Origin of the sequence: Prosthecobacter fusiformis, from assembly GCF_004364345.1 — a bacterium.
Lineage (GTDB): Bacteria > Verrucomicrobiota > Verrucomicrobiia > Verrucomicrobiales > Verrucomicrobiaceae > Prosthecobacter > Prosthecobacter fusiformis.
Map to the genome: position 1 here is coordinate 1 of NZ_SOCA01000004.1, position 55,803 is coordinate 55,803.

General features: G+C 58.1%; 53 protein-coding genes and 2 tRNA genes (1 of these 55 only partly in view). 29 read left to right on the plus strand and 26 right to left on the minus strand.

The features are described from left to right. The 6 genes from EI77_RS12700 to EI77_RS12725 form a co-directional block, all read right to left on the minus strand. A partial coding sequence (locus EI77_RS12700) for a transposase (RefSeq protein WP_133795664.1) occupies positions 1–287 on the minus strand: 287 nt, incomplete at its 3' end. Positions 288–464: 177 nt separating this feature from the next. Further along, positions 465–665: a lmo0937 family membrane protein gene (locus EI77_RS12705; RefSeq protein ID WP_133795665.1), complete on the minus strand. Its 201-nt coding sequence runs from the start codon at positions 663–665 to the stop codon at positions 465–467. A 107-nt stretch (positions 666–772) separates the two neighbouring features. Then, positions 773–1,948, minus strand: a complete 1,176-nt coding sequence (locus EI77_RS12710; protein ID WP_133795666.1) for an outer membrane protein assembly factor BamB family protein — start codon at positions 1,946–1,948, stop codon at positions 773–775. Positions 1,949–2,017: 69 nt separating this feature from the next. After that, positions 2,018–2,326 carry a hypothetical protein gene (locus EI77_RS12715; protein ID WP_133795667.1) on the minus strand — a complete coding sequence of 103 codons (309 nt, stop codon included), beginning with the start codon at positions 2,324–2,326 and terminating at the stop codon, positions 2,018–2,020. 29 nt (positions 2,327–2,355) lie between these two features. Further along, positions 2,356–2,973: a 3-keto-disaccharide hydrolase gene (locus EI77_RS12720; protein ID WP_133795668.1), complete on the minus strand. Its 618-nt coding sequence runs from the start codon at positions 2,971–2,973 to the stop codon at positions 2,356–2,358. 57 nt (positions 2,974–3,030) lie between these two features. Next, positions 3,031–4,137 (minus strand): YfgM family protein, encoded by a 1,107-nt coding sequence (locus EI77_RS12725; protein ID WP_133795669.1) that lies wholly within the window; start codon positions 4,135–4,137, stop codon positions 3,031–3,033. Positions 4,138–4,340: 203 nt separating this feature from the next. Here EI77_RS12725 and EI77_RS12730 point away from each other — a divergent pair, with 203 nt between their 5' ends. Next, a complete protein-coding gene (locus EI77_RS12730) occupies positions 4,341–4,835 on the plus strand; it encodes a hypothetical protein (RefSeq protein WP_133795670.1) in 495 nt (164 codons plus the stop codon). A gap of 95 nt (positions 4,836–4,930) precedes the next feature. Here the strand turns inward: EI77_RS12730 and EI77_RS12735 are convergent, their stop codons facing one another. After that, on the minus strand, positions 4,931–5,989 hold the full coding sequence (locus EI77_RS12735) for a hypothetical protein (RefSeq protein ID WP_133795671.1): 1,059 nt from the start codon (positions 5,987–5,989) through the stop codon (positions 4,931–4,933). Positions 5,990–6,158: 169 nt separating this feature from the next. On the opposite strand from EI77_RS12735, the gene EI77_RS12740 reads away from it, so the two are divergent. From EI77_RS12740 to EI77_RS12765, 6 genes are all read left to right on the plus strand, one after another. Continuing rightward, the gene (locus EI77_RS12740) at positions 6,159–7,154 is read left to right on the plus strand and encodes an alpha-ketoacid dehydrogenase subunit beta (protein ID WP_133795672.1); all 996 of its coding nucleotides are present in this window, start codon (positions 6,159–6,161) and stop codon (positions 7,152–7,154) included. Positions 7,155–7,202: 48 nt separating this feature from the next. Further along, positions 7,203–8,498, plus strand: coding sequence for a pyruvate dehydrogenase complex dihydrolipoamide acetyltransferase (locus EI77_RS12745; RefSeq protein WP_133795673.1), 1,296 nt, complete (start codon positions 7,203–7,205; stop codon positions 8,496–8,498). Positions 8,499–8,581: 83 nt separating this feature from the next. Next, the gene (locus EI77_RS12750; RefSeq protein WP_133795674.1) at positions 8,582–9,259 is read left to right on the plus strand and encodes an HAD-IA family hydrolase; all 678 of its coding nucleotides are present in this window, start codon (positions 8,582–8,584) and stop codon (positions 9,257–9,259) included. A 49-nt stretch (positions 9,260–9,308) separates the two neighbouring features. Continuing rightward, a tRNA-Lys gene (locus EI77_RS12755) sits at positions 9,309–9,383 on the plus strand. A gap of 20 nt (positions 9,384–9,403) precedes the next feature. Further along, positions 9,404–9,478 (plus strand) — tRNA-Lys (locus tag EI77_RS12760). A gap of 203 nt (positions 9,479–9,681) precedes the next feature. Further along, positions 9,682–9,939, plus strand: coding sequence for a hypothetical protein (locus tag EI77_RS12765; protein ID WP_133795675.1), 258 nt, complete (start codon positions 9,682–9,684; stop codon positions 9,937–9,939). Here EI77_RS12765 and EI77_RS12770 read toward each other — a convergent pair. Beyond that, a complete protein-coding gene (locus EI77_RS12770; RefSeq protein ID WP_133795676.1) occupies positions 9,931–10,197 on the minus strand; it encodes a hypothetical protein in 267 nt (88 codons plus the stop codon). The two genes, EI77_RS12765 and EI77_RS12770, sit on opposite strands and share 9 nt — an antisense overlap. A gap of 242 nt (positions 10,198–10,439) precedes the next feature. Between EI77_RS12770 and EI77_RS12775 the strand changes: the two genes are divergently transcribed. The 3 genes from EI77_RS12775 (at position 10,440) to EI77_RS12785 (ending at position 13,266) form a co-directional block, all read left to right on the plus strand. Further along, complete coding sequence (locus tag EI77_RS12775; RefSeq protein WP_166647223.1) at positions 10,440–11,357, plus strand: XdhC family protein; 918 nt, start codon at positions 10,440–10,442, stop codon at positions 11,355–11,357. Then, the gene (locus tag EI77_RS12780; RefSeq protein WP_133795678.1) at positions 11,336–11,896 is read left to right on the plus strand and encodes a nucleotidyltransferase family protein; all 561 of its coding nucleotides are present in this window, start codon (positions 11,336–11,338) and stop codon (positions 11,894–11,896) included. The genes EI77_RS12775 and EI77_RS12780 overlap by 22 nt, the downstream gene beginning before the upstream one ends. A 68-nt stretch (positions 11,897–11,964) precedes the next feature. After that, positions 11,965–13,266 (plus strand): PQQ-dependent sugar dehydrogenase, encoded by a 1,302-nt coding sequence (locus tag EI77_RS12785; RefSeq protein ID WP_243838842.1) that lies wholly within the window; start codon positions 11,965–11,967, stop codon positions 13,264–13,266. Between the two features lie 91 nt (positions 13,267–13,357). On the opposite strand, the gene EI77_RS12790 is transcribed toward EI77_RS12785, so the two are convergent. Both EI77_RS12790 and dnaX read right to left on the minus strand, forming a co-directional pair. Further along, positions 13,358–13,672, minus strand: coding sequence for a YbaB/EbfC family nucleoid-associated protein (locus EI77_RS12790; protein ID WP_133795680.1), 315 nt, complete (start codon positions 13,670–13,672; stop codon positions 13,358–13,360). 42 nt (positions 13,673–13,714) lie between these two features. Beyond that, positions 13,715–15,730 carry a DNA polymerase III subunit gamma/tau gene (dnaX, locus tag EI77_RS12795; RefSeq protein ID WP_133795681.1) on the minus strand — a complete coding sequence of 672 codons (2,016 nt, stop codon included), beginning with the start codon at positions 15,728–15,730 and terminating at the stop codon, positions 13,715–13,717. 141 nt (positions 15,731–15,871) lie between these two features. Between dnaX and EI77_RS12800 the strand changes: the two genes are divergently transcribed. Beyond that, entirely contained in the window at positions 15,872–16,357 is a 486-nt protein-coding gene (locus EI77_RS12800; RefSeq protein WP_133795682.1) for a hypothetical protein, read from the plus strand. Next, complete coding sequence (locus EI77_RS12805; RefSeq protein ID WP_133795683.1) at positions 16,354–17,529, plus strand: molybdopterin molybdotransferase MoeA; 1,176 nt, start codon at positions 16,354–16,356, stop codon at positions 17,527–17,529. Before EI77_RS12800 ends, EI77_RS12805 begins: the two co-directional genes overlap by 4 nt. 7 nt (positions 17,530–17,536) lie before the next feature. Here the strand turns inward: EI77_RS12805 and EI77_RS12810 are convergent, their stop codons facing one another. Further along, positions 17,537–18,541, minus strand: a complete 1,005-nt coding sequence (locus EI77_RS12810) for a mevalonate kinase family protein (RefSeq protein WP_133795684.1) — start codon at positions 18,539–18,541, stop codon at positions 17,537–17,539. A gap of 159 nt (positions 18,542–18,700) precedes the next feature. Here EI77_RS12810 and rpmI point away from each other — a divergent pair, with 159 nt between their 5' ends. Then, positions 18,701–18,919 carry a 50S ribosomal protein L35 gene (gene rpmI, locus EI77_RS12815; RefSeq protein WP_133795685.1) on the plus strand — a complete coding sequence of 73 codons (219 nt, stop codon included), beginning with the start codon at positions 18,701–18,703 and terminating at the stop codon, positions 18,917–18,919. Between the two features lie 118 nt (positions 18,920–19,037). After that, entirely contained in the window at positions 19,038–19,424 is a 387-nt protein-coding gene (gene rplT / locus EI77_RS12820; protein WP_133795686.1) for a 50S ribosomal protein L20, read from the plus strand. Positions 19,425–19,549: 125 nt separating this feature from the next. Here rplT and EI77_RS12825 read toward each other — a convergent pair whose 3' ends face one another. From EI77_RS12825 to EI77_RS12835, 3 genes are all read right to left on the minus strand, one after another. Next, entirely contained in the window at positions 19,550–20,185 is a 636-nt protein-coding gene (locus EI77_RS12825; RefSeq protein WP_133795687.1) for an ABC transporter ATP-binding protein, read from the minus strand. A gap of 7 nt (positions 20,186–20,192) precedes the next feature. Further along, on the minus strand, positions 20,193–21,053 hold the full coding sequence (locus tag EI77_RS12830; protein ID WP_133795688.1) for an MBL fold metallo-hydrolase: 861 nt from the start codon (positions 21,051–21,053) through the stop codon (positions 20,193–20,195). 191 nt (positions 21,054–21,244) lie between these two features. Beyond that, entirely contained in the window at positions 21,245–22,264 is a 1,020-nt protein-coding gene (locus EI77_RS12835; RefSeq protein ID WP_133795689.1) for a glutamine synthetase beta-grasp domain-containing protein, read from the minus strand. 192 nt (positions 22,265–22,456) lie between these two features. Here EI77_RS12835 and EI77_RS12840 point away from each other — a divergent pair, with 192 nt between their 5' ends. Further along, the gene (locus EI77_RS12840) at positions 22,457–22,894 is read left to right on the plus strand and encodes a BUD32 family EKC/KEOPS complex subunit (protein ID WP_133795690.1); all 438 of its coding nucleotides are present in this window, start codon (positions 22,457–22,459) and stop codon (positions 22,892–22,894) included. Between the two features lie 114 nt (positions 22,895–23,008). Next, positions 23,009–23,785, plus strand: coding sequence for a PP2C family protein-serine/threonine phosphatase (locus tag EI77_RS12845; protein WP_133795899.1), 777 nt, complete (start codon positions 23,009–23,011; stop codon positions 23,783–23,785). A gap of 64 nt (positions 23,786–23,849) precedes the next feature. On the opposite strand, the gene EI77_RS12850 is transcribed toward EI77_RS12845, so the two are convergent. Then, the gene (locus EI77_RS12850; RefSeq protein ID WP_166647224.1) at positions 23,850–24,899 is read right to left on the minus strand and encodes a galactose oxidase; all 1,050 of its coding nucleotides are present in this window, start codon (positions 24,897–24,899) and stop codon (positions 23,850–23,852) included. Positions 24,900–25,045: 146 nt separating this feature from the next. Here EI77_RS12850 and EI77_RS12855 point away from each other — a divergent pair, with 146 nt between their 5' ends. From EI77_RS12855 to EI77_RS12875, 6 genes are all read left to right on the plus strand, one after another. Next, on the plus strand, positions 25,046–28,384 hold the full coding sequence (locus EI77_RS12855; protein ID WP_166647225.1) for an exo-alpha-sialidase: 3,339 nt from the start codon (positions 25,046–25,048) through the stop codon (positions 28,382–28,384). An 840-nt stretch (positions 28,385–29,224) separates the two neighbouring features. Continuing rightward, positions 29,225–32,239, plus strand: coding sequence for a sialate O-acetylesterase (locus tag EI77_RS12860; protein WP_133795693.1), 3,015 nt, complete (start codon positions 29,225–29,227; stop codon positions 32,237–32,239). Next, positions 32,236–33,420 (plus strand): sialidase family protein, encoded by a 1,185-nt coding sequence (locus EI77_RS12865; protein WP_133795694.1) that lies wholly within the window; start codon positions 32,236–32,238, stop codon positions 33,418–33,420. Before EI77_RS12860 ends, EI77_RS12865 begins: the two co-directional genes overlap by 4 nt. Beyond that, positions 33,417–34,229 (plus strand): HpcH/HpaI aldolase family protein, encoded by an 813-nt coding sequence (locus tag EI77_RS12870; protein WP_133795695.1) that lies wholly within the window; start codon positions 33,417–33,419, stop codon positions 34,227–34,229. The genes EI77_RS12865 and EI77_RS12870 overlap by 4 nt, the downstream gene beginning before the upstream one ends. A gap of 6 nt (positions 34,230–34,235) precedes the next feature. After that, the gene (locus tag EI77_RS23370; RefSeq protein ID WP_166647226.1) at positions 34,236–34,511 is read left to right on the plus strand and encodes a sialidase family protein; all 276 of its coding nucleotides are present in this window, start codon (positions 34,236–34,238) and stop codon (positions 34,509–34,511) included. Continuing rightward, positions 34,462–35,391: a sialidase family protein gene (locus EI77_RS12875; RefSeq protein WP_166647227.1), complete on the plus strand. Its 930-nt coding sequence runs from the start codon at positions 34,462–34,464 to the stop codon at positions 35,389–35,391. The genes EI77_RS23370 and EI77_RS12875 overlap by 50 nt, the downstream gene beginning before the upstream one ends. 2 nt (positions 35,392–35,393) lie before the next feature. Here the strand turns inward: EI77_RS12875 and EI77_RS12880 are convergent, their stop codons facing one another. Further along, the gene (locus EI77_RS12880; RefSeq protein ID WP_133795697.1) at positions 35,394–36,848 is read right to left on the minus strand and encodes a sulfatase; all 1,455 of its coding nucleotides are present in this window, start codon (positions 36,846–36,848) and stop codon (positions 35,394–35,396) included. A gap of 152 nt (positions 36,849–37,000) precedes the next feature. On the opposite strand from EI77_RS12880, the gene EI77_RS12885 reads away from it, so the two are divergent. Then, complete coding sequence (locus EI77_RS12885) at positions 37,001–38,032, plus strand: cobalamin-independent methionine synthase II family protein (RefSeq protein WP_133795698.1); 1,032 nt, start codon at positions 37,001–37,003, stop codon at positions 38,030–38,032. A gap of 23 nt (positions 38,033–38,055) precedes the next feature. On the opposite strand, the gene EI77_RS12890 is transcribed toward EI77_RS12885, so the two are convergent. Together EI77_RS12890 and EI77_RS12895 are read right to left on the minus strand one after the other, a co-directional pair. Then, positions 38,056–39,363, minus strand: coding sequence for an ABC transporter permease (locus EI77_RS12890; protein ID WP_133795699.1), 1,308 nt, complete (start codon positions 39,361–39,363; stop codon positions 38,056–38,058). Positions 39,364–39,377: 14 nt separating this feature from the next. Continuing rightward, a complete protein-coding gene (locus EI77_RS12895; protein ID WP_133795700.1) occupies positions 39,378–40,334 on the minus strand; it encodes a substrate-binding domain-containing protein in 957 nt (318 codons plus the stop codon). Positions 40,335–40,438: 104 nt separating this feature from the next. Between EI77_RS12895 and EI77_RS12900 the strand changes: the two genes are divergently transcribed. Beyond that, positions 40,439–42,388, plus strand: coding sequence for an SMP-30/gluconolactonase/LRE family protein (locus EI77_RS12900; RefSeq protein ID WP_133795701.1), 1,950 nt, complete (start codon positions 40,439–40,441; stop codon positions 42,386–42,388). 8 nt (positions 42,389–42,396) lie between these two features. Here the strand turns inward: EI77_RS12900 and EI77_RS12905 are convergent, their stop codons facing one another. Continuing rightward, positions 42,397–43,014 (minus strand): trimeric intracellular cation channel family protein, encoded by a 618-nt coding sequence (locus EI77_RS12905; protein ID WP_133795702.1) that lies wholly within the window; start codon positions 43,012–43,014, stop codon positions 42,397–42,399. Between the two features lie 67 nt (positions 43,015–43,081). After that, positions 43,082–44,434: a cytochrome-c peroxidase gene (locus EI77_RS12910; RefSeq protein WP_133795703.1), complete on the minus strand. Its 1,353-nt coding sequence runs from the start codon at positions 44,432–44,434 to the stop codon at positions 43,082–43,084. Positions 44,435–44,534: 100 nt separating this feature from the next. Here EI77_RS12910 and EI77_RS12915 point away from each other — a divergent pair, with 100 nt between their 5' ends. After that, positions 44,535–44,921: a YciI family protein gene (locus tag EI77_RS12915; RefSeq protein WP_133795704.1), complete on the plus strand. Its 387-nt coding sequence runs from the start codon at positions 44,535–44,537 to the stop codon at positions 44,919–44,921. Positions 44,922–44,934: 13 nt separating this feature from the next. On the opposite strand, the gene EI77_RS12920 is transcribed toward EI77_RS12915, so the two are convergent. The 6 genes from EI77_RS12920 to EI77_RS12945 form a co-directional block, all read right to left on the minus strand. Further along, positions 44,935–46,461, minus strand: a complete 1,527-nt coding sequence (locus EI77_RS12920) for an efflux transporter outer membrane subunit (protein ID WP_133795705.1) — start codon at positions 46,459–46,461, stop codon at positions 44,935–44,937. A 78-nt stretch (positions 46,462–46,539) separates the two neighbouring features. Then, positions 46,540–49,731 carry an efflux RND transporter permease subunit gene (locus tag EI77_RS12925; protein ID WP_133795706.1) on the minus strand — a complete coding sequence of 1,064 codons (3,192 nt, stop codon included), beginning with the start codon at positions 49,729–49,731 and terminating at the stop codon, positions 46,540–46,542. 99 nt (positions 49,732–49,830) lie between these two features. After that, complete coding sequence (locus EI77_RS12930) at positions 49,831–50,973, minus strand: efflux RND transporter periplasmic adaptor subunit (protein WP_133795707.1); 1,143 nt, start codon at positions 50,971–50,973, stop codon at positions 49,831–49,833. A gap of 54 nt (positions 50,974–51,027) precedes the next feature. Further along, entirely contained in the window at positions 51,028–51,690 is a 663-nt protein-coding gene (locus tag EI77_RS12935; protein WP_133795708.1) for a TetR/AcrR family transcriptional regulator, read from the minus strand. A 30-nt stretch (positions 51,691–51,720) separates the two neighbouring features. After that, positions 51,721–53,001: an MFS transporter gene (locus EI77_RS12940; protein ID WP_133795709.1), complete on the minus strand. Its 1,281-nt coding sequence runs from the start codon at positions 52,999–53,001 to the stop codon at positions 51,721–51,723. Positions 53,002–53,058: 57 nt separating this feature from the next. After that, positions 53,059–53,472, minus strand: coding sequence for a ketosteroid isomerase-related protein (locus tag EI77_RS12945; protein WP_133795710.1), 414 nt, complete (start codon positions 53,470–53,472; stop codon positions 53,059–53,061). Between the two features lie 34 nt (positions 53,473–53,506). On the opposite strand from EI77_RS12945, the gene EI77_RS12950 reads away from it, so the two are divergent. The 4 genes from EI77_RS12950 to ispH all read left to right on the plus strand — a co-directional run. Further along, positions 53,507–53,890, plus strand: a complete 384-nt coding sequence (locus tag EI77_RS12950) for a DUF3817 domain-containing protein (protein ID WP_243838847.1) — start codon at positions 53,507–53,509, stop codon at positions 53,888–53,890. Between the two features lie 61 nt (positions 53,891–53,951). After that, positions 53,952–54,611, plus strand: a complete 660-nt coding sequence (locus EI77_RS12955; protein ID WP_133795711.1) for a hypothetical protein — start codon at positions 53,952–53,954, stop codon at positions 54,609–54,611. Beyond that, complete coding sequence (locus tag EI77_RS12960) at positions 54,608–54,910, plus strand: transcriptional regulator (RefSeq protein ID WP_133795712.1); 303 nt, start codon at positions 54,608–54,610, stop codon at positions 54,908–54,910. Before EI77_RS12955 ends, EI77_RS12960 begins: the two co-directional genes overlap by 4 nt. Before the next feature lie 57 nt (positions 54,911–54,967). Next, positions 54,968–55,803: the 5' portion of a 4-hydroxy-3-methylbut-2-enyl diphosphate reductase gene (gene ispH / locus EI77_RS12965; RefSeq protein ID WP_133795713.1), read on the plus strand. 10 nt of this gene lie beyond the right edge of the window; the window shows 836 of its 846 coding nt (coding positions 1–836); it begins with the start codon at positions 54,968–54,970; its stop codon lies beyond the right edge, outside the window.

Consider the following 55,803-nt stretch of genomic DNA (forward strand, 5'->3'; position numbering starts at 1 on the left):
TTGAGCAGCCAGATGACTTCGAGGTTGCGGTGAGTCAGGCGTTCCAGTTCGCGGCTGGAACGCACGCGGTTGAGGTAGCCGTAGAGGTAAAGCTTGAGCAGGTCTCCCGGTGCATAGCCTGGCCGACCGGTGGCCGCCGCCTCCACAGGAAGCTTCGCCTGCCGGAAGTCCAGTTCATCAACGAAGGCGTCGATGAAGCGCACGGGGTTGTCTTCGCTGAGGTAGTCCTCAAGGCTTTGCGGCAGCATCCAGGCCTGACTGCGGTCATCTCCTTGAAGGTAGCTCATGACAACTGTTGCCCCATCAAAAATGCCCCTTCAAGGGTTTTGACACAGTCTCTGGCGCGGGCAGCTACGTGGTGTAGCTGCGCCCGCCAGGGCGTGGAGGATTGGGGGTGTCGAAGGAAGAGAAAACTTCGAATGCTAAAGACCCTTCGTCCACCCGCTGGTGCGGGCAGCCACGCTTCAATTCGGCGGCTCGTTTTCCCCGGACGCATCGGGCTCCCGGCTGGCCTTGATGCGGGGACGGCGCTGCTTTAAAAACCGCGCTACCACGACAATGACTGCTAGCACCAGTAGGAGGTGGATGGCAGCTCCCAGCAGTTTAAAGAAGAACCAGCCCAAGATCCACAAGACCAGTAGAAGCAGTGCGATGAGATAGTACATACTTGTACATCGGATCGACGTGCCGTTGTGGTCCCTTGGTTGCGTGACTTGAGGCAAGGCTTCGGGCAGCGAAATTGTCTCACATACCCAGCCTCATCTGGGGAATCTCACTTCAGCTTCCACAGCTTTTTGTCACTGCGGATGTACACCGCTCCATCACTGATGGCGGGTGTGCTCAGGATGGTGTCTTTCAGTTCTACGGTGTGGACCACCTCACCTTCCTTAGCCGTCGTGTCCACCACCTGGAAATCACCGCGCTCGCTGGCGATGTAAATGTATTTGCCAGCGGCCACGGGGGATCCGCTGATGGGGCCTTTCAGGCGCAGTTTCCACGCTTCATCTCCGTTCGCGATGCTGGCCTGAATGAGCACGCCCGTATTGTTCAGCACATAAATGGATTCACCCAGCACCAGCGGGCTGCCGGTGCCAGGTTTCAGGCCGGATGCCCGCCAGAGTTGCGAGGCTGCGCCTTTCTCCGGAGCCAGGGCCGTGACGCCGTTGGATGGCACATAAATAGCCGTCTGGGTGACGGCGGAACTCGGGATGGTGGAGGCTCCATCCGTATAGTCCCAGATGACCTCGCCCGTGCGCGGGCGGATGCCGGTGAGGCCTTTGCTGGATTGCAGTGCCACCACGTCTTGATAGACGACGGCGCTGGTCCAGTTGGCTGATTTGGGACGCTCCATTTTCCAGCGGTTTTTTCCCGTGACCACGTTTATGCCGACAGCCAGGGATTCGCTGTCATTTTCGCTCTGCACGATCAGCGTCTCGTCCACCACCACCGGGGAGGATGACATGCCCAGGCTGTTGCTGGCATTGGCATAATCATAAGTTAGGCCACGCAGCCAAAGCAGATTGCCGGCGAGATCGAAAGCGAAGAGATCATTTGATGAATACAAGGCGAAGACCCGTTCCCCATCGCTGCACATCGTGGCCGCAGCGACATTCGTTTTATTATGCGACATCGTGCGGCCTGTGGCCTTCATCACACGCTCCCACAGCTTTTTGCCATCCGCTGTGCTGAAGCAAAAGACGTGCAGGTTGGACTGGTCCGGCCCGCTGGCACAGGTCAGGAAAACCTTGTCCCCAATGAGAATCGGACTGCTGAGCCCACGCCCCGGCAGGTCCACGCTCCAGGCCACTTCCAGATTCGGACCGGGTGCGGCTTCGGTGGAAACCGCAGAGGCATTTGGCCCGCGAAATTGTGGCCAGTCGGCGGCGGAACCCTTGTCGAATAATCCTACTAATAGCAGGAGGCTGAGGGCAGCGAGAGAAGGCTTCATAAGTATGGGGTGAGTGAGAAAAATAGGGTCAGGGATGGAAAGTAACGAGGCCTAAAAAACTGAGGAGGATCAGGCTAAAGGATGCCCACTTGGCGCGGACACAGAGATGCCAGCGCTCATGAGACAAACCCCAGCCCCAGTGAAGTGAAAGTGCAGTAGGCCCGCCACGCCCAGATACATGAAGGCGACAAGCACCCCGGGCAGCCCGCCGATTGTCGGCAAGCTCTTTATTGGCAGGGCAGTCTTGACGATAAGGATGGCGATCAGGACATACAGACTGATCACGCCCGGTATGAGGCGACCCATGAAAAACTGGGTGTATGGCCCGCCGTCCGGCGGCTCAAACAGCTCCAGGATGATCATGATGAAACCTTTCATAAATGGCGAGCCTGATCAATGACCGGCAGTTAAGGCTGTTCTTTAATCTGGATATGGCGATACTCCATCTGGCCGCGATCCCCCTCCACGCCGATGGGGCCGGTCGCTGGCAGGGCCAGGGCGGCTTCCAGGACCTCGCCATTGCAGGTGCAGAGCGCCACTCCATCCTTCACCGTGACCTCGATCTGGTTCCAATCTTGGGGTTTGTAATTTTTCAGCGTTTTATAGGCATCGGGACCGGCGACCAGATAGTCGCGGCACTGGAGCTGCGGCTTGCGGATGAAAATGCCACTGTCTGCATTTACTCCCGCGCGGAATTCCATCTTCAGGATGAAGTTCTTTGGGAACTCCTGGACCGTGTAAAACTGCCCCGTGAGCTTGTCCATTTCATTGGGAAAACTGACGGTCAGAATTCCGTCTTTCGCAAAGTAGCGGCCCACATCCCCGGCCTCCGTCTTACCGTCAAACTTCTCCAAAATCGTTCCCGGATTCGGATTGTCTTTTTTGGTCTTTTCACGGAAGCACCAGCCGCTGAGATCCTTGCCATTGAAAAGGCTGATGAAACCAGGCTCCGGGGTAAAATCCTCGGCCTGGGTGGTGGAAAGAAGGCCGATGGCCAGGAGTGGAAGAAGATGGCGGAGTTTCATGGTTGGGGCAGGGGATGGGTTGGGGAAGCGGTTCAGTTTGAAAAGGAGCGCGAGCGGTCAGTTTTTTGCATTCACCACGATGGCCGTTCCCGTGGCGTCACAGACACGGAGCTGGAACTGCCATTCCACGGTCCACTGCTCCGTCTGCTCATTCTGGCAGCATTTGACAAGGATGGCGTTTTTGCCCTTCTTGAGCCTAACGGGAAGTTTGTACTGGTCCAGCTTGGCGCCGCGGTGGTATTCATCACGGGCGAAGAGCAGTTCACCATTCAGCCAGACCTTCCAGCCGTTTTTGCAGCCTAACCGGATTTGTGCATCGCGTTCTTCGGTGGAATCAAACTCACTGTAAGCATAGCCGGTCACCTCCTTGAGCATAGTGAAAGGTTTGTTAAAATCGATCATGCCATACTCATCCTGGCTGGTGAAATCGGTCCACTTTGCATCAACATTTTTGCCTGGATACACTGCATCCAGCTTGACCTCCTTTTCCGGTGGGAACTCTGTGTCGAAGCCTTTGCGCTCCACATTGGTGAAGGGGGCGATGAGCTTCCAGTTCATGATGAAACCGAAGTGCTTGGGCAGGTCCACAGGCTTGTCCAGCGCCTTGAGTTTTTTGGCCAAGTCCTTGATCTGGTCCTCGTCGCGGGCGCTGTTCATCGCCTGCTGGTAGGCAGCCACGGCAGCCTCCTTTTTTTCCTGGGCCAGGGCTTCATCCCCTGCCTCCAGTAGCTTGGCCACCGGATGCCTGCGCAGTTCACTGCTGGGATCTTCCAGCAAACCCGGCGTCAGTTTTTCCGCCAGCTCCGGCTCCCCGCGCTGCAGGATGTCAAAGGCGACCACACGGGCCGTCGGGCTGTTCTGAGTGTCTTGGAGGAAGGCTTTCACTCCCGCCACCGGCAGCTTTTTCGCCGCGATGGCCTGATCCGCGATGACCCCAATCGCCGCCCGCAGCCAGTTTTCCGCCAGTGGATTCGCCCCATTCATCCCTGCGAGCACTTCCGGCAAGGTAGCAGGGTCCGCCTGCGTCAGTTCCTGCCAAGCCGCCGTCGCCTGCTCATTGCCCGCGCCTTCTTTCGCCACCGCCCGGATGGTCTCCAGCGGCCCCTTCAGGGTTGCGGCCAGGGCAGGGCAGGAAATCAGCAGGAGGAACAAAAGCGGTTTCATGGATGAGATCAGATCAACGCTTCCTAACCCCACTCCGTTTCGCTTTCTGATGCTTTCTGGAAAAAATTCATTGCTAGCGGCCCGTATGGCATCTGTCGTGTCATCGGCGCTGTCGTTAGGTCCAGAGTGTTAGGCCATTCGTGTCAACGTATGATGAACCAACGAACTATTCCTCTTATTAACCTTCTAGTCTAGCGTCTCCCGTGAGTGAAGCCCCATCCAATTCGAGTGCGCAGACAATACCTACATTAGAGGACTGGCACAGCGAGCCATGGGACTTGGACGTTGCTTATGCCTTCGGGGACTTCAACGGAAAGACCGTTGAGGAGTCAGTGCTCTTATTTGAAGAGAACGCTATTTGCTACCAGGAGGATCTCATGTGGATGCCAAGTCGGGTCTTCGGTTATTATCTCCGCGCGTATATCGCCTACTTGCTGTCCCACGCCAGCACTGGCGATTCCGATGGCGCGAGTTGCTTCCTCGGCCTCATTGAGCACAAACTCCAATTGGAGCCAGCAAACGTTCGACCACTTTGGTCGGAAATTCGTCCCGTCATTGAGCATCTGGCAGCCAATCAACAGTCTTTCCGGGCAAGCCCTGAAATATACGGCAGTTTTCAGAAGCGAGCCGAAACGCTTTTCTCAATGTTCGCTGGCAATGAGCCATCACCTGAAACGCCTAACCCTCAAGGTGCCTAAAACCGTACCCCGCCATTGGTGCGGGGGATGAGAAGAGCTAGCCGGAGTCTTTGGAATGCTTCAATGAAAGGAGATCATCTGACCAAAGTCAGGTTCTACTTCCGCAGCTCATAATCTTTCAGCCATAGGTGGCCTTCGCCATTTTCGGCGGCTGTGGCGAAGCTTTCCATTTCGGGACGGCTGATGCCGGGATGTTTTGCGACGAGGATGCGGTAAACTTTAGCAAACTGCCGTGAACCTTCCTTGAGACATGTATCGGCATCACCGGAGGCGAAGGCGGCCTTGGCGCTGCCCAGCATGAAGGCGCGCAGCAGGTCCTCCTCCGTGCCGGGTGCGATGGCCTTGCAATGCGCTAGCCAGTCAGAAACCGGCACTTCTGGAATGCTGATGGGGAAGTAAGGGGTCTGCTTCAAGTAGGCCAGGACGGCTCCAGAGGCCTGCACGCCGTGCTCTGAAAAGGGATCCTTCAGGTAGGCATCCACGAGTTCACGAATATGACTGCGCAAAGCCGGATCTTTGAGAAGCTGAAACACCAGCCCGACGATGCGTTTCATGGATTCCTCCCCGGCATCCCCCGTGGCTGCGGGGCGCATGTGGCGGATGGTGATGAGGTAATCATCCAAAATGGTGACGCCCACCCACTGGCGCACCGCGGCCTCGGCGCTGCCTTCATTGGAAATGCCCAGCCGTGTGGCGGTGAAAGTGCGGCTGGCGATGGGGACGGACTGCTTTTGCCAGAGGGCCAACTCGCCGCCAAAGACTTCGCCAATGACCAGATTTTTATAACGACGCTGCTGGACCATGGATTCAAAATCCTGGATCACGATGTCCATTTCCATTAACAGCCGCCGGTGTTTGTCATCGACAGTGGGGAGAGCTTCGTTGGTTTTAAAAAGAAAAAGATCCATCCGGGCCTGCTCCTGGAGGTTTTCATAACGGAGAAGGACACCTCCATCCGCATAGTCAAAGTGACCGGCGAAACGGTATCCCCCCAGCATGGCTGGAAAGGAAACCTCCGTCGGGCCATGTTTCCAGGGGCTGCCATTCAGAGGGGGCGGGGTCCATCTTCCCTTCGGCTCCTGGGCATGGAGTCCGGTAAAAACGGACGTCAGGGCCAAAAAAAACAGAGTGTGGAAAATGGGGGGAAAATTCATAACCTGCATGTTGCGTTGGCCGTTGGTTTGTTGCAATGCCAAAGCAATTCTCGTTTTATACTGGCCTTCGGTGGAGCAAATCGTCAATGTTTGGGCATTTTCCTGCTCTTGACTCCGCGCTTCTGCCGCCGAACTACTTGGCTTCCATTTTTCTCCCCCTACTGACCCAATGCCCCGCAAAATCACCTACCGCGACGCCATCCGTGAAGCCCTCGACGAAGAGATCGCCCGCGATCCGATGGTGGTCGTGATGGGAGAAGAAGTGGCCCAATACAATGGCGCCTACAAAGTCACCCAAGGTCTCTGGGACAAATGGGGCGACAAACGCCTCGTCGATACCCCCATCAGTGAGGCTGGTTTCATCGGCATGGGCGTCGGTGCTTCCATGCTCGGCGTGCGCCCGGTGATGGAGCTCATGTTCTGGAGCTTTTACACCGTGGCCTGGGACCAGATCGTCAACAACGCCGCCATGGTCCGTTACATGTCCGGTGGCAAGATCAACTGCCCTATCGTCATCCGCGGTCCGGCCAACGGCGGTACCAGCGTAGGTGCGACCCACAGTCATACGCCGGAAAACATCATGGCCAGCGTTCCTGGGATGAAGTGCGTCGTGCCTAGCAATGCTTATGATGCCAAAGGCCTCATGAAGGCGGCGATCCGGGACAATGACCCCGTCATGTTCATGGAAAGCACCGTTCTTTATGGTGAGTCCTGGGAAGTGCCCTCCAATGATGAGCTGCCCAATGGCGAGCTTTTCATTCCGCTCGGCTTGGCCGACATCAAGCGTGAAGGCACCGACATTTCTCTCATCGCCCATGGTCGTGCGGTGATCACCTGTCTGGAAGCTGCCCGGATCCTGGAAGAGGAACACGGCATCAGCGCTGAAGTGGTGGACGTGCGCAGCATCCGCCCGCTGGACGAGGAAACAATCCTGAACTCTGTGGCCAAGACCCACCGCGCCATTTATGTGGAGGAAGGCAAGCCCTTCTGCGGAGTCGGCGCACAGATCGCCTACAGCATCCAGGCCCAGATTTTTGACGAACTGGACGCTCCCGTCCTGCGGGTGAACAGCCTGGACGCCCCGGCCATTTACAGCCCGCCGCTGGAAGCCATCCAGTTGCCAACGGCAGACGTGGTGGTGGCTAAAGCGCTGTCCATTTGCTGATCCAGTTTTTTCCTGCTCCTTCATCCTTTCCAACGTTTTTTTCCTGCTATGCCCAAAATCATCGAAATGCCCAAACTGAGTGACACCATGACCGAGGGGACCCTCGCCAAATGGACTGTCAAAGAGGGCGACAAGGTCACCACGGGACAGACCATTGCCGACGTCGAAACGGACAAGGCCACCATGGAATACGCCAGCCCGTTTGAAGGCACCGTGCTGAAGCTGATCATCGAGCCGGGCCTGAAGGTGCCCCTGAACAGCCCCATCGCTGTCATCCTGGAAGAGGACGAGGAAGCCCCGGCCAATCTGGACGAACTCATCGCCAAAGCCAAAGCTGCCTCGGCTCCTGCGCCGAAGCCTGAAAAACCTGCCGCTGGCAGCGGAGCTAAAAAAGCCGTTTCCGCTCCTGGCCCTCGTCTTCCTAGCGCTCCTCAGCCGACCCGCCGTGCGGCTGCTGGCAATGCACGGGTAAAGGCCTCCCCATTGGCCAAAAAGATCGCCGATGAACGCGGTGTGGATCTGACCACACTGGACGGTAGCGGCCCTGGCGGACGCATCGTCCGTGCCGATGTGGAAAATGCTCCTGTCGGCGGTGCATCCGGTGGTTCCCGTGTTGCTGCCACCCCGGCTATCCGCCCGACCTATGGCCCGGAAGATGAGCGTGTGGCGACAAGCTCCATGCGCAATATCATTGCGGAGCGCCTGCTGGCCTCGAAGACGCAGATCCCACACTTCTACCTCCAGATGGAAGTGGATGCCGGTCCGCTGATGGAATTCCGCGCGCACCTCAATGCCTCCAATGAGAAGTCTGGTGGCAACAAATACACCGTCAACGATTTCATTCTGAAAGCCGTCATCCGCGCCGCGCAGGCCCAGCCAGCGATCAATGCCGCCTGGGATGGTGATGCCATCGTGAAATTCAAGTCCGTGGGTCTCAGCGTTGCCATCGCCATTGATGACGGACTGGTCACCCCGGTGATCAAGCAGGCGGAGAAAAAGACGCTTCTGGAAATCAGCCAGAGCGTGAAGGACCTCGCCGGCAAGGCCAAGAACAAGAAGCTCAGCCCCGATGACTTCGCCGGTGGCACCATCACGGTGTCCAACCTCGGAGCCTTCGGCATTGACCAGTTCGCGGCCATCATCAATCCGCCGCAGGCTGCCATCGTGGCCATCGGCAGCATCCGCAATGCTCCCGTCGTCAATGACAAGGGGCAGATCGTGGTCGGCCAGCGCATGTGGGTCGGTCTCAGTGGTGACCACCGCGTTGTCGATGGTGCCGTCGCCGCCACCTTCTTGGCAGAGATGCGCAAGCTCATCGAAAGCCCGGCGCTGATGCTGGTCTGATTTGTCACCTTTAACAGCCCCGGTCACACTGACCGGGGCTTTTTTGTAGCTATTCGTCATCCCACTGAACTTGCTTTCCCGTTATGTCCCGTCCGCTGATTTCCTTTGATGCCGCAGGCACGCTCATCCAGGTGCAGGAGCCCGTAGGCAGGACCTATGCTGCCTTTGCCAGGCGGCATGGCCTAGACGTTGACGAGAGCGCTCTGAAGCCCGCTTTCCGCAGTGCCTGGGCGCGCTCACCCGTACGCCTTTGGCCGGAGGGACAATGCGCGCCTGATGATGACCGCTCATGGTGGCGCGGATTGGTGGCGGATGTCTTCAGTGAAGCCTTGCAGGCCCCTTTGGAGGCATCCCGGCTGGATCCGCTGTTTGATGAACTGTATGCCCACTTTGCCAAGCCTCAGGCATGGATAGTGTATGATGATGTTTTGCCTGTGCTGTCGGATCTAGCCAGGGATCATCAGCTCTGTGTCCTGTCCAATTTTGATCGTCGTCTTCGCCCCATTCTGGCCGGGCATGGTCTGGACCGCTTCTTTGCGCAGGTCATCCTTTCCAGCGAGGTCGGTGCCTCCAAGCCCCACCCCCGCATGTTTGCGACTGCATTGCGCCTGATGCAGGCGAATGCAGAGACGAGCTGGCACGTGGGCGATGATGAAAAATGTGACATCACAGGGGCTCTATCCTGTGGTTGGAAAGCTTATCAGGTGGACCGTCCGCAGCAGGGCTTGAAGCCATTGTTGGAAAAAGTCCGTTTTGAGTAAATTCATACTTGCGCAATGCTCAGCAAAGGGTAGGTACTCCGCCCCATCCGCGCGGGTAGCTCAGTGGTAGAGCAGTTGGCTTTTAACCAATTGGTCGAGGGTTCGAATCCCTCCCCGCGCACCACCGTTTGGACGTTAGTTTTTGCCCAGGTAGCTCAGTGGTAGAGCAGTTGGCTCTTAACCAATTGGTCGTGGGTTCGAATCCCTCCCTGGGCACCATCTTCACAACGCTAAGTAAGCGTCAGAAAATGAAGATGGTGCTCCTCTCAGCTCATGAGAGAGTCGTATCCTCGATGATGACATCAAGACACGTTTATGACGTCGTCCCCATCTTTTTCAAAAGAGATACATCCACCGCCGTCAGTTTTCACGAAGAGGCGATGAACACGGTTATAAACCCCTGTGTTTATATTTTTTGTCTCATGAACACTTATGATTTCATTCTCCAAGGCCAGGACTGGGCATTGATCGAACGAGGAAGCCCAGAGCCTACCAAGGTTTACATCGATACTCCCAAAATGGCCGCCCTGGCCATGGTGGCCAAGTACCTGCATGGCGCTGGAGCTGTTTTGCGGATCTATAAGCGAAACGGCAGCCTGGATGGCGTCCGGGAATACCCTGCTGCCGCACCGCGCCCTCAAAAGAGCTTTGGCCGGGATCTCCGCCGCGCCTTAGCGTAGTGCCCGAATGGCCAGACCCCAGTCAGGACGCTCCGTCGGTGCCTGGCGGGCTGGGGAGTAGCCTGTGATGGCCTCAATGGCCGCACGTGCCTTCTGGGTCATCGGTTTGACTCCGGGCTTCTCAGGATGCTGAAACTCCGCACGCAGCAGACTGAGCTGACGTGGGGACAGACTGTCGAGCCATGCTTTCAGGCGGTCACGTGCTTCCTGGGCTTCAGGAGTGAAGGTGCCATAAACGGTAGGGTGAAGTGCAATCATGGGATGAATTAGGTTCAAGTGAACACTATTCATTTGAATTTATGACACAAGTCAAAAATGACGAAGACGCATTTTTTCTCAGAATGCTTCACCAGGGCTGGAAAAAGCTGCTCCCACGCCAGCGCAGCTCTTCGGTACACGCGCTTCGCTCCCATGATCCGAAATCAGTAGCATATGCTCACTCGGATCCGTCGCTCCAGATCTGGCACTGCCTTTGGCCTAACCATCAATTTAATCATGCCATGAAGGAACTGCGAGACATCCTGGCAGAGTATGCCCGCTGCACCTCTAGCATGGGCTTGGCCACCATCGTCAGCACCACTGGCTCCAGCTACCGCAAGACCGGTGCGCGCATGCTCATCCTGCCAGATGGTCGCACCGTCGGCACGCTCAGCGGCGGATGCATTGAGGAGGAAGTCGCCCAGCGAGCCCTGCATGTGATGGAAACAGGAGAGCCCGCCTTGCTCTCCATTGATACTCGTCGCCGTTTTGGCTGCCATGGCTCGATTGAGATCTTTGTGGAGAAGATAGAGCCTGGAGACGATTTCATGGGTTATCTGTCGGATTGCATTTCCAGCCGTCGCCCGGCCCATGTGAAGGTCATCTTTGAAGCCGGTCATTCCCAGCGCGGTTCGTACCCTGAAGATGAAGTCCACATGGGCATCGGTGGGCATGAGGAACTCATCCTCCCTCCGGTTCGGCTGGTGGTTTGCGGAGACAGCCCCGGAAATGAAGCCTTAATGCACCTGGCGAAGACCCTGGGCTGGGATTGCATCTTGTTGGAGCATCCAGAAGACAGCACTTTGGCGGTGGATGAGCGCACGGCGATTGTCATCAAAAATCATCACTTTGGCCGTGACTTTGTCTCCCTTCGTTGGGCTTTGTCACACTCCGTTGGTTATGTCGGGCTGCTGGGTTCACGCAAGCGCAAGCAGGAGCTGATGAATGCGCTGGTCGCAGAAGGCTGGGAGCCCGAGGATGCCAGTCTGAATCATTTTCACAGCCCAGCCGGACTGGATCTGGGGGCCGAAGAACCTGAGCAGATCGCCCTATCCATCACCGCAGAAATCCTGGCCGTGCTGAGCCGTCATCACGCCGGTTTTCTGCGTGACCGCCAGGGGCCTATCCACCACATCCTATGCACCTCTGCGGCGCTGTGATCCTGGCCGCCGGGGCCTCATCCCGCATGGGTGTGGCCAAGCAGTTGCTGCCTTTTGAGGGACAGCCTCTGATCGTCCACATAGCCCGCATCGCCCTGGTGTCTGAGGTATCATCCGTTGCGATCGTACTGGGGGCGCATGCAGAAGTTTGTGCTATGGCCGTGGCGGACCTACCCGTCCGGGTTGTGAATAATCCACACTGGCAGGAGGGCATGGCTTCATCCATCCGTGCCGGCGTGGATGCACTCGGGAGTGAGGTGGATAGCCTGGTCATCCTGCTTTGTGATCAGCCTCAGATTTCCCCAGCTCTCATCAATGCCCTGATCTCCACAGGCCACCCTCTAGCAGCCTGCCGCTATGGGCAGACCGTGGGTCCGCCGGTGTTCATTTCACGACCTTTCTTTGAGGAATTGCGCGGCTTGCAGGGAGATACTGGGGCGAAGTCTCTTTTGAAAGCTCATGCAGAAAAAGTTGGCTGGGTGGATTTCCCTGCGGGTGCGAATGACCTGGATACGCCTGCTGACTATGCGCGTGTTTGAAGACCGGTGAAGTCCACGCCTTAGCATCTGCCACCCGCAGATTCACAGCCTCTTACGAATTCATGCTGATGAAAACGATTTCTCTTTTAGCACTGTCCGCTCTTTCCCTCATCACCACGGTCTCCTGGTCCCAGGAAAAGACAGAAGTTCTCACAGGCAAGGAAGCCATGGGAGACTGGACCACGGATGCGCCAGGGGTACGCCGCCACCTGCGTGTGGAGGATCTGCCTCCGCCTAACGAAAAGGAGTCCGCAAAGAACCGTCCCAAAGAAGTGAAGCAGCCTGAAGGGGCTTGGCCGAAGGCACCTGCGGGATTCAAAGTCACCCACTTCGCCACGGGCCTCAAAAAGCCGCGTGTCATTGTCACCGCACCCAATGGAGACATCTTTGTCGCCGAAAGCAAATCTGACCAGATCACCATCCTCCGGGATGCGGATGGTGATGGAAAACCAGAGCTGAATGAAGTCTTCGCCGATGGCTTGAAGCAACCCTTTGGCATCGCCTTTTATCCTCCTGGCCCTGAGCCCACGCACATCTATATCGGCAATACCGATGCCGTCGTACGCATGCCCTACCGCAATGGACAGACGAAGGCCGAAGGCAAACCCGATCCCTTGGTTGAGCTATCCGCAGGTGGCCAGCTCACCGGCGGCGGACACTGGACACGCGACATCGTTTTTTCGAAGGATGGCAAGAAGCTCTTCATCGCCATCGGCTCCAAGTCGAATGTGGACTGGACCAAGGAAGAGGAAGACCGTGCGCGAATCTTTGAAACCGGTCCCGAAGGGCAGGACAAGCGTGTTTTTGCCTGGGGCGTTCGCAATCCTGTCGGCCTGGCTATTCATCCTGTCACGGGCGACCTTTGGGCCTCCGTGAATGAGCGCGATGAATTGGGGGACAACCTCGTGCCGGATTATGTGACCCGCATCACCGAGGGCGGTTTCTACGGCTGGCCCTGGTATTACATGGGCGGTCACCAGGACCCTCGTCATCCAGGCGCACGGCCTGAGTTGAAGGATAAAGTGCTCACCCCAGATGTCATTTTACAGGCTCATTCAGCCTCCCTCGATATGACTTTCTATGACGGCAAACAGTTCCCCGAAGAATACCACAACAACGCCTTCGCCTCTGAGCATGGCTCATGGAACCGCACACGCCGCACGGGTTATAAGGTCATCCACATCCCCACAAAAGAAGGCAAGGCCACGGGCGAATATGTGGACTTTCTCACCGGCTTCGTCACTGCTGATGGGGATGTCTGGGGCCGTCCAGTCGGCGTCACCGTTGCCAAGGATGGTGCCCTGCTTGTCAGTGATGACACAGGAGATTGCATCTGGCGCGTCGCCTATGAAGGCGGCTCCGCTCAGTAATCTCCCCGTTTTGTAGTCCCGCCTTTAGGCGGTAAAAGGGGCTGGGCAGACGGCTTTACATCCGCTTTCCACCCAGCCCCTCGCTTAATCTTTAGAATCCCAGTCCAGGCGGCAGGCCCATGCCACCGGTCATCTTGCCCATCTCGGCTGCCTGGGTGTCCTTGACCTTCTTTTGCACCTGCTGCACGGCGGAAAGGAGCAGGTCCTGGAGCATGTCCACATCTTCAGGATCCACCACTTCTTTAGCGATCTTGATGCTCTGGATATCTCCATGGCCATTGGCAGTGACGACGATCTTTCCGCCTGCTACGGTGGATTCAAAGGACTGGGTGGCGAGAGCGGCCTGTGACTTTTGCATCTGGCTCTGCATCTCCTGCACCTGTTTCATCATTTTCTGGATGTTCATGGTAAATTAAAAAGTATCGTTGGTTAGGTGTGTCTATTCGTCTCAGGCCTGGGGCGTGGTGCCTGCCAGCTTGAGCTTGAATTTTTCGATCGCGCTTTTGATTAGCGGATCATTTTGAAAGTCTTCCGTGATGCTGTCCGCCGTGGGCGCAGCAGGTGCTTCGGCTCCTGATGTTGCTGCCGGGGCTTCAGCTTCGCGAGGACGCTCCGCCACCTGCACTCGCTCAGTGACCGGCTTCGGTGTTGCCACGGGTGCTGGGGCAGGCTGGAGGTCGAACCCTGCGAAAAGCTCCGCTGCGGGCGGTGGCTTCAGGCTTGGGTCCACCAGCATTTCAAATTTCATCGGCACGCCCAGGATCTCCTTGGCCAGCCCTTCCAGAAAGGCGCGTTGATTGTCCCGGTCCAGGCTTTCTTTGGCGTGGCTTTCGCTGGAGGGGAAACCCAGTTTGATGATGCCTCGGGCCATGGAGATGACCGTCGTCGGCTCCAGCCAGGAAACCGCGAGCGGACGTTTATGCTGCACCATTTTCACCAGCTCCAGGCGGAATTCTTCATTCGTCAGAGCAGGCACCGCAGCCACTGCGGGTTCTGGTTTGGGGGCGGCAGCCACCACCGGGGCGGGGGCAGGTTCAGGTTTCGGGGCAGGGGCTGCCACAGGGGCAGGTTCCGGCTCTGGCGGTGGGGTCGGAGCAGGCGCTGGAGCGGGTTCTGGCGCAGGCTCAGGTGCCGGGGCAGGCGGTGCGGGCTCTTCCTTCAGGAGGGCCGGATCTGGCTTTTTTTCCTCCACCACAGCGGCGGGTGCCACTTCGGCTTTCGGGGCTGGCGCAGGCACATTCACCGGCTCTGCGGGGGGCAGTGTCGCTGGGGCTGCCCGGCGTGGGACTGGGGTCGGCTGTGGGCGTGCCACAGGCCGGGGCAGGGAGGCTGCTCCGCCTCCATCCAGCGCCTCGATCACATCACTGATGCTGATTTCATTGTAGTGCTGCACCGCCTGGATCACCCCCAGCTCGAAGTGCAGGCGCTTGTTCGTCGCCCAGCGCATCCGCGCATCCACCTCGGCCAGACCGTCCACGATTCGCAGCAATTGCTCCGTACTTGCCATCTGGGATTGAATGCTCACCTGGTCGGCAATGTCCGGCTCCAGATCTTCCGCTGCCGCATCCGGGTCCGCCTGGCTGACCAAAAGGGTGCGGAAATGCTGGATCAGATCCCCCAGCATCCGTCCCAGGTCCTTGCCCGCCTCACTGGTGTCATGTACCAGCCGCAGGGCATTGACGGTATCACTTTCCAGGATGTGCTGCACCATCTGGCTGACGGACTGCACAGCGGTAAAGCCGAAGATTTCCAGTACATCCCCTTCGCGGATGGTGTTACCACAGAAGGCCACGAGCTGGTCCAGCATGGACTGCGCATCACGCATCCCACCGTCCGCCCCTTTGGCGATGGCAAAGGCCGCCTTCTCATCCAGGTCCACCTTTTCCAGATTCGCAATGTGCAGCAAATGCTTGGCGATGATGGTGTTCGGGATACGCCGCAGGTCGAAGCGCTGGCAGCGACTAATGATCGTCGGCAGGATCTTGTTCGCCTCCGTGGTGGCGAAGATGAATTTCACATGATCCGGCGGCTCCTCCAGCGTCTTCAGCAGCGCGTTAAAGGCTGCGGTGGACAGCATGTGCACCTCATCAATGTAGTAGATCTTGTAGCGGCAGCGGGAGGGCGCGTATTTCACGCTTTCCCGCAGATCGCGCACCTGGTCCACGCCGTTGTTGCTGGCACCGTCGATCTCCAGCACATCCAGGCTGCGCCCTTCGGCGATCTCTTTGCAAAGCTCGTCCTCCGGGTCGAAATCCACGCTGGGCCCGTTCGGGCAATTGAGCGCTTTGGCAAAGATGCGTGCCGTGGATGTCTTGCCCGTGCCACGGGGGCCGACGAACAGATAGGCATGCGCCAGACGGTTCTGCGCGATGGCATTGCGCAGGGTACGGACGACGTGCTCCTGGCCGAGCACGTCGGCAAAGGTTTTGGGGCGATACTTGCGGGCGAATACCTGATAACTCACGCTTCAATGCTAGCGTGTGTGGCTGGCGTGGCGAACAGATTTTGGGGAAACTCATCCTCACTCTTGGCTTTCTGGCCCGCCTTGCTTTAGGATCACCCCATGAGGCAGTCAAAATGCATCTTTTTTCTCCTGGTTCTGAGCATGGCGCTGCCGGGCTGCGGCCTTTTTAAGAAGAAAGATAAACCCAAACCCAACGGGCCTAAAACGACGCTCATCGGCATTGTGGACATGGTCAATCCGGAGCAAAACTACGTCCTCATCCGCTGTGATCAGGTGCCCCGGATCGAAGCCGGCACGGAGCTTGTCGCCGTGGATGCCACCGGCAAGGAATCCCGGCTGAAACTGACCCCGGAGCGCAAGGGGCGGTTTCTGACGGCCGATATTCAGAGCGGCCAGCCTCAGGTGACCAATCTCGTCGTCCACCGCACCAGCGGGGATGCTCCGCTGAACACGCCCTTTCCACCGGTGCCGGAGCCTCCGCCTACACTCGTCCCACAGCCTGTCCCTCCTATCCCCCTGGAGCCGGTGACAGATCCGCAGACCCTTTTGGAGCCCCTATTACCCACCATCGCCCCGTTGCCTCTGACTCCGCCTTCCTCCTCTGAACTCGAGCCCGCAGTCGAATGATCTCTGAAACGGAAGCCCGTGACCGGGTACTCGCTGCCATCCGGCTCGGCCCCACCGTGGCCATGCCCTTGTTAAAAGCTCTGGGCCGTCATGCCGCTGCGGACGTCCTTGCCACGGTGTCTCTGCCGGGCTTCGATAACTCCATGATGGACGGCTATGCGGTTCGGGCAGGCGAGACAACAGATTCTGACTCGGCTATTCGTGTCTCGGGTGAGCAACCCGCCGGAAAAGACCTCGGTTTGCACTGTGGCCCAGGGCAGGCCATCCGTATTTTTACCGGCGCTCCCATGCCCTCCGGGGCAGATGCCGTGATCATGCAGGAGGACGTCTCACGCACTGGGGATGTGATCCGCTGTCGCGAGCCTGTGGTGGCTGGGGAAAACATCCGCCGGGCAGGGGCAGATCTATGTCCCGGGCAGATCGTTTTGCGTCGTGGGGAAACGCTTACGCCAGGTCGTATCGGCGTGCTCGCCTCCCAGGGCCTGGCCAGTGTCCTCGTCCATGACACTCCCCGCGTAGCCGTTCTCAGCACTGGGGATGAATTGGTCCCCGCGGGCCAGCTTTTGGAAGCCGGGCAGATTTATAATAGCAACGGCCTCATGCTCCAGGCGCTCCTGGCCGGGCAGGGGATTCATGATACCGTGGCCGTACACTGTGCGGATGATCTGCCTGCCACCATTCAGACCCTGGAGCAGCTTCTCTCCACCCATGATGTCATCCTCCTCAGTGGCGGCGTCTCCGTGGGGGATCATGATCACATCAAACCCGCGCTTCAGTCCCTGGGCATCACCCCAGACCTGTGGCGGGTGAAGGTGAAACCTGGAAAACCTTTCCTCTTCGCCCAGCATGAGGGGAAATACATCTTCGGCCTGCCGGGGAATCCCGTTTCCAGCTACATCACTTACCAGCTTTTTGTCCGCACGGCCCTGCTAAAATGGACTGGTGCGCGGGATCTCGACCCTGCCCGCATCCCCGCCATCTGCGCCACCGATCTTCACAACGATGGCAACCGTCCCCATTACCTGCGGGGAGTCTTCAAAGACGGCCGTTTCACCGTCATGGGGCTTCAGCAAAGCCACGCCCTCTTTGCCCTCAGCCAAGCCAATGCTCTCTTGCGCCTGGAGCCGGATGAGCACGTGACCGCAGGGGCCACGGTCCAGGTCATCGTTTAATCTTCGCCTAAGCTACCGCCAAAATCTGCGGCTTGATCACCGCCACGTTCATCGGTTCCATCGCTGCCTGGATTTTCTGAAACATCGCTTCATTTTCATAAGTGCCCACGATGGCACCGCCGCTGCCGGTGAATTTGGCGCTCGCTCCGCAGTCCCGGGCAGCTTCCACCATGTCCAGATTACCCTGGCTGAGTTTGTATAGACGGCGACGCAGGTCGAAGTTTTCATTCAGCAATGGGCCGATCTCGTCCCCACGTTTTTCCAGCAGCATGTCACGCACCCGCTGCGCCAGATTCGCCCATTGGTACATCGCACTCACGATTTCACGGTCGCCTCGGTTCCAGCGGCCCCGGATGTCATTGTGGAAGACCTCCGTGCCCTCGCTCAGCTTAGTGGTATAGGCCACATAAACGGGGGGCAGCAGGCTGGGGTCCAGCTCCTCATAGATGCCGTGCCCCAGTTTCTCGATGGATGCCCGGTTAAAGTCCATGAACACCACCCCCTCATAGGCTTGGATGACCCGGTCCTGCAGTCCCGCAGGGATGCACAGCTCGTCATTCTCCACGCTCAGCACCAGGCTGGGCAGGAGGTGGGTGGAAATATCGATTTTATAAAACTGCATCAGCGCCCGCCAGCAGGCCGTGATGATGGCGCTGCTGCCTGCCATGCCTACCTGCGGCGGCACATTGCTATGATAACGCAGGGTAAAATTGCGCCCATGCAGTTCCAGGCCCTGCTTGGTGCAGTAATCGAAGAAGCGCTTCACGCTCGCTTTCAGAAGCCGGATGCCGCCATAGTAGCCATTTTGGCGTACGTCGCGGGCCAGTTCCTCAATGCTGCCAAAGACCGAATGGTCCCGCTGATTGGGTTCGATGGTCAGCTCGGGACTCTCGTACAGGGTGATCTCAGCCGCAAAGTTACGGATGATGAACGAGATGGTCTTGCCAAAGTAGCCGTCCGAAGGATTGCCCACCAAACCGGCGCGGGCATAGGCTTTCGTCTTGATGAGCATGGGATCGGGAGAAAAGAGAGGCAAATCCTAAGAGGCAGCAGCGTTGCTAGCAACCTGAATGCAAATCTTTGACAAAAGCGACTCATTGCACCTCTTTCTGTCATCTTCCCGTAAAAAACTCTTGCCGTATCCGCATTTGCCTCCACCTTCGCGGCCCCTATGTCCAAAAACGCTGGTATAGCAAAAACGAGAAAAGCTTACTCTAAACGGTTCAAAGTAACTGCAACAGGTAAGGTGCTTCGCCGCAAACAAGGCAAGCGCCACATCTTGCAGAACAAGAGCCGCAAACGTAAGCGTAACCTCGGTAAAGTCGCCCTCGTGGCAGAAGTGGATAAAGCAGGTGTGCTGGCAAATATGCCATTCTCGCACCGCGGTTAATCCACGGTCCCCTAGCGGGACCACGATGCTCCGGTCTGGTTTCACTCACGTGAAAGCCTCAGATCAGGTGAGGCCGGTCATCGAATCCATAACAACAGCCTGTTCAGAGAAATAGAAAATGCCAAGAGCCACCAACGCACCCGCTAGCCGCAAACGCCGCAAGCGCACACTCGCGAAAGCCAAGGGCTTCCGCGGGTTCCGATCCACCCATTTCCGTTACGCCAAGGACGCTGTCCGCAAGGCGATGACGTATAACTACCGTGACCGTAAGGTCCGTAAGCGTACTTTCCGCAACCTGTGGATCCAACGTATCAACGCCGCTGCGCGTAACGTTGGCATCACTTACAGCCGCCTGATGGAAGGCCTGAAGTTCGCCGGAATCGAAATCGACCGCAAAGTGCTGTCCGATATCGCCATCAAGGACGAAGCAGCCTTCGCAGCCCTCGCCAACCAGGCGAAGGCAGCTATCGAGAAGAAGAACGAGCAGGTCAAAGCTGCCGCTTAATCTCGTCAAAAACTTAATCCCCCAAAACCGAAGCAGCCGGAGCGAAAGCTCCGGCTGTTTTATTGTTGGGGGCTGTCGTTCGCCTTTCTCTGCACGCTTCACGCCTCCTTTGCCAGCTCTTGGGATCACTCCAGCAGCATTTTCCCATCGTGCAGGCGCAGTTTCATTTGCGCCAGACTCTCTGCCTCACGGCTGGAATGCGTGACATGCAGCACGGTGAGTGCGTGCTTCTCATGCAGGTGACGCAGCAACTGTGCCGCTTCCGCATGGGTCGCCTCATCCAGGGCGGACAAGGGTTCATCCAGCAGCAATACCCTAGGCTGGGCTGCCAGCGCACGGGCCAGAGCCACACGTTGTTTTTCGCCTCCTGAAAGATGCTCCGGCAACCTGTCCAGTAGATGGGTGATGCCCAGTTCCTCCGCCAGTTCGTTCACCATCGTATTCACCTGGAGGGATCTTTGCAGTTTGGGGGCAAAGCCGATTTGGTCGCGCACGCACATTTCTGGAAACAGTGCCAGATCCTGCGGCAGGTAGCCGATCTGCCGATGCCTGGGCTCCAGTGCGGTCACGTCCTGGTCATTCAGCCAAACTCGGCCCTGCGCAGGCGCGCGAAGTCCGCAAAGGATCTCCAGCAGCGTCGTCTTGCCACAGCCCGTGGCTCCCATCAGCACCGCATAAATCCCCGTGGGTATTTCGACATGGATGTCACGAAGGATGAATCCCCCGGGTGCCTCCCAGCCAATGCCTTCGAGTTTGATCATGACGAGCTTAAAAAAAGGCCATCTGCTGCATCTGCGGGGCAGGGGCGATGGCCGTGCTAAGGCTGATGACGACACGCCGTCGGGCTACCTCCATGGTCGGCGTCAGACAGCGACGTCCCGCACACACGACCTGGGTATCATAAATTCCTGCTCGATGGAGGGATTCCAAGACACGCTTTGATGCCCGGTCCGGATCATTGCAGTCATCGCTCAAATGGCCCAGCACCACATGATGAAGGCCATTGTGTGCCACGCTCTCAATGAGTTCGGCGGTCTGGTCATTGGACAAGTGCCCATGGCGGGAACTGATGCGCTGTTTGGTGGCCCAGGGGCGTTTGGTATCCGCCTCCAGCAGTTGCGCATCGTAATTGGCCTCCACAAACAGGCTGTCCGCCCCTTTCAGCCGGTCCTTGATCAGATTGGTCACAAAACCCACATCACTGAGCACCCCCAGCCGGGATTCCTCATCGGCAATGACGAAGCCGATGGGGTCCACTGCATCATGCGGCACGGGGAAGCATTCGATGCGCAGATCCTGGAAATCAAAAGCGCTCCCCGTTGTCATCATTCGCCAGGTTGGGGCCTTGCGGAATTTCAGGCTGCCTTGCAGCGTTTCTCGCGTCAACGCCGTTGCGTAAAGAGGCAACGTGCGGCGGCTGCTCAGCACTTCCAGGCCGTTGGTATGATCTTGATGCTCATGCGTCAGCAGGATGCCATCGATCTGCTCCAACGAGTATCCGGCAGCCTCCAGCCGCACACAGATTTGCTTTGCACTCAGCCCCGCATCGATCAGCAAAGTCGTCCGTCCCGTGGACACCACGGCACAATTGCCTGAGCTGCCGCTGCCGAGAACTGTGAGTCGCACCATGTCTCTTGTTTTTAACCGACCGCACGCCACTCGCAAGGCGCAAAGTCACCCCTCCTCACAAAACCCCCATATCTCCAAATAATCTTTCTACCCCAAATCTTTCTACCTTCTCTCCCACGCCCCACAAAAAAAGCGCCGCCTGTTTCCAGGCGGCGCTCCAGGGGAGAGTGATAGCTGTCGTCGAAACTCAATTATGGCTTCGGCACTTCGGCGATGGTCGCCAGGATGCGGGAAGCGATGGCGTAGGGATCGCCTTGGGAGTTCGGACGGCGGTCTTCCAGGTAACCCTTATAGCCGTTGTTCACGAAGCTATGAGGAACACGGACGGATGAACCGCGGTCAGCGATACCGTAGGTGAACTTGTCGATCGACTGCGTTTCGTGCAGACCGGTCAGGCGCATGTGGTTGTCAGGACCATAAACGGCGATGTGCTCGTTGAGGTTCTTGGCAAATGCAGCCATAAGGGCTTCGAAGTATTCCTTGCCGCCCACGTCACGGAGGTAGTCGGTGGAGAAGTTGGCGTGCATGCCAGAGCCGTTCCAATCGGTCGCGCCGAGAGGCTTGCAATGGTACTCAACGTCAACGCTATACTTCTCGCAAAGCCTCTGCAGGAGGTAGCGGGCGACCCACATCTGGTCAGCGCACTTCTTGGAGCCTTTACCGAAGATCTGGAATTCCCACTGGCCTTTGGCCACTTCGGCATTGATGCCTTCGTGGTTGATGCCGGCGTCCAGGCAGAGGTCAAGGTGCTCCTCGACGATCTGGCGGGCGATGTCACCGACATTGCTGAAGCCGACGCCTGTGTAATAAGGACCCTGAGGGGCTGGATAACCGTTTTCAGGGAAGCCCAGAGGACGGCCATCCTGATAGAGGAAATATTCCTGCTCGAAACCAAACCATGCGCCTGGATCGTCCAGGATGGTGGCGCGGGCGTTGGTCGGATGCGGGGTGACGCCGTCTGGCATCATGACTTCGCACATCACCAGCACGCCGTTCTTACGGGTCGTGTCTGGAAACACGGCCACAGGCTTGAGCACGCAATCAGAGCTGCGTCCTTCGGCCTGTTGGGTGGAGCTGCCGTCGAAACCCCAGAGCGGGAGTTCTTCCAAAGCAGGGAAGCTCGCATATTCTTTGATCTGAGTCTTACCGCGGAGGTTTGGCACGGGCTTGTAGCCGTCGAGCCAGATGTATTCGAGTTTGTATTTGGCCATGGTTGTGGAGTTCAACTTGTATGTATGGAGGCTGAAGTGAGGAGAAAAACCTTCCTTGCAGCCACCTCAAGCGATGAAGCATCGGATATGCCAAATTAGAAGTTATTTTTTTGATGGAACTGAAAAATAACGTCTCATTTCACCTGTCACCCCGGGCTTGCCCTGCGTCCCAGGGGTGGTTAATTCACCCTCATGCAGGAAGCTAAAAACACCGCCCGCGCCCTCGTCCGCCTCGGTTACGATGGACGCGTCCACAAGACCTTCCGCGGCCACATGGCCCAGCACCGTTTTGAGCACGAAGTCCGCGTCCTCCGTTACTTGGAAAAGCAAGGCTGCAAATTTGTGCCCAGGGTCCTGGAAACCGATCCTGAAACCCTCCACATGGTCACCTCCAACTGCGGCAGCCGCGTGGATCGCATCACCGAGGACCGCCTCCGCCTGCTCTTCGCTGAGCTTGAGCAGTATGGCGTCCGCCATGAGGATCCCTACACCCGCAACGTCACCTACAACCCCCAGATGGGACGTTTTTGCCTCATTGATTTCGAGTTCGCTACCATTCTCGACGACCCCGACCTCGGCCCCCCTCCGCCTGAGCCGGATCCAGACGAACAGGGACCCCGCGGCTGGTGATCGGCCTTTCGGCCTTCGTCGCAATTCATTGCCAACCAGCGCATTCCGTTGCAGACTCCGCCTCCCAACCCTGTGACTCCCGATAGCCACCCCACCGCCCTATCCTGGTCCGGCATGACCCACGTCGGCCGCGTCCGCAAAAACAACGAAGATGCCTTCCTCGCGCTGGCTTACGATGCGCAGGAAATCCGTTACCTGGGCAAGGTGGGCGAGTCCACCCTGGACCACAGCGATTTCGTTTTCGCCGTCAGCGATGGCATGGGCGGGGCCAATGCGGGTGAATTTGCCAGCCGCACCGCTGTCGAGCGCATCACCCGCCTCATGCCCAAAGTTTACCGCCTCGCAGCCCAAAAGCTCGCCAGCGGCGTCAATGATGCGCTCGAAGAAATCTTCAGCCACGTCCATGCGGAGCTCAACCGCATGGGCCGCTCCTATGCCGAATGCTCCGGCATGGGCGCCACCCTCAGCCTCGCCTGCTTTTCCCCCGGCTGGATGCACTTTGGCCACATTGGCGACAGCCGCATTTATTACCTGCCCAAAGGCGGAGGCATGATGCAGGTCACGCATGATCACAGCTACGTCGGCTGGCTGCGGCGTAAAGGCGAGCTCAATGAGCGCCAGGCCCGCAACCATCCCGGTCGCAACGTGCTCAACCAAGCCCTCGGTGCCGGTCACCAGATCCTCAATCCCCACTTCGGTGCCGTCAGTTGCCATCCGGGGGATAAATTCCTCCTGTGTAGCGATGGCATCATGGACGGCCTTTGGGATAATCGCCTCGAAGAATACCTCGCCACCCCTGGCGAGCAGCCCAAGGCCTTCAAGATCGTCGAACGCGCCGTCGCCGAATCTGGCCGCGACAACTGCACCGCCGTCGTCATCGAATTCGCCTGACCCTCGTCGCCTCCCGCACCAGTGGGTGGGGCGGATGCTCTCACGTCCTCGAAGCCCAATCCGCCTAGGGCACACCAATTTTTCCGCTCCACACCGCTGGCGATCTCTTCCCTGGCCGTGCCTCTCCACCGGGGATCACCGTGCGTCCCTTCCACTCAACCGCCGGGGTCGTCACCAGTGAAAAAGGCAAATCCCCAATGCCGCTCCAGGTATCACTTCCAGGATCATAGGCTAAAATTTCGCGTGGGAATCCGGGATGCTTTTCCTTGGGTTCAAAGTTCACATTCACCCCGTCATCACCACCTAGCACGATGATCTGCCCGTCCACCACCGATGCCGGGCTGGGGGCCGCGACCGCCACGCGTGGGATGGTAGCTATTTTTTTCCATCCTTGGTTAGGCTGAAAGCTCCACGCATCGCTCAGCCATTCACGTGCAGGTTTGCCCTCAGCGTCAGCTTTCAGGCCCGCCCCGCTGATCAGGTAAACCACACCCTCATGCGCCGCCATCGTCGCCAGGATCCGCGCCGGGCCAGGGCAGGGGGGCAGCTCTTGCCAGCCCAGATCCACCTTCTTCAGATCCAGCGCCCAAAAAGTCCCCAGTGCCTTCGTCGCCGTCGGCGTTTCGATTCCCCCCGCCACATACATCACCCCGCCCATCTCCGCACCAGCCATGAAGGCGCAGGCCTTCGGCAGCATCGGTAGCGCCTGCGTCGTCACCTTTCCGTCTGCATAGCGCAGGCGGAAAACATCACGAAAATTTCCCCCCGCATCCCCGCCGCCGATGCACACCAGTCCATCCTCTGTCGTGATGGACACTCCATAGCCGTTTGGCGTCGGCAATTGTCCCACCTTCATCCATGGCCCCTCAGGTTCCTCCAGCGCATAGATCGTATCATACCAGATCTTCGTCCCGCCTTCCCAGGGCCGTTTGTCCGGGAAATTCGTCCCGCCAGCCACCAGCAGTGCCCCACCGGAAACTCCGGCAAACGAGCCCGCAAATCCCTCCGCATCCGGCAGCGTTGGCAGGGCAGTCCAGTCTTCTTCAGCAGCAGCGGTGAGGGTGACCATAATCAGGGTGGCAGACAGCAGGGATCTCATCAGGGCAGCGGTCATAGCATGATTAGACGTCCCCACGCCAGACATTCTTCCTGGTCAGCTCACCATCCCAGTGAAGCACTCCTCCCCCCCTCTGGATAGCTTTGCTGACCAGTGAAGCCCGCATGTTGCTGGCGTTTACTCCCCAGACTCATCCCAACCCTATGACCTCTCGTTTTTCCCTGGCCCTCGCAGCGGCCTTCAGCCTCGTTCTCTCCCTGCCTGCGGCGGATCCCTTCATGCAGAAGCAGGATCTCTTTAAAGTCACTGGCGAGGGGTATAAAATCTACCACATCCCCGGCATCGTCGTCACAGCCAAAGGCACCGTCCTCGCTTGGTGTGAAGCCCGTAAAAACGGCCACGACTGGGATGACATCCATGTCCTCCTGCGCCGCAGCACCGATGACGGCCTAACATGGAGTGAGCCAAAAAACATCGTCAATGTCGAAGGTCCCAAGACCAAGAATCCCTTCGCCCTCGCCATCAAAAATGTCGATCCCAAAACCGTCACGTACAACAACCCCGTGATGATCGCGGATAAAGATGGCACCATCCACATGCTATTCTGTCTGGAATACATGCGCGCCTTTTACCAGCGCAGCACGGATGATGGCCTCACCTGGACCCAGCCTGTGGAGATCACCTCCACCTTCGAATCCTTCCGCAAGGTCTATGACTGGAAGGTCCTCGCCACCGGTCCCAATCACAGCATCCAGCTTCAGAAAACCGGCCGCCTCGTCGTCCCGGTCTGGCTTTCCACCGGCACCGGTGGCAATGCCCACCGCCCCAGCGTCACCTCCACCATTTACAGCGATGACCAGGGCAAAACTTGGCTGGCCGGTGAGATCGCCGTTCCCAATACGGAGGAGTGGATCAACCCCAATGAAACCGTCGCCGTGGAGCTTTCCGATGGCAGCGTCATGCTGAATGTCCGCAGTGAATCCAAGGCTCATCGCCGCCTCGTCACCATCAGCAAAGACGGTGCCACCGGCTGGAGCACACCCCGCTTTGACGATGCCCTCCTTGAGCCCATCTGCATGGGCGGGATTGTTCGTTATTCCAGCGCGGCCACTGGCCAGAAAAACCGCCTCCTCTTTTCGAATCCCAGTAACCTGGAAGGTGCCCGTGAAAAAGGTAAACCCGAGCCAGGTAAAAGCCGCCTCCGTCAAAATCTCAGCGTCAAGCTCAGCTACAATGAAGGCCTAACCTGGGCCGTGAATAAAGTCCTCGAGCCAGGCTGGAGCGCCTATAGCGACATTGCCGTTACTCCCAAAGGCACCATCCTATCCTTCTATGGAGCCTCCGGTGAAAAACACCACTTCGCTGGGGATCGCCTCACCCTCGCCCGGTATAACTTGGAATGGCTCACCGATGGTAAGGACACCACCCCCGTCGCCAGCCGTGAGGATCTCCCCATCATGGACCCGGTCACCGTCAATGGCCTCGCCTTGCCCACGAAAAAGGTACCCCAGGGCCTCACCCTCCATCCGCAGATGGGTCTCCTCACTGTTTCCTTCATCCAGGGGCAGCTCATCCACCGCACCACCTCCCGCATCTTGGAGACCCGCGCCACCATCACGCCCAATGGCGATTACCTCCTCATGTTTCCAGAGGGAGATCATTACGCCAAGAGTAAGGGCGAAAAGATCAATACCATGATGGCCTGCCGCTCTACGGATAAAGGCAAGACCTGGAGTGCCCCCCAGGTCGCCTATGATGTCCCCTACGGTCAGCACGGTTTTATCCCCTTCATCCCGCGCGGCAGCAAGCGCCTCTATGCCTTCGGTACCCAGCCCATGCACAGCCACTGGACCCACGAGGGCGGCCAGCATGAAAACGCCGCCATTGGTTATCGCTGGTCAGATGACGACGGCCACACCTGGTCCGATGTCAAACTCATTGCCCCGGTCAATGATCCCGGTTTCCGTGGCATGTCCGTCATGCGCATGACCGAGACCGATGCTGGCACTTGGCTGCTCGGTTCCCACATTGCCGATTGGTCCTTCAAGCCCATCCGTACCAAGCAGTACATCCTCCGCTCAGATGACAAAGGTGAAACCTGGACCGTCCTCCCCCATGCACGGCCGGATGGCTGGTTCGCTGAAGGCTTCGACCGCATGGATGAAGGCCGCCCGCTGAATCTTGGCGGTGGCAGGGTTCTCTTCATGTCCCGCACCCCCGCCGGAAAGCTCTTCACCGCCTGGAGCAAAGATGACGGCAAGACCTGGACCGAACCCGCCCCCAGCACCCTCGTTCATCCAGATGCCCCGCCTATGCTGTTCCCTCTGTCCGATGGCAAAACACTCGTCGCTTTTCATCATAACAAACTCCCTCCCACCAACCCTCGCGACCTCAATGACAAAGCCGAAACCATGAAGGTCCGGTCGGAGGTCTGGGTCTCCACCTCCACCGATGAAGGCCACACCTGGAGCGAGCCTCGTTTCGTCATGGCCAACGCCGTGGAGAACAACCTCGCTGTCGGCGGTTTCAACTTCCAGTGCTCCTACCTGGATGCTTTCACGGAGGATGGTGTCATGCACATCTTCATGCCTCATCGCTGGCAGCAGGCCCTGCATCTCACCATCAAGGAATCCGACTTCGCCAGCCTGCCCACCAAGGCCCAGCTCGCTAAATTTAAAGGCGTCAAACCAGCCCCTAAAGTCACCGCTGCCGTCATCCCTCCCTCGGCTAAACCCGCTCCTAAAAAGCCTGAGCCTAACTACGCCAGCAAGCTCGCTGCCGACATGGAACCCACCCGCCGCGTCATCTATAAAAAGATCGGCGATGTGGAACTTGGTCTCGATATCTTCGAGCCTGCCGGATTCAAAAAGGGCGACCAACGCGCCTGTTTCTTTTCCATCCACGGCGGCGGCTGGACCAGTGGCTCCACCCGCAGCATGTATCCCTTTACCGACTACTTTGCTAAAAAAGGCATGGTCGGCATCAGCGTCCAGTACCGCTTGTTTAAGGTCGGCGGCCCCCTCACTGTTTTTGACTGTGTCAAAGACGCCCGCGCCGCACTCCGTTACGTCCGCACTCACGCTGCCGAATTCGGCATTGATCCGAATAAGATCATCGCCAACGGCGCTTCCGCAGGTGGTCACCTCGCCGCCGCCACCGCCCTGTTTCCCGGCGTGGACCATGAGGATGAAAACCTTCTCATCTCCTGCCGTCCCGATGCCATGATCCTCTTTTCCCCCGTCATTGACACATCTTCCGAAGGTTACGGCCATGCCAAAATCGGCGACCGCTGGGAAGAGCTTTCCCCCGCTCATCGGGTGCTCCGCTCCCTGCCACCCACCTTGCTCTTCCACGGTACGGGTGATACCACCACCCCCATCAAAGGTGCTCGCGTTTTCGATGCCGCCATGCGCAAAGCTGGCAACCGCATCGAGTTCATCGCCCCTGAAGGAGCCATCCACACCTACATGTTCAAGGATGCCCGCCTCCATGCCGAAACCCTTCAGCAGATGGATGCCTTCATCGCCACCTTAAACTGGTAGCTCCTTGTTGTTATGCCCTCTCCGGTTTAGGAGAGGCATGGCCATTCGGTCAGCCCCCGCTCCCGGAGGGAGCACGGCTAATAGCCGGTGGTGGGTCGCGTAGCGACCGAGAACCACCGGACAAGAAAACGCTCCCCCATACCGCCGTCGCGTCCTGGAGGGACGCCGGATGCCCGGTTCTCCTATTCAACAACCGTTGACCGGACCATCCCCACCGTCCGCTCTCTTGTTGCGTTTTACGAATAATGTATAATAATATTAAATGCTGTAAACAACAGTGCAAAATCGTGTCCCTTTCAATTCATCCCCATCCTCCACCCATGGGGAAATCCATCCCCATGAATCCCCATCGCCACTCATCATCAATGGATTGACCACCAAAATCCCCAAATGGGGATAAAATGAAATACCTCCCCACGCCCCCTCTGCGGCCAAGACTGGGCGTCAACAGCCATCGATTCACCCGCAAAGAGGCCAAGGGGCAGAGAACGCAGAGTCACCAAGCCGACTGATTACCCTCCCCAAAAATCCCCAACCTCCCCCCCATGGGGAAATTCATCCCCATCAAATCCCCATCTCAACTCATTCATCCTCAACACACTGACCACCCAAATCCCCAAATGGGGATAAAATGAAATTCCTCCCCACAGCCCCCTCTGCCTCTCCGCCCCTCTGCGGCCAAAACTAGGCGTCAACAGCCATCGATTCACCAAAGGCCAAGGAGCAGAGAACGCAGAGCCACTGGACCCAGCTAATCGCCACCTTGATCCCTCAATGGTCACAGTCTTTTACCAGCAATATTGACCCTCAGCCCACGTCTTCATCTATCCAACCCTAGCCATGAAGAGACTCACTGCCCTCGCCTTGTTATGGTCTGCATCCTGCGCTTTTGCGGATGTCAGACTGCCCGCCATCATCTCGGATCACATGGTCGTCCAGTCTGCGGTCGAGGTCCCCATCTGGGGCTGGGCCGATGCTGGGGAAGAAGTCACCGTCACCCTGTCCGGTCAAAGCACGTCCACCCAAGCGGCCGCCGATGGCAAATGGCAGGTTAAGCTTGGCAAGCTCCCTTCCACCGCCGAACCGCAGACCCTCACCGTGAAGGGTAAAAACACCCTCACCGTCAGCGATGTGCTCATCGGTGAAGTCTGGCTTGCTTCGGGCCAGTCGAACATGACCAAGACCGTCAACAGCTGCCTCAATTACGAGGAGGAGCAGAAGCAGGCCGCTTTCCCTCAGATCCGCATGTTCACTGTTGAGCGTATCTCTTTGCCGAAGCCGCAGGAAGACTGCAAAGGCACCTGGCAGGTATGCAGTGCCGAAACCGTCGGTCGTTTTTCCGCTGCCGCCTATTTCTTTGGCCGCGAGCTTCATCGCGAGCTCAAGCTGCCCGTCGGCCTCATCCATTCCGCCTGGGGCGGCACCGCCATTGAGGCCTGGACCAGCATGCCTGCCCAGTCAAAGCTGCCCGAATACCCGACCATCTCCGCAAGCTGGGAAGAGGCTAAAAAACAGCCCTGGGATGCCTCCAAAGAAGCCGCCGCTCATGAGGCAGCTGTGGCCAAATGGAAAGAAGAGGTGGCTGCCGCCAAAGCCGCCAAGAAATCCGCTCCTCGGGTACCTCCTTCCCCTGTTGAGCCACGTCTCCATCAGAATCATCCTGCCAATCTCTACAATGGCATGATCTCCCCCATCATCCCATACGCCATTCGTGGTGCCATCTGGTATCAGGGCGAGCACAATTCTAACAAACCTTATATAGAGCTTTATAGCCTTCAGCTAAAAACCCTCATTCAGGACTGGCGTCACCGCTGGGGGTATGAGTTTCCCTTCGCCTGGGTTCAGCTTCCAGATTTTCAAGCCCCGCAGGATTCTCCCGTGGAGGTGGAAAACTGGCCCGTCATTCGCGAGCAGATGCTCAAGACGCTGACGGTACCCAAGACCGGCATGGCCATCGCTCTCGGCTTGGGCGAGGCCAAGGACATTCACCCTAAAAACAAGCAGGACGTGGGCAAGCGCCTCTCCCTCTGGGCACTCGGTACCGTTTATGAAAAAACCGTCCCCGCCACTTCCGGTCCGCTGCCTGCAGATGTTGATTTCAAAGGCAACACCGCCACCATCACCTTCGACCACGCGGAAAGTGGACTGAGATCCAAAGATGGCAAAGCTGAACTCACAGGCTTCGCCATTGCCGGTGCCGACCGTCGTTTTGTCTGGGCCGATGCGCGCATCCAGGGAAACAAAGTCATCGTTTCCTCCCCTGATGTCGCAAAGCCCGCCTCTGTCCGGTATGCCTGGGCCAACAATCCCATCTGGTCCCTGGAGAATGGTGCTGGACTCCCTGCCTCCCCTTTCCGCACCGATGACTGGAAGATCGAACTGAAGCTCGCCGCCATTTTTGGCGATCACATGGTCGTGCAGGCAAATGCTGCCGTCCCGGTCTGGGGGTGGGCCGAGCCTGGAGATGAAATCACCGTCACCCTGGGCAGCGAAACTGCCACCACCAAAGTCGCCCCGGACAGCACCTGGAGCGTCCGCTTGAAAGCGCAATCCGCCACAGACAAGCCTCAGGAACTCGTGGTCAAAGGCAAAAAAAGCCTCACGATCAAGGACGTCCTCCTCGGTGAAGTCTGGCTCGCCTCCGGCCAGTCAAACATGGCCTTCCTCTTCAGCCGTGGTGAATACCCCGCAGCAGAGTCCGCTGCTGCCGATCTTCCTCAGGTCCGCATGTTTACCGTCAAGCAACACAGCACACGTACACCCCAGAAGGATTGCGAGGGGGCGTGGGTCGTCGCCACCCCGGAGACCGTGCAGAATTTCTCCGCAGTGGCGTGGTTCTTCGGCCGCGATCTGCACCTCAAAATGAAGACTCCCGTGGGCATGATCAATTCCTCCTGGGGCGGTACCGACATCGCCGCCTGGACTAGCGAGCCTGCCCAGGCTGCCGTTCCTGCGCTCAAGGAAAAATTGGACCAGTGGGCCAAGGACGCCGCTGCCTATGATGCAGCCAAAGAGAAGGAGGCCATCAACAAAAGGCTTGTGACCTGGAAAGCCGCCGTCGCTAAGGCCAAAGCCGCAGGTGCCGCCAAAATGCCACCCAAGCCGAGAGCGGAAGGCCGTCTCGACATTCATCAAAACCATCCTGCCAATTTGTACAATGGCATGATCTCACCCATCATTCCCTATGCCATTCGCGGGGTCATCTGGTATCAGGGCGAGCACAACTGCTCCACCCTGGAAAAAGCCACCCTCTACGCCACCCAGCTTCCTTTGCTGGTTAAAGACTGGCGCGCGCAGTGGCGTGCGAATTTCCCCTTCGCCTGGGTGCAGTTGCCTAACTTTGAGCATCTTGGCTTCCGCCCCCTCGTCCGTGAAGCTATGCAAAAAAGCCTCAGCGTGCCGAATACCGGCATGGCCGTCACCATTGATGTGGGCCAAAAAGATGACAACCATCCCAAGGACAAAAAGACCGTCGGCGAGCGGCTTTCCATCTGGGCACAAGCACGCGTCTATCGCCAGAAGCTGCCTGCTTATACAGGGCCGACGGTGCGTGAGCACGCCGTGAAGGGCAATACAGTGCAGGTGCGCTTCGACAATGCGCAGGGTGGTTTGAAGCTAAAGGATGATACCGCCAAAAGTTTCGAGATCGCCGGGGCCGATCAGCAGTGGAAACCCGCCCAGGTTAAGATCACCAGCAATCTCATGGTGTTTTCCAATCCGGAAATCAAGACTCCCGCCGCCGTCCGTTACGCCTGGTCCAGCAGCCCTGAAGCCAGCTTGTTTAACGGAGCCGGACTGCCCGCTTCTCCCTTCCGTACGGACGATTGGGAAATCTCCGAACGCCCGCTCCCATGATGAGGTTCCTTGTTTTTGCCACACTTCTGGTTGGTTCTGCGGGTGCTGAAGACTACCGCATTGAACTCAGTACCATCCAGACCAGTGTGGGTGATCTTTACTGGGCACAGTCCCGGGCCGCTCTCATCCCAGGGGAACCTGCCCGTGTCATCGTCACCACCCAGGAGATCGAAAAAGCCGGGTCCCATGGTTACCGCAATGTCTTCGTGACTGAAACAACGGATGGCGCAAAGACCTGGAGCAGCCCCAAGGAAATCGTCAGCCTGCGCCGCGCACGCATGCCGGAAGGTCACGACTTCGTCATTGGCGATGTCTGCCCGCAGACGCATGTCAAAACCGGGGTCGTGCTCGCCCATGGCAAGACCTTTGGGTTTGAAGGCGGTGTCAAAGAGAACCGTGGTTTCGAACGTGTCTCTTACTCCACCTACTCTCCCAAGAAGGATACGTGGAGCGGCTTGAAGTTGCTGGAACTCCCGGAAAAGGATCATGAGGGATTCACCATCCTGGAACCCAATTCTGGCTGCCATCAGCGTTATGATTTGCCCAATGGCGAGATCCTTCTGCCTATCCGGTATCGCAAGAATCCCAAGAGCCGCCAGTACACCACCATGGTTGCCCGTTGCACGTTTGATGGAGAAACGCTCACCTATCATGAGCATGGCTCCGAACTCACTTTCAAAGGCCGACGCGGTTTATACGAACCTTCAGTCATTGGGTATGGCGGGCGATATTATCTGACCATGCGGGCGGATGAAAGCGCCTTCGTTTCCGTCAGCGATGACGGCCTCAACTATACCCCTCCAGTCGAATGGAAGTTCGATGATGGTAAGGTGCTCGGCAGCTATAACACCCAGCAGCACTGGGTCGCTCATAGCGATGCCTTATATCTCGTTTATACCCGCAAGGGGGCCAACAATGATCATGTGAATCGCCACCGTGCACCCATCTTCATGGGCAGGGTGGACCTGGAACGCCTGTGTGTCATCCGTTCCACCGAGCGGATTCTCCTGCCGGAGAACGGTGTGGATCTCGGCGGGGGCTTTGGTGTGCTTGATTTCAATGCTGGGGAAACCTGGGTCATCAGCACCGAGATGGGCTTTCCTGAGGACCGCCGGAATGAACCCAATCGCATACTCCTTTCCAAAATCCTGTGGTCCAAGCCTAACAAACTTTTTAAATGACTGCCTCCCAATTAGCCACCGCACTGCACGATGGGCGACCTGTGTTTGGCACCCTGATTGTATCACCATCACCTCGCTGGCCGGATACGGTGAAAGGTTGCGGCCTGGACTTTGTCTTCATTGATACCGAGCACATAGCCCTTGATCGCGAGCAGCTTTCCTGGATGTGCCAGACCTATACGGCCCTCGGCCTGCCGCCCATTGTCCGTATCCCCTCACCGGATCCCTATACCGCCACCATGGTTCTGGATGGCGGTGCCGCTGGCATCATCGCTCCTTATGTGGAAAGCGCCGCTCAGGTGCAGGCCCTTCGCGGAGCTGTGAAAGTACGTCCCCTGAAAGGCCGCAAGCTGGATGCCATCCTGAATGGCGGCACCTGCGAGCCTGAACTGCAAACCTACATGGATGCAGGTGCACAGAACCGCCTGCTCATTGTTAATATCGAGAGCGTGCCTGCCATCGCCGCCCTGGATGAGATCATCGCCGTTCCTGGTCTGGATGCCGTGCTCATTGGCCCCCATGACCTGACATGCAGCTTGGGCATCCCGGAACAGTACGACCACCCGGATTTCCTTGCTGCCTGCGAGACCATTTTTAGCAAAGCCCGTGCGGCAGGCATCGGTGCCGGTATTCATTTCTGGGGCAGTGTGGAGCAGCATGCCCGCTTTTTAAAACTGGGTGCCAACATGCTTATTCATAGTGCTGACATCAGCCTCTTTCAGAAACATCTTCGCCTGGAACTCGCCGCTGTAAAACAAGCCGCCGGTTTGAATGCCTCACCTGCGGAAACTTCCACCGTCACTATTTGATCCGCCATGCTCAAGTCTCTCCTGCTCTCGTCCTTCCTTGCCTTTTCCGCTCACGCCGCCACTCCTTTTCTGGAGAAAACGGATGTGTTTGAAGGTGGCAAAGGCGCTTCTCTATACCGCATCCCTGGCGTCGTCGTCACTGGCAAAGGCACTGTCCTGGCCTACTGCGAAGCCCGTCTCAATGACAGCAAGGACTGGGGTGAGATCCAGGTGCACCTGCGTCGCAGCACCGATGGCGGCAAGACTTGGGCGGCTCCCCCAGCACATCGCCCATCATGGTGAGCGTGCTGAAGGCAACCCCCGTAAAAAGGAAGGCGGAGAGAAGGAACAGACCGTCAACAACCCCGTCGCCATCGTGGATGCGAATGGCACCATCCACTTCCTCTATTGCCTGAATTATGCCCGCTGCTTCTACATGAGCAGCACCGATGACGGACTCACTTTCAGTGAACCTCGCGAGATCACCGCTGCCTTTGAAGGCTTCAAGCCCCGCTGTCCCTGGAATGTGCTGGCCACCGGTCCTGGTCATGGCATCCAGATCAAAAGCGGTCGTCTCGTCGTTCCTGTCTGGCTGGCTTATGGTTCTAAACCGGGTGATCATGCGCCCTCCATGGCTGGCACTCTTTATAGTGATGACCATGGTGCGACCTGGAAGGCCGGAGACATCGCTGTGCCCAATGAGGGTGAGTTTGCCAACCCGAACGAGACCACCCTTGCCATCCTCTCAGATGGTTCGGTGATACTCAATACACGCAGTGTATCAAAGGCCAGCCGCCGTCTCGTCACCGTCAGTGCTGACGGTGCCACTGGCTGGAGCCAGCCTCGTTTTGATGACTCCCTTTGGGAACCTATCTGCATGGGCAGCCTGACCGCATTACCGCAGAAACCCGGCACCCTCATCTTCGCCAATCCGCACATGCTGAAACTGGATGCCGAGGGCAAGCCTGTTCCCGGCGGTCGTGGTCTTCGTGAGAACCTCACCATCAAACTCAGCCGTGACGACGGTCAGACCTGGATCGCTAGCAAGACCCTGGAGGCAGGGAAGAGCGCCTATTCAGATCTGACCGTTCTTTCCGATGGCACCATCCTCTGCTTCTATGAACGCGACAGCCGCCTGACCGCTGCCCGTTTCAACGAGGCCTGGGTGGAGAGCAAAGAGTAGCTTTACTCTTTGGGCAGCGCGGCCTTCCAGCCTTTCTTGATCTGATTGGACAGCACTTGAATCACCTTCGCATGCTCAGGCAGGGCCGCCAGGTTCACGGTCTCCTGCGGGTCCGCTTTATGGTCGTATAGCTCGGTGCCTGCTTCCATGCCCTTCGGGTTCTTCCACTCGGTATATCGCCAGCGGTCCGTGCGGATGCTGCGGCCTTTATACCCTTCCGGTCCCCGGCGCAGGTATTCGCTGAAGGCCGCCTTCTTCCATGGGCGTTTAGGGGTATTCAACAACGGGGCAAAGCTCTTGCCTTCCAGCTTCTCACTTATAGGCAGGCCTGCCAGATCGGCCAGGGTAGGGTATAGATCCACCAGCTCCACCAGTGCCCGGCTCCGTTCTCCGGCAGCCTTCATCCCGGGGGCGCTGACCATCAGTGGCACCCGTGTGCCTAACTCGAAGTTAGTCATCTTGGTGAACAGCCCCTGCTCACCCAGGTGGTATCCGTGGTCACCCCACAGGACGATGATGGTATTCTCCCTCAGCCCCAGCCGGTCCAGCTCCGCAATCACACGTCCAAGCTGCGCATCCATGAAGCTGACGCAGGCACGGTAGGAGCGGATCAGTTTCAAGGCCGTGGGCTGGTCAAGGTCGCCTTTGGCTGGGATGCCTCCATAGCTGCGCAGTTCATAGAGGTCATGCAGGGCAGGGGCGGGTACATCCTTGCCGGGCGTGGAGTTATCAGGCATCCGGATACTGTCCTCCGGGTACAGGTCCCAGTACTTCTGCGGGCAGGTGAAAGGCAGGTGCGGCTTTACAAAACCGACCCCCAGGAAGAAGGGCTTCCCTTCGGACTTCAATCGCTGGAGTGTCTCAATGGCCTTGAGGGCAGTCTGGCCGTCGGGATAGACATCATCCGGCTCAGGAGAGGCTTCATAAGGCATGGGCCGGATCAGCCGGGGCTGCTTGTCTTTGGGCAGCTTCTTCATGCGTTTGATGAAGTCCTCAGACTCTTTGCTGAACCAGTGGCGGTAGGGCTCGCCATGATACCAGGAAGGCTCGCTCCAGCTCTGCGGATCATCTCCTGGCTCCACGGAGCTATGATGGAAGATCTTGCCCAGGGAGATGGAAGTATATCCGTTGTTCTTGAAATGCTGCGGCAGGGTCACCACATCGGGAAGGGTGGGACGAAGGAACTTGTTGTTAGCCAGGATCGTCGTCGTTTCCGGGCGGAATCCGCTGAGCACGCTGTTGCGTGAAGGGTTGCAAACCGCTACCTGGCAGTAGGCACGCTCAAAGAGCACACCGCTCCCCGCCAGCCGATCAAGGTTGGGCGTTTGCATGTGGCTGGCTCCATAACAGCCCATCTCAGGACGCAGGTCATCCACAGCAATGAACAGAACATTGGGTGCCGCCTGTACGAGGGCAGTGGAAGCAGCAAAGAGAAGGGCAAGGATCCAGACTTTCATGAAACCTGTAAACGCCGGACAAGACGCAATCTCGCCTGAATTGATTGTGTTTTTTAAACTCATAGCTCTGATCAATGGAATATGCGGGCGGAATAATTGCGGGATGCGGGTGGGGGTTGACGGGAGGGCGGGGCGGGCTGTATCCTTGATGGATGAAGGATCAGCCATTGAGGACATCGGTGATTGGTAGCTACCCGTTTCCGGGGTGGCTGGAGTTTTCTGCTCAGCATTTGGACCAGTTTGGCAGTGCGGATGTGGCGGAGCTCCAGGATGATGCGGCGATGGTGGCGATCCAGGACCAGATTTCGGCAGGGCTGGATGTGATCACTGATGGAGAACAGACGCGGTTTGATTTTAACCTGTCGTTTTATGGGTTTATCGAAGGCATTGCGCTGGAGCCAGCGAGCCCGCGGCGCTTTGGTCCGCCAGCTCATGACCAGCGGGGGAAGCATGAGATCATTGGGGAGCTGAAGGCTCCTCGAGGGCTGGGGGCAGTGGAGGAGTTTCAAAGATTGAAAAGACTGGCAGGCGGTTCCGGTAAACGGCTGAAGGTGAGTGTGCCGGGACCCTATACGCTGAGCGGCAGGCTTGCGCCTAACCAACAGTATGCTGACAGGTATGCTGTCACGGAGGCGCTATTGCCGCTCGTTCGGCAGGAGATCGCTGACTTAGTGGCGGCGGGTGCGGAGGAGATCTGCGTGGATGAGCCGAGCATGAGTTGCTACGGCTTCCGCGAGGATACCGGGCGATTTGTGGACATCTTTAACCGGACGGTAGAAAGCGGTTATGGGCAGGCGCGGATCTGCACGCATCTATGCTTTGGAAACTTCAAAGGGCATCCGGTGGGGTATCGCAAATATGCACCTCTTTTCCCGGCTTTCTTTGATCTTCACTGCGATGAGGTGCACGTGGAGATGGCTAATCGTGAGTATGCGGAGCTGGAGATCATCGGCGAGATCGCCCAACGGACGGATGTGGCGGTGGGGATCATTGACGTGAAGAGCTACTACATCGAGACGCCCGAGAATGTGGCGGATGCGGTGCGGGCTTGTTTAAAGCTGGCTCCGGCTGAGAGGCTGGTCTTCGCCCCGGATTGCGGGCTGAGCCAGACGGCACGCTGGGCGGCGAAGCAGAAGCTGGCGAACATGGTGGCCGGGGTGGTCCTGGTGAAAGCGGAGATGTGAGAGCGCCGCCGCACATTGTCATGTCACTTCCGGCGCAGTTTATCGGCTAGGACGGCACCGAGGATGACGGTGCCGAGGACGACTTTTTGGGTGTAGCTTTCGACGTTGGTGAGATTCATGCCGTTTTGGATGACGGCGATGATGAATGCGCCGGTGAGGGTGCCGAGCATGGTGCCTTTTCCCCCGCTGAGGCTGGTGCCACCGACGACGACAGCGGCGATGACATAAAGCTCATACATGCCGCCATAGGTGGGAGAGCCACTTTTAAGCTGGGAGGCCATGACGACTCCGCCAAGGCCGGCGAGCAGTCCGCTGACGACATAGGCAAACATGAGCACGCAATCCACGGGCACGCCGGAGATGTGAGCAGCCTCGCGGTTGCCGCCAACAGCATACAGGTGGCGGCCGATGCGCATCTGGGTCATGACGATGTGAGCGACCCCATAAAGCAGAATCATGAGCAGGACGGCATTGGGGATACCCAGGACATCGGCCCCTCGGCCGAGCCACACGAAGCTGTCGGGGATTTGGTAAATGGACTGGCCTGCGGAAACGGTATAAGCGAAGCCACTGGTGACGAGCATCATGGCCAGGGTGACAATGAAAGGAGGGATGCTGAAGCGGGTGATCATGAGACCGGAGAAAGCTCCAGCAAATCCACAAGCAAGGATAGCGACCATGCATGCGAGGAGCATGCCGCCCGTGCTGGCGGTGAGGGCACCGGCATAATCACGGATGAACATCGAGACGAGAACGGCTGCGAGAGCCAGGAGACTGCCGACGGAGAGATCTATGCCAGCGGTGATGATGACCATGGTCATGCCAATGGCAATGATGGCGATGACGGAGATCTGGTTGGCGATGTTTAACAGGTTGTCGCCTTTAAGGAAATTGGGCCAGCGATAGCTGTCCGGTTTGATAATGACGGGTGTGCCGAGCGCGGGAAAGTCTTTGGATAACTCGGTGATGACTAGCCAGCGGGCGCTTTCTTCCGCTGTGATGATGGCATCCAGGCGGGTGCCTGCGGACTGCATTTTTTCCAAGGCGGCACGGGCGTCCGAAGGTGAGCCTTTGATCACGGCTGCGACGGTGACTCCGGCAGCCTGCACTCTGGCTGCGACTGTATCTGCATAGGCTGATTCATCTGATGATGGCCTAACAGCAAGCATGACCGTATTTCCTGATTTAACCCTGGAGACCACCTGGTCCACGGCGGCATCACCCGTGACGGACTGCTGAGTAAGGGTGACGAAACTGAAGAAGGCGCAGAGGGCCGCGAGCACGAAGATCATGCCGTGGTCAGACAAAAGGCGCAGCAGGTAGGCTTTCATGAATGGGATGGCGGTTACTTCAATTCAGGGTCTTTAAGGGCGTCTTTCTGCCGGTAAAGCTGGGTAGGAATAAGGATCTGCGCGGGCTGGGGAAGTCCACGTGACCAGGTCATGATGGAGGTGACAAGTTGGATGCCCATTTTGTCAGGAAACTGGATGGGGTCGGCGTAGATTTTGCCATCCTTGATGGCTTGCTTGCCTTCGGGCTGGCCATCGAAGCCAATGATGACGATCTGCTTTTCACGACCGGCTTTTTCAAGGGCGGCACGGGCACCGAGGGCGGCTGGGTCATTGATAGCGAAGATGCCGCGCAGATCCGAATGAGCCTGCAAGGTATCTTCCGCAGCTTTGTAACCGAGGTCTTTGGCTCCGCCGCTTTCGAGTTCGGCGACGATGTTGATGGCTGGCTTGCCACTGGCATTGTGGGCATCAATGATTTCACGAAAACCCTTCACCCGAAGCTGGCAGGATTCCACCTGCTTGAGGTGAAGGACGGCCACTTTGCCACCCTGCTGGCCGAGGGCCTCAATCATGGCATGACCGGCCTCTTTGCCGCCGCCATAGTTATCGGTAGCGATTTGGGTGACGATTTCTACGCCGGGTTCGTTGCAGGGGACATCGACGGTGAAAACGGGGATGCCTGCGGCATTGGCCTCCTGAATAACGGGGACGATGGACTTGGAATCGCAGGGGCTGAGGACGATGGCGCTGACTTTTTTGACGATGAAATCTTTGACCTGGTTGCTCTGCTTGGCCACGTCCTTATCACCACTGACGACGATGACCTCATAGCCATGCTTTTTACCCTCGGTAGCCAGGTTGTCGCCAATGACTTTAAAGAAAGGATTGTCCAGGGTTAGGAGGGAAGCTCCTATGGTACCCTTGCTGGATTCATTAGCCTCAGGTCCGCCACAGGTAGTGAGTGCGAGAAGAAATCCGATGCTCAAAATAGGTCGTAATAGAGTTCTCATGCAGTGAACAGCGGGGTTGGTCCGCCGATCTTGTGGGTTTCGTTACCAAATGACAATGATTGAGTGTGAGAGGGTTACGTTTTTTTAGACGTTCGTTAGTGTCCATGCATTCCATTCTTCCAACTCTGCTTGTTCTCCTGGCCGGCACTGTTCTGTCAGCCGAGCCGAAATTGTATGTCGCCAACGCGCTGACAAATGAAGGTCTTTTTACTGACGGCATCGAGGGACCTGCTTGTGATGAGCAAGGGAATATCTTTTGTGTAAAGTTTGGTGGTGAGCATACGCTGGGGAAAACGACACCCGACGGATGTGCGGAACTGTTCTTGGACCTGCCCGCAGGCAGCAAGGCCAATGGCATTCGCTTCGGCCCGGATGGTCTGATGTATGTGGCGGACTATACGGGACACAACATCCTACGGATTAATCCAGAGACAAAGGAGACAGAGGTCTTTGCGCATGAAGCGGAGATGAGCCAGCCTAACGATCTGGCCATCACCATTGAAGGGCATTTATACGCGAGTGATCCCAACTGGGGTGAGGGAACGGGCCGGGTGTGGCGCATCGACCGGCAGGGAAAGGTGACCTGCGTCGTGGAAGGCATGGGGACGACCAACGGCATCGATGTGAGTCCGGATGGCGAGACACTGTATGTGAATGAGAGTGACCAGAGAAAGGTCTGGGCCTTCACTATCGGCAGTGAGGGAGAGCTGATGGACAAGCGTCTGATCAAGGAGTTTCCTGCCCAGGGCATGGATGGCATGCGGGTGGATGTGAAAGGGAATCTATACATCACGCGGCATGGAAAAGGCACGGTGGTGAAGCTATCCCCCCAAGGAGAGGTGATGCAGGAAATCAAGCTGCCAGGAAGCAAGCCGTCCAATCTGTGCTTTGGGGGCAAGGACGGGCGCACGGTGTATGTGACGGAGATGGAGCATGGGCAGATCGTACAGTTTCGCGTGGACCAGCCAGGGCTGGAATGGAAGCGGATGCAGGAGCGTGTGGCACTGAATAAGGAGCGGAAACCGCTGAGGTTTTACCGGCAGGCGGCGGTTCAGGAAGTGTGTGCCTGGCCTAACCTGACGTTATCACGTGACGGGAGCATCCTGGCAGTGCTGCATAACCAGCCGGGCCATGGTACGATGGAAGGTGACATCGAATGCTGGGCGAGCACGAACGGTCTGCGCTGGGAGAAGCGCAGCACCATCACGCAGCATGCGCCGAATACGATCCGTATGAACCATGCGGCGGGGCTGGCTGGAAATGGGGATCTAGTGGTACTTTGCTCTGGCTGGACCAATGAGAAGCAGGCGGAGCGGCCCAAGCAGGCTGAGTTCCGGGATGCGATATTGGGCAACTGGGTGCTGCGATCCAAGGATGGCGGCCTGAGCTGGGATAAGCAGGAGTCCTTTCCCAAAGCTGAGGCTGGCTGGACGGAGTACATCCCTTTTGGGGATATCTGCCAAGGGGCGGACGGTGCTCTGCATGTGTCCTGCTATCAGGGGGAATACCTGGATGCGGCGATCTCCTCCAAGACGAAGGGATATCGCTCCTGGCACTTCCGCAGTGATGACGATGGCTGGACATGGAAGGCAGTATCGCTGATCGGTCCGCGTCATAATGAGACGACGCTTTTTCATCTGGGCGGTAAGAGCTGGCTGGCGGCTGCGCGGGTGGATGCCATGGACATGTTTCGCAGTGATGATGATGGCCTGACCTGGACGAGCCTGCCGCGTGCGACGGAGCGCAATGAGATCAACGGTCATCTGATGCGGATGAAGGATGGGCAGCTCATGCTGACGTATGGGGTGCGCATCCCTGGGCGCTATGGAGTGTGTGCGAAGTTTAGCGATGATGAAGGCCGGACGTGGAGTGGGGCGGTCCGCATCGCCCATAGCTATGTGTGGGACTGCGGGTACCCGAGCAGTGTGCAACTGGCGAACGGGCAGATCGTGACGGCTTACTACTCCAAGGATACGCCTGAGTATAGCGGCTACCAGATGGGGGTGGCGGTATGGGAGGCTACTACCCGGCTGACTGCGGAGAATAACAAATAGTGCCGGTTTCAGCCCCGATGGCGGGTGGTGAAAGTAGGCAGACGTACCTTCCAGTACATGGCGGCAAGGCGCAGGATCAAGATGACTCCCATGCCGATGTAGCGGTGGCTTTCGGATGGAGGAAACCACTGGCGCAGGAGGACAAAGGTGGTGGCTCCCATACCGGCGGCGGTGGCATACAGCTCTACCTCCGCACGGAGCACCCAGGGAATCTCGCTGCGCAAGACATCCCGCAGGATGCCGCCTGCGACGCCGGTGACGATGCCCATGAGCACGGCGACGAGGCCAGGAGAACCCAGCAGGAGGGCCTTTTCCGTTCCTATGATCGCAAACAGGGCGAGGCCAAAAGCATCCGCGATGGCGAGGGCACGATTTGGGATATCCCCAAAACGTGCGACCACAAAAGTGACCACTGCGGCCACCAGGGCGGTGGAGACAAAATCCGGTGTCTGGATCCAGAAGACGGGGCGCACGCCCAGGCAGAGATCCCGGATGGTGCCGCCGCCGACGGCAGTGACCAGCGCGAGGACGAGTGCCCCAAACAAGTCCATGCGCTTCCCCTCGGCGGCGAGGACACCGGAAATGGCACAGACGGCGCAGGCGGAATATTCAATCCAAGGCGGCATGCCCGCACTCTGAACGAGAATTTAGATTATTCGAAGGTAAGTCGCGCTTTGTTTTAAATAGCTCCCTTCATGGAGACGGTACCTCGTAGGCATACCGATAGAACCAGGAACCGGTGAGGCTGACCTGATGCTGGCAGAGGCCGTTGGCATCCGCAGTGACGGTGGCGATGGTGGTATCCCAGTTCACAAGATCTGTGGAAGCCTGGAGTTTATACTGCAAGCCGGGGGTGGCCTGGCAGGAGACTTTGGCCATGGCGGCTCCGCTTTTTTCGATCTTAATGGCGGTGGCGGGGAAGACGATGAGGGAAAGCTGACCGGCTTCATCAAATGGGTCTGACCATCGCTCATCCGTATAGACGGCACTGCCAGTGAGGGTGAGGAGAAAGGCGAGGAGGCTGTCCTTTTCATCCTGGGTGAGCCCGAGGTTTTGAGGCTGGCCATTGGGGCGTTGCAGACGTGCATCGAGCTGATCGTTGTCAGCCGGGATGGCATTGTAATGATTAATGACGGCCTCCAGGGTGGCGAGGCTGCCATCGTGCATGAAGGGGCCGTTGGACTGGCCGCCGGGGCCGATGAGATCCCGCAGGGAGGGGGAGCGGACATTGGTGAGGTCCGTGCCGCCGCCGATCTTGGTGGTGACGCCGTTGTTCCGGCTGGCGGGATCGATGTCAAACTCGCCAGGGCGGTGGCAGCCTGCGCAGCCGGCACCATTGGGTGGCGGGGTGAGGAAGATCTGCTTGCCCGCATTTTCCTGTGTGGTGAAATTCGGGAAGGGCGCATTTCCATTGGCCACCTGTGCGCGGCCGACATCGAAGCGTGAATCAAAGGACTGGATGCTGCGGATGAACTGGGCGAGCGCCAGTTGCAAACGGGATTCCGTGATGGCGGTATCTCCAAAGGCCATGGCAAAGAGGACCTGATATTCCTCAATGGCGGCGAGCTTTGTGAGCAGGACGGAAAAGGCCGGGTCATCGCCCGTGCCACTGAAGCCCATCTCCGCATGGTCCCGGATGGGTTGGGTGGTCTGGTTTTCCAGAGTGGTGGCGCGCTCATCCCAGAAGAATTTAGGCTCCTGGGAAAAGCGGCTGTTGATGAGGCGCATGGAGTGGCGGCCAGTGGTGCCATTGACACCAGTGCTAGCGATGGATGTATCGCTAAAGGCATGGGCCTGCTGGTGGCATGAGGAGCAGGAGATGCTGTCATCCTTTGACAGGCGCTTGTCATAAAAGAGCACGCGACCGAGTGTGGCACCCCGGTCCGTGATGGCCTTGCCGTCGGTGGTGTTATCCCGGGTGATGTAGGCGGGCTTGCCCTGCTGGGCGTAATTGGCCTGGGTGGTCAGATCCAGGATGCCGCTGCCAGCGGTGGCAGCAAAGGGCAGGCTAGAAAGCAGGGTGCAAAGGGCAAGGGAGACCTTCATTGTTGTGAAGGGTTTCTCATGAGAGAAACGATGGAGCAATCGGCTTTACCCTGGCTTAACAAATCTCAAGACATGACGGTGCAGGATTGTAAAATAGGGGATGAATCCGCCTGATGCTCCCTCTGAATACCTCGTCATTTCCCGTGGCCAATGGGATAAGGATCTGCCTCCTGAAACCATCCAAGCGGCGATTGACCAATTTTACATCTGGCTGGAAAAGAAGGTGGAGGCGGGGCAGATGATAAAGGGGCAGCGACTTGCCACTGGCGGGGCGACCGTTTCTAAAAAAGGTGTGATGGACGGTCCCTATGGAGAGACGAAGGAGGTCATCGGCGGATACTGGTTTGTCCTGGCCGGGAACCTTCAAGCGGCGGTTGAAATATTGGCTGAAAATCCCTGCGTGCAGTGCGGACTGCTCTTTGAGATCCGCCCCATCGAGACGGAGCGGGCCTCCGCCTATGCGGTGACGAATGAGACGCCGGACTGAATGGTAGCGACGATTATGGCAGGACGGGCTCTTTCTTGTTGAAGATGCCTTTGACCTTGCTGAAGAAGCCGGTCTTTTCCTCGGGGATGAAACGTGCGGCGGGGTCTGGCACGATGGCCGGGATGATGACGGGCTGAGTCTGGTCCCAACCGCCGCCGAGGGCCTTGATGAGGGAGACACTGGCGATGAGGCGCTGACCGGCGACCTGGACCGTTGCCCGCTGGGTGGCCAGGGTGGTGCGGTTGGCCTCAATGACATCCAGGTAAGGGCTGGTGCCGGACTCGTAACGAGTGCGGGCAAGGCTGGCGGCGCGCTCGGCACTGTTGCGTGCGCGTTGCTGGGCCTCGGATGAGACGGCCAGATGGCGGATGGAGGAGAGGCTGTTTTCGACATCGGCCACGGCGGTGAGGAAGGCCAGACGGTATCCGGCGAGGGCTTCATCATGCTGGGCTTTGGCCTTGTTCAAATTGAAGACGTTTTTGCCGCCAGAAAACAGGGGGATGTTGATGCTGGGGCCGTAGCTGTAGATGAGGGATTCCGGCTGCATGAGGAGATCAATGTCCGCGCTCTGGAAACCGCCACGGCCGATGAGCTTGATGCTGGGGAAGAACATGGCTTTGGCGACGCCGATGCGGGCGGTGGCGGCGGCGAGGGCACGCTCGGCCTGGGAGACATCCGGACGGCGCTCCAGGAGATCGCTGGGGGCACCGACGGGGAGGGCCGGGGGAGAGTAAAGGCTGCTGCCACTGGCGGGGATGCGGAAGCTGGCGGCATTGGCTCCGAGGAGGATGGCGATGGCGTTTTCCAACTGGTCGCGCTGGGACTGAAGAGTGGAGGTTTCCGCTTCGGCGGTGGCGACTTCGGTTTCAGACTGGGCCTGCTCCAGCTCGCTGCCAGCTCCGGCTTCGACACGGGCCTTGGCGATTTTGAAGGCCTCACCGCGAAGACCGATGGCCTCACGGACGAGGCGGATTTCCTGGTCGAGGACACGCATCCTGAAGTAGTTGGTGGCGACATCGGCCTGGATGCCTAACAGGATGTTATGCACAGCATCGGCGGCGGCCTGGGCATCGGCACGTCCGGCTTCCGCACCACGGCGGATTTTGCCAAAGAGGTCCAGCTCCCAGCTCAGGTCGGTGACGGCATTGTAGGAAGGGCCTTCATAAAAGAGGCCGTTCAAGGGGATGGGGCTGATGGCATTTTCCGAGGTGCGCTGGCGGTCGGCCGAGAGCGGCATGGAAAGGACCGGGAAGAGATCTGCACGGGCCATGCGGGCGGTGGCGCGGGCTTGGTCAAACCGGGAGATGGCGGCCTTGAGGTTTTGGTTATTGGCGGTGGCGCTGACCATGAGCTCGTTGAGCTTTGGATCGCGAAACAGCTTCCACCATTCTCCTTTGGGCTGGTGGGAGGCAGGCCGGGCTTCACGCCAGGCGACGCCTTTGAAGCGCTCCGGGGTGGCCGTGGCGGGGCGTTCATAGTTAGGCCCGACCTGGGCGACGAGAGCGCCGGTGCTGAGGAGGAGTGGGAGAAGGAAACGCATGGGAGGGGCGAGTATGGGGACGGGAGGGGATGCGGGACGGGAGGCCAATGCTCATCCCGCAGTCGCGGGACAGGGGGCTTAATGCTCAGTGCTCAGTTGGGCGGGGGAATGGGGAAGAACGGGGGTATGAGGGGTGGCGGCTTTTTTCTTTTTGCCGAGGGTCATGAGGATGACATAAAAGACGGGGGTGAGGAAAAGGCCAAGGAAAGTCACGCCGATCATGCCGGCGAATACGGCGGTGCCCATGGCGCGGCGCATTTCAGAACCGGCACCTGTGGAGATGACCAGGGGATACACACCGGCGATGAAGGCGATGGAGGTCATGAGGATGGGGCGAAGACGAAGGCGACAAGCGTCCAGGGCGGCATCCAGGGCGCTGAGGCCGTGGTCGTGACGCTCTTTGGCAAATTCGACGATGAGGATGGCGTTCTTACAGGCCAGGCCGATCAAAACGATGAAGCCAATTTGAGTGAAGATGTTGTTATCCCCGCCGACATACATCACCCCGGCCAGGGCGAAGAGGAGGCAGACTGGCACGATGAGGATGATGGCCAGCGGCAGGCGCATGCTCTCATACTGGGCAGCGAGCACCATGAAGACGAGGAGGATGCAGAGGGGGTAGATATAAACGGCGGTATTGCCGGCGATAATCTTTTGATACACCAAGTCGGTCCATTGGTATTCGAAGCCGGGAGGGAGGGATTTGACCAGCTCGGACATGACGGCTTCGCCTTCACCGGAACTGAGGCCAGGGCCAGCAGCACCGTTGAGATCGGCGGCGAGGTAGCCGTTGTAATGGGTGACGCGGTCTGGGCCGTTGGTCTCATTGACGGTCACGAGGGAACCGATGGGCACCATTTCACCGGCAGCGTTGCGGGTCTTCAGACGGGTGATGTCACCCACGTCATCACGGAATTCAGGCTCGGCCTGGGCGACGACCTGATAGGTGCGACCGAAGCGGTTGAAATCATTGACGTAGAGACTGCCAAGATTGATCTGGAGAGTCTCGAACAAGTTGGCGAGGGGGACACCCTGGACCTTGGCTTTTTCGCGGTCCACTTCAGCTTCGAGCTGGGGGACGTTGACGGTATAACCGGAATAGACCTGCTGGAGTTTGCCTGTGGCGTAGGAGGCACCGACGAGATCCTGGGTGGTCTTATAAAGAGCATCGTAGCCTTGGTCGCTGCGGTCCTGGATCATCAGCTTAAAGCCGCCGGTGGTACCGATGCCATTGACAGGCGGAGGGGAGAGAACGAGCACCATGGCGTCCTGAATTTCCATGAACTTGCCGTTGAGAGCCTGGGCGATGGCATCGCCTGAAAGCTCAGGGGTGGTGCGGTCTTCGAAGTCGTCCAGACCGACAAAGACGATGCCGCTGTTCGGGCTGATGCTGAAGCCGTGGATGGAAAGGCCAGGGAAAGCGATGGCGTCCTTTACGCCAGGGTGGTTCAGCACGATGTCTGACATGCGGCGCATGACGGTTTCCGTGCGGTCCAGGGAGGAGCCATCGGGAAGCTGGGCAAAACCGACGAGATATTGTTTGTCCTGAGCAGGAACGAAGCCGGTGGGCACCTTGTCAAAGACGCGGACGGTGAGCCAGACGAAACCGCCGTAGAAAATGAGGGCGATGATGCTGAAACGGATGATGCGTTTCACCATACCGACATACATGTTGGATGACCATTCGAAGAAGCGGTTAAAGGGACGGAAGAACCAGCCCAGCATGGCATCCATGATGCGGGACAGGATGTCTTTCTTTTCATGGTGGCCCTTGAGCAGAAGAGCGGAGAGGGCCGGGCTGAGCGTGAGCGAATTGATGGCCGAGATGACGGTGGAGATGGCGATGGTGACCGCGAACTGCTTATAAAACTGACCGCTGAGACCGCTGATGAAAGCGGTGGGGATGAACACCGCGCAGAGCACCAGGGCGGTGGCGATGATGGGGCCGGTCACTTCCGTCATGGCCTGCTTGGTCGCTTCAATGGGGCTGAGGCCGTTGCCGATGTTACGCTCGACGTTTTCCACCACCACGATGGCGTCATCCACGACAATCCCGATGGCTAGAACTAGCCCGAAGAGGGAGAGGTTGTTGATGGAGAAACCGAGGGCATACATCACTGCAAAGGTACCCACCAGAGAGACGGGGACGGCGACGAGCGGAATGATGGAGGCGCGCCAGGTTTGCAGGAAGATCACGACCACGAGCACGACGAGGAGGATGGCCTCGATGAGGGTGTGAATGACGGCATCAATGGACTTGTCCACGAAGACGGTAGGGTCATACGCGATGGCATAGTCCAGACCTTCGGGGAACTTTTTCTTCAGTTCCTCCATCTTATCGCGAACGGCCTGGGAAAGGGACAGAGCATTGGCTCCTGGGAGCTGGAAGACGGGAATACCGACGGCACGTTTATTATTCAGCAAGCTGCGCAGGGCGTATTCGCTGGAGCCGAGCTCCAGGCGGGCGACGTCTTTGAGACGAAGCTTTTCACCAAACTTGCCGACTTTGACGATGATGTTGCCAAACTCCTCCTCGCTGACGAGACGGCCTTTGGTATTGATGGTGAGCTCAAATGGGACGGGCTTTCCAACCGGCTGCTGGCCAATGACGCCAGCGGCCACCTGGACGTTTTGTTCACGGATGGCGTTAACGACATCGGAGGAAGTGAGGCCACGTGCTGCGGCTTTATCGGGATCAATCCAGACACGCATGGCGTATTCGCCACCGCCAAAGAGCTGGACCTGACCGACGCCGGGCAAACGGGCCAGTTCATCCTTCACATTGAGGGTGGCATAGTTGCGCAGATACAGTTCATCATACCGGTCATTCGGCGAGAGGATGTGCACGACCATGGTGAGGTCGGGGGAGGACTTCACAGTCGTGACACCAAAACGGCGGACTTCCTCAGGCAGCTTGGGCAGCACCTGGGCGACGCGGTTTTGCACCTGCACCTGGGCCTGGTCCACATCGGTGCCGAGCTTGAAGGTGATTGTCAGCGTCATGACGCCGTTGGCCGTACTCTGCGAGGACATGTAAAGCATGTGCTCGATGCCGTTGATGGTCTGCTCCAGCGGCGAGGCGACGGTTTCAGCGATGGTCTTCGGGTTGGCACCCGGATAGGTCGCGGTGACGATGACCGTGGGCGGTGCCACTTCCGGATATTCGGAAATAGGTAGCTGGAAGAGTGTGATGCCTCCCAAAAGAAAGATGAGGAGGGAGAGCACACCCGCAAAAATGGGGCGGGTGATGAAGAACCGGGAGATGTTCATACGAGAGATCGGGAGGCGTGACTGGGATGCAGGTTCTCCGTTTCGCTCCGTGGGGGCACGGCGATGTGGAGGCTCGGACTGGGAGAGTGAGGGAGATGCTTAGTTAGCAGCCGTGGCTTTGGCGGGAGGTGCGTCCACGGGGGCTACGGGCATGCCAGGCTGGGGCAGACGTGCCTGGCCATTGATGATGATTTTGTCTCCGGCGTTCAGGCCGCTGCGGATGATGCGCTTGCCGTTGATGCTGGGGCCGATGACGACGGGCTTATAAACACTCATGTTCTTATCATCCACGCCAAGGACAAACTTGTTGGCTTGGTCGGTGAGAATAGATTTTTCATCGATCAAGAGAGCCGGGTATTCGGCGGTCATCGGCAGACGGACGCGGGCGAAAAGACCGGGAGTGAGGCTGCCGTCCGCGTTAGAAAACTCGGCCCGGAGGATCATGCTGCCGGTGCTGGAATCCAGGCGGTTGTCGAAGGACTCGACGTGACCTTTATGGGTGAAGGTCTTTTCATTGGAAAGCTGGAGTTCCACGGGCACGCGGCCATCGCCATTGGTGAAGAGCTTTTTGTCCCGCTGTAGGGCTTGCAGGCGAAGGAGGCTGTTTTCATCAATGTCAGTATAAACATAGACGGGATCCACAGTGACGATGGTGGTCAGGAGGGTGGTGCCAGCGGTGACGAAGTTTCCTGTTGTGGTGATGGCGCGGCTGATGCGGCCGGAGATGGGGGCTTTCACTTCCGTGTGCTCCATTTCGATTTCGGCGCTGTGCTGGGAGGCTTTAGCGGACTCCAGAGCGGCTTCCCCCTGGCGGAACATGGATTCGCGCATTTCACCCTGCTCAGGAGCGATAGCCTTGGCGGCCAGAAGGCTGGAGACGCGGTCGTATTCCCGCTTAGCGGCGAGAGCGCTGGCTTCGGCACGCTGGACTTCGGCCGTGGCGACACGGAGCTTGGTCTGGAAAGGGCGCTGATCAATGGTGAAGAGGATATCGCCTTTCTTGACTAGCTCCCCAGCCTTGAAGTGGACCTCGGTGATGTAACCGGCTACGCGGGGGCGTAGCTCGACCGTTTCAACGGGTTCGACACGTCCCGTGAACTCCTCCCACTCGACGAGCTTCAATTGCTCTACGGCGGCAATCGTGACCGGAGCGGGCGGCATCTGTCCGCCTTGGCCAGCTTGTGGAGGCTTTCCACAGGCGGCGAGGAGCAGGACGAATGGGAGGAGGGTTTGGGGTTTCATGCGGTTTCGGGGGGGAGGGGTTCGGGAGATGATGCGGGAAAGTTGACCAGTTGGTTAATTTGAGAGCGCAGAAAGTTTCTTGGAGGTGGCTTTCGTTGCTTTCGGGCTGCCTCGCGGAGTGCGCTGAGTAACGCCCAGGATGATCATGGCCCCGGCCTCAAATTCATCCAGGTAGCTGAGGTCATTCCACATGCGGGCATGGAGTAAAAGCCCTTCGCTGTAGGCGAAAACAATGCGGGCGATGGCGTTAGGATCCGGTGCGTCGATGATGCCCTGGGCATCGGCATCGCGCACGGCGCACTCATAATAGAGGATGAACTGGCTGAGGATCTCCTGGAGTTTGTTGCGCAGGCGGTCATCCACTGTGCTGATCTCTGCGCCCAGGGAATGGACGGGGCAGCCGAGGACACGGCCATGCTTGGCCAGGAGTTCTTCCTGCTCTTTGCGGAAATTGCGGAAGCAGTTCAGAATGCGGTCCAGCGGCGGGACGACGGGGGAGAATGTCTGGTCCAGTTCCCGGCGGTGCTCCAGCCAGCTATGCTCAATGCCGATAATGGCGAGGTCTGTCTTGGACTCGAAGAAATGGTAGAAGCTGCCTTTTTTGACTCCGGCACGCTCACAGATCTGATCCACGGAGGTGCTGCCATAGCTGCCCGTCCAGATCAATTCGATCACGGCTTCAATCAGGCGGATTTTGGCGTCACTGGTGCGTCCCATGCGGGGACATTGGCGAAACTAGACGAACAGTCAACTATTTTTCTGCACGGCCACCAGACGGGGTTCGGGAATGCGGTGGAGAATGATCATGGAGATGATGGCAAAAGCGGCGGCGACGGTTGCCACGGTTTCAAAAGATTGCGTCCATGCATAGATCTGGCCGCTGATGAAGGTGGCCAGGAGGAAGGCGAAAACATTACAGAAGCCCAGGATGGCCTGGAGTGTGGAACGACGCTCCGGCGGGCATAGCTCAGCGGCGAGGGTAAGGTCCCCCACCCGGTCAAGAAAGAGGCCGAAACCGAGTACGAAATAGGACAGCATGAAGCCCGTAAACGACTCCGTCACGGAGACCCAGATGCAGAGGGCCACACAGACCACACGAGAAGCCTGGAGCAGGACTTTACCCCCGCTTCGATAACCGACCCAACTCGCCAGAAGGCTTCCCAGGACGACCCCGACGGCCTGGCAAGTGACGAAGCGGCCCATGTCCTCTTTAGGACGTCCGGTGACGTTCAAAGCATGAATGGTGAGAAAGGAGACGACCATCAAGTAACCCATGCCAGTGAAGCGGGTGATGACCAGCTTGATGAGCCGTGGCTGCGCACGCAGGATGCCGGGCAGGCTATGCAGGTAGTCCCGATAAGGACCGCAAGGGGTGGCTGGGTGCCGGTTCCGCATGTGCTCGTCTTCGTGCATGAAAAGCTGCGAAAGCCAGGAGACGAAGAGCAGGCCAAAGACGGCCAAATGCAGCCAGGCATAAGCGGTGCGATTGTCGAAATGCGTCAGTACCTGATGGATGACTGCGCCGGCCAGGATGCCGATCACGGCCTGGATGATGTATCGCACGGCCCAACCGGCGGCACGGGCTTTTTCAGGCACCATGCGTGTGACCATCTCCATCCAGGCCACGACAGTGATGCCACCCAGGAGGCCGGAGATGATGGGGGTTAGGACAACGATGGAGAGCAGAGCGCCCTCAATATTGTCGGCATACATGAGGATCAGCCCGGTGATGAGGTATGGCAGGCGCTGAAGGAAGCCAAAGAACAGTACCCAGGGTTTAAATCGGGGCAGGCGCTCCACAATAGGGGCGATGAAAACGCCCGCAGAGGCGGATGCAGCGGGCAGCAGCACCGGCATCATGGCGATGATCCAGGCCTGACCTCCGAGGGTTTCCACCATTTTTGGCAGCACACTTTCCGGTGCCAGGAAGGCTGTGCCGCCCATGTAAAGCCCGCCTTCCAGGCAGTGGCAGATGAAATTCCGCCGCACCGCATGGGAATGTGGATGCTGGGGGGCGGATGCGGACATGTGCGAAGCCAGTAAGATGCCTTAGTTCCTTCCGGAAGAAAGCAATTTGAACATGCTTTAAGCGCCTACCTGACGCAGCCAATCCTCCAGGTTGTAGTAGTTCGTCACACGGGCGACTTTCGCGCCCCGGATATCAAAAAAAGCGCCTACCCGCAGGCGATAGGTCTGTCCTGTGGCCGGGGGCAGTCCTTCATCGGTGGCCAGGTAGGCACCGAGGATATAAAATTCCGCTGCTGCGCGGGTGCCATCTTCATGGGCCATCACGGCCAGCTCGGTTACTTCTTCCCGGTAGCTGCGGTCCATCCTTTGCAAAAAGGTGCGGAAAGCCTGCTTGCCGATCTCTGAGGTCCCTTGGTTAATATCATGCACGACATCCTCTGTTAGCAGGGCCAGCATGGCCTCTCGGTCGCCGGAGTTGAAGGTGGCATAGTAATTTTCAATCAAGCGGACAGTATCGGCGGCGAGGGACATCGGGAAGGTTGAATGAAGGATGGGCAGGGGTCAAGTGACAGCCCCTTCAAGGATTTTCATCCGCCCTTTGACAGATGGCCAGACCGCGCTGACTGGCGATGAGTTCTCTTTTAGCATGGCTTCCAAGACGATCTCATTTCTTCGCCGCATCGCTCTCCTTGAGGGCGGTTCGTTTTTGCTCCTTCTCGGCATTGCGATGCCTTTGAAGTATCTGGCGGACATGCCGATGGCGGTGAAAGTAGTGGGCTGGCTACACGGGGCACTGTTTGTGGTGTTTTGCTATGCATTGCTCCAGGTGACGATGAAGACCCAGTGGTCGCTAGTGCGTTGTGCGTTGGTGTTCGTTGCTTCGTTGGTGCCTTTTGGTCCTTTTGTTTTGGACAGCCGGATGCGTGCTTGGGAGCAAGAGGCCAGATGATTCCGCTTTGTGAGGCAAAGTTTTTCTTGCGCAGGTAACTTTATGCCGCAAAGTGAGGCTCATGAGCACAAAGCAAGACGCCCTCGAACATCTTCGGGTGATCCGTTCCCTCATGGAAAAGGCACATATTTACAGGGCCATCTCAGCACCGGCTGCGGGTCTCGGTGGGGTGCTGGCTATCGCTGCCGCCGGGCTGACGGGATGGCAGATGATGCAGAAAGGCGGGCTGCCTGAAAGGGAGGGGGATACGTTCCTTTGGCAATGGCTGGTCATCCTGGCCGTGACGGGTGTGGTGAATGTGATCCTGCTGGCGCGGGAGGCGGCACGGCGTGGACAGCCGCTGGTCTCCGATGGCATGCGCATGGCGCTGAAAGCCATCCTGCCGCCATTGCTTGTGGGTGGAGTGCTGGGGGTAGGCCTCATTGTGCATCTGGATAATCACGTGATGGCGGTCCTGGTGTGGGTGGTGTGCTATGGGCTGGCGCTGCTGGCCACGGCCAGTTTTTCCCCACGGTCTCTGGTGCGGCTAGGCTGGGTATTTACTCTGCTGGGGCTGGTCTTGTTTTGGGCCTGGGCCGCGAATGGAGATATCCGCATGATGCCCCATGATGAAGGCCCGGCGGCATTGATCATGGGTCTGACCTTTGGCCTCTGTCATCTGGCCTATGCAGGAGCTGTTTTTCTGAGTAGAAAACCGGAGGCTGTGACCGCACGCGAATGATCGACTTTGACCAGTTGGACAAGACGATTCATGAAAAGAGCCGTCTATCCATCATGACACTGCTTTCCACGCGGGGGGAGTGGGCGTTTCAAGATCTAAAAGCCGAGCTGGGCATGAGCGATGGCAATTTGATCACGCACCTGCGCACACTGGGAACCGCAGGGTATGTGCAGGAAAGCCGCGATGACTCCGGTACACGGCCGCGAACGACGTATGCCGTGACGCCTGCGGGCACGAAGGCTTTCAAGAGTTACGTGGACGTGCTGGAGGCTATCGTGAAGGCTATGAACCCAGGCTGAATCCCCTTTTTTAAACAATCACTTTGCATCACAAAGTTAAATCCCAAATAACATCCTATGATCATTCATCTCGCCCAACATTACGGCATGTGCTTCGGCGTCCGCGACGCCCTGCGTGCTACGCATTCCGCCGCCAGTCAGGAGCCGGTAACCATCCTCGGCCAGCTAGTTCATAATCCCGTGGTGGATGCGCACCTGGCGACCCTGGGAGTCCGACGCGGGAACCTGGAAAAGATGGACTCCTCCAGCACGCGCAGAGTCATCATTACAGCCCATGGGGCATCGGATGCGCATCGCCAGAGATGGCAGCAGGCGGGTCATCAAATCACAGATACGTCCTGTCCATTGGTGAAAAAGGCGCACCATGCGCTGGGCGCTTTGGTGGAGGAGGGATATCACCCGGTGGTCATCGGCCAGAGGCAGCATGTGGAGGTGCAGGGGCTGATCGGTGACCATCCGCAGGCGAGTGTGCTGCTCACCGCAGAGGATGCCTGCTGCATCCCTGCGCACTCCAGGCTGGGAGTCATCTCCCAGACCACGCAGCCTTTGGATCATGTGCTGCGAGTGGTGGAGGCGATCAAGCGTCACCATCACCGGTCCGAGGTCCGTTTTATGGACACCGTCTGCCGTCCCACCAAACAGAGGCAAACAGCGCTAGAGGACCTGGCGAAGACCTGCGACCTGATCATCGTCATCGGCGGTCGCAACAGCAACAATACCCGTCAGCTCACAGAAAAGGCGCGGTCTCTAGGCGTGCTGGCGGAGCAGATCGAAACGCCGGATGAGCTTCGCGCAGAATGGTTTCGCCAAGTGGCCCATGTGGGCGTCACCGCTGGTACCTCCACCCTGGATGAAACCGTGCGTGCCGTGATGGACCGCCTTCAAAATATCTC

What these genes read in the sequence shown, in the direction of transcription:
- EI77_RS12705 (WP_133795665.1), bottom strand. Translation starts at nt 665, where the DNA reads ATGTACTATCTCATCGCACTGCTTCTACTGGTCTTGTGGATCTTGGGC.
- EI77_RS12710 (WP_133795666.1), bottom strand. Translation starts at nt 1,948, where the DNA reads ATGAAGCCTTCTCTCGCTGCCCTCAGCCTCCTGCTATTAGTAGGATTA.
- EI77_RS12715 (WP_133795667.1), bottom strand. Translation starts at nt 2,326, where the DNA reads ATGAAAGGTTTCATCATGATCATCCTGGAGCTGTTTGAGCCGCCGGAC.
- EI77_RS12720 (WP_133795668.1), bottom strand. Translation starts at nt 2,973, where the DNA reads ATGAAACTCCGCCATCTTCTTCCACTCCTGGCCATCGGCCTTCTTTCC.
- EI77_RS12725 (WP_133795669.1), bottom strand. Translation starts at nt 4,137, where the DNA reads ATGAAACCGCTTTTGTTCCTCCTGCTGATTTCCTGCCCTGCCCTGGCC.
- EI77_RS12735 (WP_133795671.1), bottom strand. Translation starts at nt 5,989, where the DNA reads ATGAATTTTCCCCCCATTTTCCACACTCTGTTTTTTTTGGCCCTGACG.
- EI77_RS12740 (WP_133795672.1), top strand. Translation starts at nt 6,159, where the DNA reads ATGCCCCGCAAAATCACCTACCGCGACGCCATCCGTGAAGCCCTCGAC.
- EI77_RS12745 (WP_133795673.1), top strand. Translation starts at nt 7,203, where the DNA reads ATGCCCAAAATCATCGAAATGCCCAAACTGAGTGACACCATGACCGAG.
- EI77_RS12750 (WP_133795674.1), top strand. Translation starts at nt 8,582, where the DNA reads ATGTCCCGTCCGCTGATTTCCTTTGATGCCGCAGGCACGCTCATCCAG.
- EI77_RS12765 (WP_133795675.1), top strand. Translation starts at nt 9,682, where the DNA reads ATGAACACTTATGATTTCATTCTCCAAGGCCAGGACTGGGCATTGATC.
- EI77_RS12770 (WP_133795676.1), bottom strand. Translation starts at nt 10,197, where the DNA reads ATGATTGCACTTCACCCTACCGTTTATGGCACCTTCACTCCTGAAGCC.
- EI77_RS12775 (WP_166647223.1), top strand. Translation starts at nt 10,440, where the DNA reads ATGAAGGAACTGCGAGACATCCTGGCAGAGTATGCCCGCTGCACCTCT.
- EI77_RS12780 (WP_133795678.1), top strand. Translation starts at nt 11,336, where the DNA reads ATGCACCTCTGCGGCGCTGTGATCCTGGCCGCCGGGGCCTCATCCCGC.
- EI77_RS12785 (WP_243838842.1), top strand. Translation starts at nt 11,965, where the DNA reads ATGAAAACGATTTCTCTTTTAGCACTGTCCGCTCTTTCCCTCATCACC.
- EI77_RS12790 (WP_133795680.1), bottom strand. Translation starts at nt 13,672, where the DNA reads ATGAACATCCAGAAAATGATGAAACAGGTGCAGGAGATGCAGAGCCAG.
- EI77_RS12800 (WP_133795682.1), top strand. Translation starts at nt 15,872, where the DNA reads ATGGCGCTGCCGGGCTGCGGCCTTTTTAAGAAGAAAGATAAACCCAAA.
- EI77_RS12805 (WP_133795683.1), top strand. Translation starts at nt 16,354, where the DNA reads ATGATCTCTGAAACGGAAGCCCGTGACCGGGTACTCGCTGCCATCCGG.
- EI77_RS12810 (WP_133795684.1), bottom strand. Translation starts at nt 18,541, where the DNA reads ATGCTCATCAAGACGAAAGCCTATGCCCGCGCCGGTTTGGTGGGCAAT.
- rpmI (WP_133795685.1), top strand. Translation starts at nt 18,701, where the DNA reads ATGTCCAAAAACGCTGGTATAGCAAAAACGAGAAAAGCTTACTCTAAA.
- rplT (WP_133795686.1), top strand. Translation starts at nt 19,038, where the DNA reads ATGCCAAGAGCCACCAACGCACCCGCTAGCCGCAAACGCCGCAAGCGC.
- EI77_RS12825 (WP_133795687.1), bottom strand. Translation starts at nt 20,185, where the DNA reads ATGATCAAACTCGAAGGCATTGGCTGGGAGGCACCCGGGGGATTCATC.
- EI77_RS12830 (WP_133795688.1), bottom strand. Translation starts at nt 21,053, where the DNA reads ATGGTGCGACTCACAGTTCTCGGCAGCGGCAGCTCAGGCAATTGTGCC.
- EI77_RS12835 (WP_133795689.1), bottom strand. Translation starts at nt 22,264, where the DNA reads ATGGCCAAATACAAACTCGAATACATCTGGCTCGACGGCTACAAGCCC.
- EI77_RS12840 (WP_133795690.1), top strand. Translation starts at nt 22,457, where the DNA reads ATGCAGGAAGCTAAAAACACCGCCCGCGCCCTCGTCCGCCTCGGTTAC.
- EI77_RS12845 (WP_133795899.1), top strand. Translation starts at nt 23,009, where the DNA reads ATGACCCACGTCGGCCGCGTCCGCAAAAACAACGAAGATGCCTTCCTC.
- EI77_RS12850 (WP_166647224.1), bottom strand. Translation starts at nt 24,899, where the DNA reads ATGACCGCTGCCCTGATGAGATCCCTGCTGTCTGCCACCCTGATTATG.
- EI77_RS12855 (WP_166647225.1), top strand. Translation starts at nt 25,046, where the DNA reads ATGACCTCTCGTTTTTCCCTGGCCCTCGCAGCGGCCTTCAGCCTCGTT.
- EI77_RS12860 (WP_133795693.1), top strand. Translation starts at nt 29,225, where the DNA reads ATGAAGAGACTCACTGCCCTCGCCTTGTTATGGTCTGCATCCTGCGCT.
- EI77_RS12865 (WP_133795694.1), top strand. Translation starts at nt 32,236, where the DNA reads ATGATGAGGTTCCTTGTTTTTGCCACACTTCTGGTTGGTTCTGCGGGT.
- EI77_RS12870 (WP_133795695.1), top strand. Translation starts at nt 33,417, where the DNA reads ATGACTGCCTCCCAATTAGCCACCGCACTGCACGATGGGCGACCTGTG.
- EI77_RS23370 (WP_166647226.1), top strand. Translation starts at nt 34,236, where the DNA reads ATGCTCAAGTCTCTCCTGCTCTCGTCCTTCCTTGCCTTTTCCGCTCAC.
- EI77_RS12875 (WP_166647227.1), top strand. Translation starts at nt 34,462, where the DNA reads ATGGCGGCAAGACTTGGGCGGCTCCCCCAGCACATCGCCCATCATGGT.
- EI77_RS12880 (WP_133795697.1), bottom strand. Translation starts at nt 36,848, where the DNA reads ATGAAAGTCTGGATCCTTGCCCTTCTCTTTGCTGCTTCCACTGCCCTC.
- EI77_RS12885 (WP_133795698.1), top strand. Translation starts at nt 37,001, where the DNA reads ATGAAGGATCAGCCATTGAGGACATCGGTGATTGGTAGCTACCCGTTT.
- EI77_RS12890 (WP_133795699.1), bottom strand. Translation starts at nt 39,363, where the DNA reads ATGAAAGCCTACCTGCTGCGCCTTTTGTCTGACCACGGCATGATCTTC.
- EI77_RS12895 (WP_133795700.1), bottom strand. Translation starts at nt 40,334, where the DNA reads ATGAGAACTCTATTACGACCTATTTTGAGCATCGGATTTCTTCTCGCA.
- EI77_RS12900 (WP_133795701.1), top strand. Translation starts at nt 40,439, where the DNA reads ATGCATTCCATTCTTCCAACTCTGCTTGTTCTCCTGGCCGGCACTGTT.
- EI77_RS12905 (WP_133795702.1), bottom strand. Translation starts at nt 43,014, where the DNA reads ATGCCGCCTTGGATTGAATATTCCGCCTGCGCCGTCTGTGCCATTTCC.
- EI77_RS12910 (WP_133795703.1), bottom strand. Translation starts at nt 44,434, where the DNA reads ATGAAGGTCTCCCTTGCCCTTTGCACCCTGCTTTCTAGCCTGCCCTTT.
- EI77_RS12915 (WP_133795704.1), top strand. Translation starts at nt 44,535, where the DNA reads ATGAATCCGCCTGATGCTCCCTCTGAATACCTCGTCATTTCCCGTGGC.
- EI77_RS12920 (WP_133795705.1), bottom strand. Translation starts at nt 46,461, where the DNA reads ATGCGTTTCCTTCTCCCACTCCTCCTCAGCACCGGCGCTCTCGTCGCC.
- EI77_RS12925 (WP_133795706.1), bottom strand. Translation starts at nt 49,731, where the DNA reads ATGAACATCTCCCGGTTCTTCATCACCCGCCCCATTTTTGCGGGTGTG.
- EI77_RS12930 (WP_133795707.1), bottom strand. Translation starts at nt 50,973, where the DNA reads ATGAAACCCCAAACCCTCCTCCCATTCGTCCTGCTCCTCGCCGCCTGT.
- EI77_RS12935 (WP_133795708.1), bottom strand. Translation starts at nt 51,690, where the DNA reads ATGGGACGCACCAGTGACGCCAAAATCCGCCTGATTGAAGCCGTGATC.
- EI77_RS12940 (WP_133795709.1), bottom strand. Translation starts at nt 53,001, where the DNA reads ATGTCCGCATCCGCCCCCCAGCATCCACATTCCCATGCGGTGCGGCGG.
- EI77_RS12945 (WP_133795710.1), bottom strand. Translation starts at nt 53,472, where the DNA reads ATGTCCCTCGCCGCCGATACTGTCCGCTTGATTGAAAATTACTATGCC.
- EI77_RS12955 (WP_133795711.1), top strand. Translation starts at nt 53,952, where the DNA reads ATGAGCACAAAGCAAGACGCCCTCGAACATCTTCGGGTGATCCGTTCC.
- EI77_RS12960 (WP_133795712.1), top strand. Translation starts at nt 54,608, where the DNA reads ATGATCGACTTTGACCAGTTGGACAAGACGATTCATGAAAAGAGCCGT.